57 protein-coding genes (1 of these 57 running past the window's edge) are annotated in these 57,671 nt (G+C 42.3%); 28 read left to right on the top strand and 29 right to left on the bottom strand.

All coding sequences use genetic code 11. The annotated features are described in order from the left end of the window. A protein-coding gene (locus tag H8B19_RS00285) for an ATP-binding cassette domain-containing protein (RefSeq protein ID WP_186504781.1) crosses the window boundary here: on the top strand, nucleotides 1-267 show its final stretch. Its footprint begins 489 nt before the window's first position; only the last 267 of its 756 coding nucleotides appear in the window; its start codon lies beyond the left edge, outside the window; its stop codon occupies nucleotides 265-267. Nucleotides 268-350: 83 nt separating this feature from the next. Then, nucleotides 351-1,691: a class II 3-deoxy-7-phosphoheptulonate synthase gene (locus H8B19_RS00280; protein WP_186504780.1), complete on the top strand. Its 1,341-nt coding sequence runs from the start codon at nucleotides 351-353 to the stop codon at nucleotides 1,689-1,691. A gap of 53 nt (nucleotides 1,692-1,744) precedes the next feature. Here H8B19_RS00280 and H8B19_RS00275 read toward each other — a convergent pair whose 3' ends face one another. Continuing rightward, nucleotides 1,745-2,428 carry a DUF2461 domain-containing protein gene (locus tag H8B19_RS00275; protein WP_186504779.1) on the bottom strand — a complete coding sequence of 228 codons (684 nt, stop codon included), beginning with the start codon at nucleotides 2,426-2,428 and terminating at the stop codon, nucleotides 1,745-1,747. A 12-nt stretch (nucleotides 2,429-2,440) separates the two neighbouring features. Further along, nucleotides 2,441-3,253: a posphoenolpyruvate synthetase regulatory kinase/phosphorylase PpsR gene (ppsR, locus tag H8B19_RS00270; RefSeq protein WP_186504778.1), complete on the bottom strand. Its 813-nt coding sequence runs from the start codon at nucleotides 3,251-3,253 to the stop codon at nucleotides 2,441-2,443. A gap of 215 nt (nucleotides 3,254-3,468) precedes the next feature. Here ppsR and ppsA point away from each other — a divergent pair, with 215 nt between their 5' ends. Then, a complete protein-coding gene (gene ppsA / locus H8B19_RS00265; protein WP_186504777.1) occupies nucleotides 3,469-5,841 on the top strand; it encodes a phosphoenolpyruvate synthase in 2,373 nt (790 codons plus the stop codon). Between the two features lie 62 nt (nucleotides 5,842-5,903). Here ppsA and H8B19_RS00260 read toward each other — a convergent pair whose 3' ends face one another. Then, nucleotides 5,904-6,131: a tellurium resistance protein TerC gene (locus H8B19_RS00260; RefSeq protein WP_186504776.1), complete on the bottom strand. Its 228-nt coding sequence runs from the start codon at nucleotides 6,129-6,131 to the stop codon at nucleotides 5,904-5,906. Between the two features lie 244 nt (nucleotides 6,132-6,375). Here H8B19_RS00260 and ydiJ point away from each other — a divergent pair, with 244 nt between their 5' ends. Next, nucleotides 6,376-9,399: a D-2-hydroxyglutarate dehydrogenase YdiJ gene (gene ydiJ / locus H8B19_RS00255; protein WP_186504775.1), complete on the top strand. Its 3,024-nt coding sequence runs from the start codon at nucleotides 6,376-6,378 to the stop codon at nucleotides 9,397-9,399. A 32-nt stretch (nucleotides 9,400-9,431) separates the two neighbouring features. Here the strand turns inward: ydiJ and H8B19_RS00250 are convergent, their stop codons facing one another. Continuing rightward, nucleotides 9,432-9,890: a GNAT family N-acetyltransferase gene (locus tag H8B19_RS00250; protein ID WP_186504774.1), complete on the bottom strand. Its 459-nt coding sequence runs from the start codon at nucleotides 9,888-9,890 to the stop codon at nucleotides 9,432-9,434. 303 nt (nucleotides 9,891-10,193) lie between these two features. Here H8B19_RS00250 and H8B19_RS00245 point away from each other — a divergent pair, with 303 nt between their 5' ends. Next, nucleotides 10,194-11,651 (top strand): NAD-dependent succinate-semialdehyde dehydrogenase, encoded by a 1,458-nt coding sequence (locus H8B19_RS00245; RefSeq protein ID WP_186504773.1) that lies wholly within the window; start codon nucleotides 10,194-10,196, stop codon nucleotides 11,649-11,651. Here the strand turns inward: H8B19_RS00245 and H8B19_RS00240 are convergent. The 5 genes from H8B19_RS00240 to H8B19_RS00220 form a co-directional block, all read right to left on the bottom strand. Beyond that, complete coding sequence (locus H8B19_RS00240) at nucleotides 11,648-12,874, bottom strand: adenylate/guanylate cyclase domain-containing protein (RefSeq protein ID WP_186504772.1); 1,227 nt, start codon at nucleotides 12,872-12,874, stop codon at nucleotides 11,648-11,650. The two genes, H8B19_RS00245 and H8B19_RS00240, sit on opposite strands and share 4 nt — an antisense overlap. Before the next feature lie 85 nt (nucleotides 12,875-12,959). After that, nucleotides 12,960-14,333: an adenylosuccinate lyase gene (gene purB, locus H8B19_RS00235; protein ID WP_186504771.1), complete on the bottom strand. Its 1,374-nt coding sequence runs from the start codon at nucleotides 14,331-14,333 to the stop codon at nucleotides 12,960-12,962. A gap of 15 nt (nucleotides 14,334-14,348) precedes the next feature. Further along, nucleotides 14,349-14,987 (bottom strand): high frequency lysogenization protein HflD, encoded by a 639-nt coding sequence (hflD, locus tag H8B19_RS00230; RefSeq protein ID WP_186504770.1) that lies wholly within the window; start codon nucleotides 14,985-14,987, stop codon nucleotides 14,349-14,351. Continuing rightward, nucleotides 14,987-16,099: a tRNA 2-thiouridine(34) synthase MnmA gene (gene mnmA / locus H8B19_RS00225; RefSeq protein ID WP_338401479.1), complete on the bottom strand. Its 1,113-nt coding sequence runs from the start codon at nucleotides 16,097-16,099 to the stop codon at nucleotides 14,987-14,989. Before mnmA ends, hflD begins: the two co-directional genes overlap by 1 nt. Nucleotides 16,100-16,182: 83 nt before the next feature. Then, complete coding sequence (locus H8B19_RS00220; protein WP_186504768.1) at nucleotides 16,183-16,749, bottom strand: rRNA large subunit pseudouridine synthase E; 567 nt, start codon at nucleotides 16,747-16,749, stop codon at nucleotides 16,183-16,185. A gap of 167 nt (nucleotides 16,750-16,916) precedes the next feature. On the opposite strand from H8B19_RS00220, the gene H8B19_RS00215 reads away from it, so the two are divergent. Beyond that, nucleotides 16,917-19,142, top strand: a complete 2,226-nt coding sequence (locus H8B19_RS00215; protein ID WP_186504767.1) for an NADP-dependent isocitrate dehydrogenase — start codon at nucleotides 16,917-16,919, stop codon at nucleotides 19,140-19,142. Between the two features lie 74 nt (nucleotides 19,143-19,216). Here H8B19_RS00215 and cspD read toward each other — a convergent pair whose 3' ends face one another. Continuing rightward, nucleotides 19,217-19,429 (bottom strand): cold shock domain-containing protein CspD, encoded by a 213-nt coding sequence (cspD, locus tag H8B19_RS00210; RefSeq protein ID WP_186504766.1) that lies wholly within the window; start codon nucleotides 19,427-19,429, stop codon nucleotides 19,217-19,219. 210 nt (nucleotides 19,430-19,639) lie between these two features. Here cspD and clpS point away from each other — a divergent pair, with 210 nt between their 5' ends. Beyond that, nucleotides 19,640-19,960: an ATP-dependent Clp protease adapter ClpS gene (gene clpS, locus H8B19_RS00205; protein ID WP_186505168.1), complete on the top strand. Its 321-nt coding sequence runs from the start codon at nucleotides 19,640-19,642 to the stop codon at nucleotides 19,958-19,960. A gap of 164 nt (nucleotides 19,961-20,124) precedes the next feature. Further along, nucleotides 20,125-22,386 carry an ATP-dependent Clp protease ATP-binding subunit ClpA gene (gene clpA, locus H8B19_RS00200; RefSeq protein WP_186504765.1) on the top strand — a complete coding sequence of 754 codons (2,262 nt, stop codon included), beginning with the start codon at nucleotides 20,125-20,127 and terminating at the stop codon, nucleotides 22,384-22,386. Between the two features lie 71 nt (nucleotides 22,387-22,457). On the opposite strand, the gene infA is transcribed toward clpA, so the two are convergent. The 4 genes from infA to trxB all read right to left on the bottom strand — a co-directional run bounded on the left by infA (nucleotide 22,458) and on the right by trxB (nucleotide 25,218). Further along, a complete protein-coding gene (gene infA / locus H8B19_RS00195; protein ID WP_013784390.1) occupies nucleotides 22,458-22,676 on the bottom strand; it encodes a translation initiation factor IF-1 in 219 nt (72 codons plus the stop codon). A 129-nt stretch (nucleotides 22,677-22,805) separates the two neighbouring features. After that, a complete protein-coding gene (locus tag H8B19_RS00190) occupies nucleotides 22,806-23,507 on the bottom strand; it encodes an arginyltransferase (protein ID WP_186504764.1) in 702 nt (233 codons plus the stop codon). Between the two features lie 4 nt (nucleotides 23,508-23,511). Further along, a complete protein-coding gene (gene aat, locus H8B19_RS00185) occupies nucleotides 23,512-24,228 on the bottom strand; it encodes a leucyl/phenylalanyl-tRNA--protein transferase (RefSeq protein WP_186504763.1) in 717 nt (238 codons plus the stop codon). A 39-nt stretch (nucleotides 24,229-24,267) separates the two neighbouring features. After that, nucleotides 24,268-25,218, bottom strand: coding sequence for a thioredoxin-disulfide reductase (gene trxB / locus H8B19_RS00180; RefSeq protein ID WP_186504762.1), 951 nt, complete (start codon nucleotides 25,216-25,218; stop codon nucleotides 24,268-24,270). A gap of 256 nt (nucleotides 25,219-25,474) precedes the next feature. Between trxB and yfbV the strand changes: the two genes are divergently transcribed. Further along, nucleotides 25,475-25,921 carry a terminus macrodomain insulation protein YfbV gene (yfbV, locus tag H8B19_RS00175; protein ID WP_186504761.1) on the top strand — a complete coding sequence of 149 codons (447 nt, stop codon included), beginning with the start codon at nucleotides 25,475-25,477 and terminating at the stop codon, nucleotides 25,919-25,921. Nucleotides 25,922-25,958: 37 nt separating this feature from the next. Here the strand turns inward: yfbV and H8B19_RS00170 are convergent, their stop codons facing one another. The 3 genes from H8B19_RS00170 to xthA are packed head-to-tail and all read right to left on the bottom strand — an operon-like array spanning nucleotide 25,959 to nucleotide 27,845. Beyond that, on the bottom strand, nucleotides 25,959-26,327 hold the full coding sequence (locus tag H8B19_RS00170; RefSeq protein ID WP_186504760.1) for a hypothetical protein: 369 nt from the start codon (nucleotides 26,325-26,327) through the stop codon (nucleotides 25,959-25,961). 58 nt (nucleotides 26,328-26,385) lie between these two features. Continuing rightward, entirely contained in the window at nucleotides 26,386-27,030 is a 645-nt protein-coding gene (locus tag H8B19_RS00165) for an energy-coupling factor ABC transporter permease (protein WP_186504759.1), read from the bottom strand. Between the two features lie 11 nt (nucleotides 27,031-27,041). After that, nucleotides 27,042-27,845: an exodeoxyribonuclease III gene (gene xthA, locus H8B19_RS00160; protein WP_186504758.1), complete on the bottom strand. Its 804-nt coding sequence runs from the start codon at nucleotides 27,843-27,845 to the stop codon at nucleotides 27,042-27,044. A 78-nt stretch (nucleotides 27,846-27,923) separates the two neighbouring features. On the opposite strand from xthA, the gene H8B19_RS00155 reads away from it, so the two are divergent. The 4 genes from H8B19_RS00155 to H8B19_RS00140 are packed head-to-tail and all read left to right on the top strand — an operon-like array spanning nucleotide 27,924 to nucleotide 30,909. Beyond that, nucleotides 27,924-28,424, top strand: coding sequence for a GNAT family N-acetyltransferase (locus H8B19_RS00155; protein ID WP_206683146.1), 501 nt, complete (start codon nucleotides 27,924-27,926; stop codon nucleotides 28,422-28,424). After that, nucleotides 28,417-28,947, top strand: a complete 531-nt coding sequence (locus H8B19_RS00150) for a DUF6942 family protein (protein WP_186504756.1) — start codon at nucleotides 28,417-28,419, stop codon at nucleotides 28,945-28,947. The genes H8B19_RS00155 and H8B19_RS00150 overlap by 8 nt, the downstream gene beginning before the upstream one ends. 6 nt (nucleotides 28,948-28,953) lie before the next feature. Further along, nucleotides 28,954-29,193, top strand: coding sequence for a VF530 family DNA-binding protein (locus H8B19_RS00145; RefSeq protein ID WP_186504755.1), 240 nt, complete (start codon nucleotides 28,954-28,956; stop codon nucleotides 29,191-29,193). Nucleotides 29,194-29,250: 57 nt separating this feature from the next. Further along, nucleotides 29,251-30,909, top strand: a complete 1,659-nt coding sequence (locus H8B19_RS00140; RefSeq protein ID WP_186504754.1) for a SufS family cysteine desulfurase — start codon at nucleotides 29,251-29,253, stop codon at nucleotides 30,907-30,909. An 8-nt stretch (nucleotides 30,910-30,917) separates the two neighbouring features. Here the strand turns inward: H8B19_RS00140 and tcdA are convergent, their stop codons facing one another. Both tcdA and H8B19_RS00130 read right to left on the bottom strand, forming a co-directional pair. After that, nucleotides 30,918-31,703, bottom strand: a complete 786-nt coding sequence (gene tcdA / locus H8B19_RS00135) for a tRNA cyclic N6-threonylcarbamoyladenosine(37) synthase TcdA (protein ID WP_186504753.1) — start codon at nucleotides 31,701-31,703, stop codon at nucleotides 30,918-30,920. A 67-nt stretch (nucleotides 31,704-31,770) separates the two neighbouring features. After that, entirely contained in the window at nucleotides 31,771-32,715 is a 945-nt protein-coding gene (locus H8B19_RS00130) for a GlxA family transcriptional regulator (protein WP_186504752.1), read from the bottom strand. A 121-nt stretch (nucleotides 32,716-32,836) separates the two neighbouring features. On the opposite strand from H8B19_RS00130, the gene H8B19_RS00125 reads away from it, so the two are divergent. Next, complete coding sequence (locus tag H8B19_RS00125; protein WP_186504751.1) at nucleotides 32,837-33,235, top strand: rhodanese-like domain-containing protein; 399 nt, start codon at nucleotides 32,837-32,839, stop codon at nucleotides 33,233-33,235. Between the two features lie 9 nt (nucleotides 33,236-33,244). Beyond that, the gene (gene lhgO, locus H8B19_RS00120) at nucleotides 33,245-34,441 is read left to right on the top strand and encodes an L-2-hydroxyglutarate oxidase (RefSeq protein WP_186504750.1); all 1,197 of its coding nucleotides are present in this window, start codon (nucleotides 33,245-33,247) and stop codon (nucleotides 34,439-34,441) included. A gap of 4 nt (nucleotides 34,442-34,445) precedes the next feature. Here lhgO and H8B19_RS00115 read toward each other — a convergent pair whose 3' ends face one another. Continuing rightward, the gene (locus H8B19_RS00115) at nucleotides 34,446-34,724 is read right to left on the bottom strand and encodes a hypothetical protein (protein ID WP_186504749.1); all 279 of its coding nucleotides are present in this window, start codon (nucleotides 34,722-34,724) and stop codon (nucleotides 34,446-34,448) included. A 7-nt stretch (nucleotides 34,725-34,731) separates the two neighbouring features. Continuing rightward, nucleotides 34,732-36,375 (bottom strand): response regulator, encoded by a 1,644-nt coding sequence (locus H8B19_RS00110; protein ID WP_186504748.1) that lies wholly within the window; start codon nucleotides 36,373-36,375, stop codon nucleotides 34,732-34,734. A gap of 190 nt (nucleotides 36,376-36,565) precedes the next feature. On the opposite strand from H8B19_RS00110, the gene H8B19_RS00105 reads away from it, so the two are divergent. After that, nucleotides 36,566-37,051, top strand: coding sequence for a VC2046/SO_2500 family protein (locus H8B19_RS00105; RefSeq protein ID WP_186504747.1), 486 nt, complete (start codon nucleotides 36,566-36,568; stop codon nucleotides 37,049-37,051). A 39-nt stretch (nucleotides 37,052-37,090) separates the two neighbouring features. Here the strand turns inward: H8B19_RS00105 and H8B19_RS00100 are convergent, their stop codons facing one another. From H8B19_RS00100 to yfbR, 4 genes are all read right to left on the bottom strand, one after another. Beyond that, the gene (locus H8B19_RS00100; protein WP_186504746.1) at nucleotides 37,091-37,492 is read right to left on the bottom strand and encodes a YchJ family protein; all 402 of its coding nucleotides are present in this window, start codon (nucleotides 37,490-37,492) and stop codon (nucleotides 37,091-37,093) included. Nucleotides 37,493-37,507: 15 nt separating this feature from the next. Next, entirely contained in the window at nucleotides 37,508-37,885 is a 378-nt protein-coding gene (locus tag H8B19_RS00095) for a hypothetical protein (protein ID WP_186504745.1), read from the bottom strand. A gap of 235 nt (nucleotides 37,886-38,120) precedes the next feature. Next, on the bottom strand, nucleotides 38,121-39,422 hold the full coding sequence (locus tag H8B19_RS00090) for an anti-phage deoxyguanosine triphosphatase (protein ID WP_186504744.1): 1,302 nt from the start codon (nucleotides 39,420-39,422) through the stop codon (nucleotides 38,121-38,123). After that, nucleotides 39,422-40,033 carry a 5'-deoxynucleotidase gene (gene yfbR, locus H8B19_RS00085; RefSeq protein ID WP_186504743.1) on the bottom strand — a complete coding sequence of 204 codons (612 nt, stop codon included), beginning with the start codon at nucleotides 40,031-40,033 and terminating at the stop codon, nucleotides 39,422-39,424. The genes H8B19_RS00090 and yfbR overlap by 1 nt, the downstream gene beginning before the upstream one ends. 158 nt (nucleotides 40,034-40,191) lie before the next feature. Between yfbR and H8B19_RS00080 the strand changes: the two genes are divergently transcribed. From H8B19_RS00080 to H8B19_RS00070, 3 genes are all read left to right on the top strand, one after another. After that, nucleotides 40,192-40,719, top strand: a complete 528-nt coding sequence (locus H8B19_RS00080) for a hypothetical protein (protein WP_186504742.1) — start codon at nucleotides 40,192-40,194, stop codon at nucleotides 40,717-40,719. Nucleotides 40,720-40,831: 112 nt separating this feature from the next. Beyond that, nucleotides 40,832-41,374 (top strand): hypothetical protein, encoded by a 543-nt coding sequence (locus H8B19_RS00075; RefSeq protein WP_186504741.1) that lies wholly within the window; start codon nucleotides 40,832-40,834, stop codon nucleotides 41,372-41,374. 3 nt (nucleotides 41,375-41,377) lie between these two features. Beyond that, the gene (locus H8B19_RS00070) at nucleotides 41,378-42,157 is read left to right on the top strand and encodes a DUF2189 domain-containing protein (RefSeq protein ID WP_186504740.1); all 780 of its coding nucleotides are present in this window, start codon (nucleotides 41,378-41,380) and stop codon (nucleotides 42,155-42,157) included. A 2-nt stretch (nucleotides 42,158-42,159) separates the two neighbouring features. On the opposite strand, the gene yfaE is transcribed toward H8B19_RS00070, so the two are convergent. From yfaE to ubiG, 4 genes are all read right to left on the bottom strand, one after another. Then, a complete protein-coding gene (yfaE, locus tag H8B19_RS00065; RefSeq protein ID WP_241737427.1) occupies nucleotides 42,160-42,405 on the bottom strand; it encodes a class I ribonucleotide reductase maintenance protein YfaE in 246 nt (81 codons plus the stop codon). 28 nt (nucleotides 42,406-42,433) lie between these two features. Next, nucleotides 42,434-43,564, bottom strand: a complete 1,131-nt coding sequence (gene nrdB, locus H8B19_RS00060) for a class Ia ribonucleoside-diphosphate reductase subunit beta (RefSeq protein ID WP_186504738.1) — start codon at nucleotides 43,562-43,564, stop codon at nucleotides 42,434-42,436. A gap of 128 nt (nucleotides 43,565-43,692) precedes the next feature. Next, nucleotides 43,693-46,002: a class 1a ribonucleoside-diphosphate reductase subunit alpha gene (gene nrdA, locus H8B19_RS00055; protein ID WP_186504737.1), complete on the bottom strand. Its 2,310-nt coding sequence runs from the start codon at nucleotides 46,000-46,002 to the stop codon at nucleotides 43,693-43,695. Nucleotides 46,003-46,380: 378 nt separating this feature from the next. Beyond that, nucleotides 46,381-47,109, bottom strand: coding sequence for a bifunctional 2-polyprenyl-6-hydroxyphenol methylase/3-demethylubiquinol 3-O-methyltransferase UbiG (ubiG, locus tag H8B19_RS00050; protein ID WP_241737426.1), 729 nt, complete (start codon nucleotides 47,107-47,109; stop codon nucleotides 46,381-46,383). 231 nt (nucleotides 47,110-47,340) lie between these two features. Here ubiG and gyrA point away from each other — a divergent pair, with 231 nt between their 5' ends. From gyrA to pyrF, 9 genes are all read left to right on the top strand, one after another. After that, nucleotides 47,341-49,938, top strand: a complete 2,598-nt coding sequence (gene gyrA, locus H8B19_RS00045) for a DNA topoisomerase (ATP-hydrolyzing) subunit A (protein WP_186504736.1) — start codon at nucleotides 47,341-47,343, stop codon at nucleotides 49,936-49,938. Between the two features lie 91 nt (nucleotides 49,939-50,029). Next, nucleotides 50,030-51,112 carry a 3-phosphoserine/phosphohydroxythreonine transaminase gene (gene serC / locus H8B19_RS00040; protein WP_186504735.1) on the top strand — a complete coding sequence of 361 codons (1,083 nt, stop codon included), beginning with the start codon at nucleotides 50,030-50,032 and terminating at the stop codon, nucleotides 51,110-51,112. Then, complete coding sequence (gene aroA, locus H8B19_RS00035) at nucleotides 51,112-52,395, top strand: 3-phosphoshikimate 1-carboxyvinyltransferase (RefSeq protein WP_186504734.1); 1,284 nt, start codon at nucleotides 51,112-51,114, stop codon at nucleotides 52,393-52,395. The genes serC and aroA overlap by 1 nt, the downstream gene beginning before the upstream one ends. Before the next feature lie 120 nt (nucleotides 52,396-52,515). After that, the gene (cmk, locus tag H8B19_RS00030; protein ID WP_186504733.1) at nucleotides 52,516-53,190 is read left to right on the top strand and encodes a (d)CMP kinase; all 675 of its coding nucleotides are present in this window, start codon (nucleotides 52,516-52,518) and stop codon (nucleotides 53,188-53,190) included. Between the two features lie 98 nt (nucleotides 53,191-53,288). Next, a complete protein-coding gene (rpsA, locus tag H8B19_RS00025; RefSeq protein WP_186504732.1) occupies nucleotides 53,289-54,965 on the top strand; it encodes a 30S ribosomal protein S1 in 1,677 nt (558 codons plus the stop codon). Between the two features lie 77 nt (nucleotides 54,966-55,042). Continuing rightward, nucleotides 55,043-55,333 (top strand): integration host factor subunit beta, encoded by a 291-nt coding sequence (ihfB, locus tag H8B19_RS00020; RefSeq protein WP_186504731.1) that lies wholly within the window; start codon nucleotides 55,043-55,045, stop codon nucleotides 55,331-55,333. An 83-nt stretch (nucleotides 55,334-55,416) separates the two neighbouring features. Then, nucleotides 55,417-55,671 (top strand): lipopolysaccharide assembly protein LapA domain-containing protein, encoded by a 255-nt coding sequence (locus H8B19_RS00015; RefSeq protein WP_186504730.1) that lies wholly within the window; start codon nucleotides 55,417-55,419, stop codon nucleotides 55,669-55,671. 4 nt (nucleotides 55,672-55,675) lie between these two features. Next, nucleotides 55,676-56,845: a lipopolysaccharide assembly protein LapB gene (gene lapB / locus H8B19_RS00010; RefSeq protein ID WP_186504729.1), complete on the top strand. Its 1,170-nt coding sequence runs from the start codon at nucleotides 55,676-55,678 to the stop codon at nucleotides 56,843-56,845. Between the two features lies 1 nt (nucleotide 56,846). Then, a complete protein-coding gene (gene pyrF, locus H8B19_RS00005; RefSeq protein ID WP_186504728.1) occupies nucleotides 56,847-57,542 on the top strand; it encodes an orotidine-5'-phosphate decarboxylase in 696 nt (231 codons plus the stop codon). The last annotated feature ends 129 nt before the right edge of the window (nucleotides 57,543-57,671 follow it).

Here is a 57,671-nt window from a genome sequence, read left to right as displayed (position 1 = left end):
CTGCGTCACCAGCAAAAACTGATGAGTTTGTTAAAATCTCTTAGCAAGAGTGGCAATAAAGTTGTGATGAGCCTGCACGACTTAAACTGGTGTGATGGGTATGCAGACCAGGTGGTTTTGCTAAAACAGGGCAGGCTTGTGGCAACGGGCACAGTGCAACAAACCCTTATTCCACAGCAGCTTTCGTCGGCTTTTGACTGCCTTATTTCCGTACAAACTAGTTTAGAAGGTAAAAAGCTGCTTCAAACGGTTGAAAATCCCTCCTAACCTCCGTATCTTTCATGCTCTGTAAGCGCGTATAGTCCGGACTTGGCGCTACCTCCACCATCATTATCAATAAGGGAAAAAGAGTGAGTCAATGGCAACCTGATAGTTGGCGTAGTAAGCCAATTTTGCAGCAACCCGTCTATGAAGATTTGCAACAATTGCAAGATGCAGAAAAACGCCTGAGCAGTTATCCGCCCATCGTTTTTGCTGCTGAAGCGCGTCAGTTGTTTAGTCAGTTAGCAGATGTGTCGCAGGGTAAAGGCTTTTTGCTGCAAGGCGGTGATTGTGCTGAGTCGTTTGATGAGTTTAATGCCCCTAAAATTCGCGATACCTTTAAAGTGTTACTGCAAATGGCTGTGGTATTAACTTATGCAGGTAAATGCCCTGTGACCAAAGTGGCACGTATGGCTGGGCAATATGCCAAGCCGCGTTCTGGTGATTTTGAAACTATCGATGGTGTGAGTCTGCCAAGTTATCGTGGCGATATTATTAACAGTTTTGAATTTACCGAAGCGGCACGCAAACCGGATCCAAACCGCATGGTTGAAGCGTATCACCGCGCATCGTCTACATTAAACCTGCTGCGCGCTTTTGCTCAGGGTGGTTTGGCTGATTTACATGAAGTTAATCGCTGGAATATGGCCTTTGTGGAAAACAACCCACTGAAAGATCGCTATCAGACTATGGCCAATAACCTGCATGACGCATTGGAATTTATGTCGGTGGTTGGCATCAATTCAGATAACCATGCGGCAATTCGTGAAACGCATTTGTTTACTTCGCACGAGGCTTTATTGCTTAATTATGAACAAGCACTAACCCGTTGCGATACCATGACTGGGGACTGGTATAACTGTTCTGCGCACATGTTGTGGATTGGTGAACGTACCCGTCAGCTGGATCATGCGCACGTGGAGTTTTTCCGCGGCATTAATAATCCGATTGGGGTTAAAGTGGGTCCAACCATGCAGGAAGATGAACTGATCCAGTTGATTGATGCGTTAAACCCTGACAATCTGCCGGGTCGTTTAACGCTGATTACTCGTATGGGGGCTGACAATTTAGCAGACAACCTGCCACGTTTATTACGTCGGGTGAAAGCTGAGGGGCGCCATGTGGTATGGAGTTCGGATCCTATGCATGGCAATACCTTTAAAGCATCAAGTGGTTATAAAACACGTAATTTCGATGCAATCCTGCGCGAAATTCAGCAGTTCTTCCAGGTACATAAAGCTGAAGGCACACATGCCGGAGGTATTCATCTGGAAATGACCGGACAACACGTTACCGAATGTACCGGTGGTGCCTATAAAATCAGCGATGCGGACTTAGCAGAGTGTTATCAGACTCAGTGTGATCCACGTTTAAACGCTGATCAGGTACTGGAAATGGCCTTTCTGGTTGCAGACCATTTAAAAGCGTAAGGTTATTAGCAGATACAAAAAACCGGCGTAATACGCCGTTTTTTTTGCCAAATTTAAAAACGTAATCCCAGTGCTTCACATAAAAACCGTTGTAAAGGTTGCGCGCGGCCAAACAAACGTGCGGTTTGCTCAGGTAAATCATCCGCCACAATAAACTGATCCGATACTGGAGTGAGCGCAATGAAATCCTTGCGTTTTATTTCATCAATCAAAGGGTGTTCTGCATCGAATCCCTTGGGAGCGCGTTGCAGTGAATTACCTGTCATCTGATAACATTCAGCAAAGGGTTGATGTTCAATCGCATCCTGATAAGGGCCGGGTTTGGTTACTATGTGATCACGATAGGCTTTTAAAGCATCGGGGGCTGGATGCCAGGAACCAACACCTAAAAAACTATTGCCAGGCTCAATATGCAGATAAAACCCTGGCGCATGCACATCTTTACCTATTTCATGACGGAACTGAATCCCTATATTGGTTTTGTACGGCGCTTTGTTTTTGGAAAAACGTACGTCGCGATAAACCCGCATTAATGATCCACCCATTTTTTTGGGAATGGCTTCGTAATAAGGCGAAATCATCTTTATCCAGCTTTGCATTTCTGAGATGTAAGCCAACGCCGGTTCCCGAACAAATTTTTCATAGTCCTGTTTGTGCTCATTGAACCACTCTTTATCGTTATGGTTGGCAAGTTGGGTCAGAAACTGAAATGTCTGTTGGCTAAAATAGTTACTCATGATGTGTCGATCCTAGTATTTACGTCGTTCTAAGCCAGTTTGTGCGAGAATTTTGGCTGATATTTCTTCAACGGAAAAAGTGGTACTGTTGAGGAAAGGTATATTTTGGCGCCGATAAAGATTTTCAACCTCACGCAGTTCTAACATGCACTGTTGCAAAGACGCATAACGGCTGTTGGCTTTGCGTTGCGATCGAATTTGATGAAGTCGTTGTGGGTCAATCGTTAAACCAAATAGTTTATGTTTGTAGGCTTTTAATACTGATGGCAGTTTTAATACGTCCTGCATGTCATCTTCAGTGAACGGATAATTAGCTGCTTTGATGCCATATTGAAGCGCCAGATACAGGCTGGTTGGAGTTTTACCTGAACGTGATACACCGGTAAGAATAATATCCGCTTCACCAAACTCTTTAAGATTAACCCCATCGTCATTAGCCAGCGCGAAATTCACTGCATCAATACGAATATCATAGGTTTTTTCATGAATACTGTGAGTGCGGTGTTTTTCTGGTTTGGCTTCAATACCTAATGCTTTTTCCAGTGGTGCGACAAACTGGTTGAGAAAGTTGTAATTAATTCCGGCCGAATCTGAGATGATTTCGCGTATTTCCGGGTTAACTATGGTGTGAAAAACCAGAGGTCGTAATCCTGTATCTTGAAAACTTTCTAAAATTTTACGATTTACATCATTGGCTTGTTCGGTACTTTCAATAAAAGGAATGGTGTGATGTTTAAATTCAACCGGAAATAAAGACAGCAAAGCATGGCCAAATACTTCGGCAGTGATTGCAGTTCCATCTGAAATATAAAAAGAGGCGCGCATAGGGTATCCTGTTAAATGTAGTAATATTATTACGAAAATAAATAAAATTTTACTTTCTTATAACCGGCATTTTAAAATTAGCCGCGCAAAAAGCCAGCAAACATAAAAATAAAAAGTGTAGTGGCAGAAACATAAGCTGCTGGTTTTGGTTAAATATTCTGCCTGACAGTACCAGAAATTATAAATTGACCTCTACTAAGCAGGAGTACCCTACGGTGCAAGACTATGTTTTATGGTATCAACAGCTCGGGATGAGCGATGTTGAGCGGGTGGGAGGTAAAAATGCCTCTCTGGGTGAAATGATTTCTAATCTGTCAAATCTTGGAGTCGACGTTCCTGGTGGTTTTGCCACAACAGCAGTAGCGTTTAATGACTTTTTGGAACAAAGCGGACTGGATCAAAAAATTCACCAATTGCTTGATTCGCTGGACGTTGACAATGTTAACGCCTTGGCAGATGCGGGCAAAACCATTCGACAGTGGGTAATAGATACCCCGTTCCAACCTCAACTTGAACAATCTATTCGCGATAGTTATCAACAATTGTGCGGTGATGTTGGCGATGCCGCTTCCTTTGCAGTGCGCTCGTCTGCAACCGCTGAAGATATGCCTGATGCCTCATTTGCCGGCCAGCAGGAAACCTTTTTAAATGTAAAAGGCGTTGATTCTGTATTAACGGCGATTAAGCACGTATTTGCATCCTTATTTAATGACAGAGCGATTTCTTATCGTGTGCATCAGGGGTATGACCACAAAGGTGTCGCTTTGTCGGCTGGTGTGCAAAAAATGGTGCGCAGTGACTTAGCGTCATCAGGAGTAATGTTTAGTATTGATACCGAGTCTGGCTTTGATCAGGTGGTGTTTATCACCTCGTCTTATGGCTTGGGTGAAATGGTCGTGCAGGGGGCGGTTAACCCCGATGAATTTTATGTGCATAAACCAACACTGGCGGCTGGTCGTCCTGCTGTTTTGCGCCGTAACCTTGGCAGTAAACTGACGCAGATGATTTATGCCGAAAGTGCTGAACACGGCAAACAAGTTAGCATAGTAGATGTTGAGTCTGCCAAGAGTCATCAATTTTCAATTACCGATGACGAGGTGATGCAACTGGCTAAACAAGCTGTGATTATCGAACAGCATTATGGTCGTCCAATGGATATTGAATGGGCGAAAGATGGATTAGATGGCCGTTTGTATATCGTACAGGCGCGTCCCGAAACCGTGCGTAGTCGTGAAAATGTGCAGGTTATTGAGCGTTATAACCTTAAACAAACCGGCAAAGTGCTGGCAGAAGGGCGTGCGATTGGCCATAAAATCGGTAAAGGTACAGCCAAAATTCTGCAGGGCATTGAACAAATGGATCAAATAGCCCCGGGAGACGTTCTGGTCACTGATATGACTGACCCTGACTGGGAACCTATTATGAAAAAGGCCTCCGCGATTGTGACTAATCGTGGTGGGCGTACCTGTCATGCAGCCATAATCGCGCGTGAATTAGGGATACCAGCCGTAGTCGGTTGTGGTAATGCGACCGATTTAATTGAGCATGGCCAGGCCGTGACAGTATCCTGTGCATCGGGTGATACGGGGTATATCTATCAGGAAGCACTGGATTTTGATGTTGTGACATCCAACATCGAAAAAATGCCTGAAGTACCAATTAAAGTCATGATGAATGTGGGCAATCCTGATTGCGCATTTGATTTTGCCAAATTACCACATCAGGGGGTGGGATTAGCGCGCCTTGAATTCATTATTAACCGCATGATTGGTATCCACCCAAAAGCGTTGCTTAACTATGATGTTCAACCGGAAACGGTAAAAAATGATATTGATGTGATGACAGCAGGTTATGCATCACCGGTTGAGTTTTACATCAGCAAACTGGTTGAGGGTATTGCGACCCTGGGTGCTGCGTTCTCACCAGAGAAAGTGATTGTGCGCATGTCTGATTTTAAATCCAACGAATACTTTAATTTGATTGGTGGTTATCAGTATGAGCCTGACGAAGAAAACCCAATGTTAGGTTTCCGTGGCGCAAGTCGTTATATTTCGGAAGACTTCCGCGATTGTTTTGCTCTTGAATGCGAAGCGATTAAACGTGTTCGTGAGCAGATGGGATTGACCAATGTTGAAATCATGATCCCCTTCGTTCGTACTTTAGAAGAAGGGAAAAAGGTGGTTGAGTTATTGGCAGAACAAGGATTAAAGCAAGGTGAAAATGGCCTGCGTGTTATTATGATGTGTGAATTACCATCTAATGCACTGCTTGCAGATCAGTTCCTTGATATCTTTGATGGTTTCTCCATTGGCTCTAACGATTTAACCCAGCTTACTTTGGGTCTGGATCGCGACTCAGGCATCATTGCGCATTTGTTTGATGAGCGTAATGATGCGGTCAAAGCTTTGTTGTCTATGGCCATAAAAGCTGCACGTAAACGTGGAAAATACGTAGGCATTTGTGGTCAGGGGCCATCCGATCATCAGGATTTTGCCGCCTGGCTGGTTGGTCAGGGTATTGATAGTGTGTCACTTAATCCTGATACCGTCATTGAGAGCTGGTTGTATTTAGCTGAGCATCACGCTTAATTTAATTGAAATAAAAAGCCGGTTTTAAACCGGCTTTTTTGAACGCTTTTATATATGGCAGATTAAAATCGTTTATATTTACGATTTAACAAAAACCGGTCAATACGCACCGCCGATTCGCGCATGATGCGCTGACAGGTTTTAATATATCCTTTGGCTACTGGAACGTCGTAGCTGAGTATCACTAAACCTAAAAGAATCAACAGTATAGAGCCGGGTAAGATAAAAAAGGTTACCAACCCAAACAGGATCAACAGGCTACCAGCACTTATTCTCACTATTCGTTTCATTTTCTATTTAACCCTGCGGCAAATGACTATTGTCTCAGTGTATGTGTTTAGCGGCATCAACTCAAAACACAGTTGTTACAAAATTTTATGCTTTTTATTGTCTGTATCATAGTTTCACCAGCTGAATATAACTTATGCTATCAGATTGATGCTTATCCATTTTTTGGCTAAACAAGCCGTGGCTACATAGGGCTGGATTCGATATACTCAGGCCATTCAAGTCCAGTCAAATTTATCTTATATCATGCTGCCAGTTGTTAACCCTCAAGCCAGTGTCGAACAGTTATACCTCGATTTTTTGTCTAAGCTCGCTGAGCGCGGTTTTAAAGGCGATATTGAACATAGTTACGCCAGCCGATTGGCAGTGGCAACAGATAATTCAGTGTATCAGGCCTTGCCGCAGGCAGTGGTATTGCCCAAAGATATTGACGATTTGTCCCTGCTTGGCTGCTTATCGGCAGAGGTGGCTTTTGAAGATGTGCGTTTTAGCCCGCGAGGTGGTGGCACTGGTACTAATGGCCAGTCGTTAACCAGTGGTATTGTGGTTGATGTATCGCGCTATATGAATCGTATTTTAGAATTTAATCAGCAGGAAAACTGGGTAAGGGTACAGGCTGGGGTGGTTAAAGATCAGCTCAACGCGTTTTTACGTCCCTTTGGTTATTTCTTTGCCCCCGATCTGTCTACCAGCAATCGCGCGACAATTGGTGGAATGGTTAGCACCGATGCTTCCGGTCAGGGCTCATTAGTTTACGGTAAAACCAGCGATCATGTTTTAGGCCTGACTTCCGTGTTGTTTAACGGTGAGCGACTGGATAGCTACCCCATTGATATGCAAGAAGCCAGTAAACTGGCTGAAGGCTCGGGTATCATTGCGAATTTATACCGTCAGTTGCAGGAAAGTTGTGTGGGTAAACGTCAGCAAGTTGTGGAAAAATTCCCACGATTAAATCGCTTTTTAACTGGTTATGATCTTGAGCATGCCTATGATGAGGCTAAGCAACAAGTTGATTTAAGCCGTTTAATTACCGGTGCCGAAGGATCACTGGCATTTGTTGCTGAAGCCAAACTGAATGTAATACCCATTGCTAAGTTTAAAGCGCTGGTAAATATTAAATATGATTCCTTTGAGTCGGCGTTACGTCATGCGCCACAAATGGTGGCGGCACAGGCTACGTCAGTGGAGACAGTGGACAGTAAAGTCCTTAATCTGGCGCGCGAAGATATTATCTGGCACTCAGTAAAGGATATGATCAGTGATGTTCCTGGCAAAGATATGCAGGGGCTGAATATGGTGGAATACAATAGCGAATCCGAAGCCGATTTTGCTGATAAGCTTGATTCACTTAGCGCATTGCTCGATGACGATATTACACAGCAGCGTAATGGTGTCATTGGTTATCAAATTACCCGTGATAATGATCAAATCAGTAAGATTTACGCCATGCGTAAAAAAGCGGTGGGCCTTTTAGGCAAAGCGAAAGGGGCACAAAAACCCATCGCTTTTGCTGAAGATACTGCGGTACCGCCCGAAAATTTAGCCGATTTCATTCTAGAATTCAGGGCATTACTTGATGCACATGGTTTGCAATACGGCATGTTTGGTCATGTTGATGCTGGCGTGTTGCATGTGCGTCCCGCACTGGATATGTGTGATCCCGCACAAGAAATTCTGATGAAACAGATTTCCGATCAGGTCGTTGCTTTAGTGGCTAAATATGGTGGTTTAATGTGGGGCGAGCACGGGAAAGGTTATCGTTCTGAATATTCTCCCGCCTTTTTTGGTGATGAGCTTTACCGGGAGCTACAAAAAGTTAAGCGTGCTTTTGATCCGCTGAATAAATTGAATCCGGGTAAAATTTGTACCCCATTTGAATCAACTGAGCAGCTGGTTAAAGTGGACGCCAAAAAACGGGGCGCCTATGACCGTCAAATCCCTGTTGCAATAAGAAATGATTTTGCACCAGCGCTTAATTGTAACGGTAACGGGCTGTGCTTTAATTTTGATCCACGCTCAGCCATGTGTCCCTCAAGTAAAATCACGTCCGACCGTCGCCATAGTCCTAAAGGGCGCGCTGGCATGATGCGCGAATGGCTGCGTTTATTAGCTAATCAGGACGTGGATATTAAAGCATTAGAACAGCAGGCAATAACGGGCACGGTAAAAGGAAAATTATCAATCAATACCGATAAAGATGATTTCTCTCATGAAGTAAAAGAGGTGATGGATGGTTGTTTAGCCTGTAAAGCCTGTAGCAGCCAGTGTCCGATAAATGTCGATGTGCCAACATTCAGAGCGCGTTTTTTAGCTATGTATCACCAGCGCTATAAACGTCCACTCAAAGATATTCTGGTATCCAACGTGGAAAAAATGGCACCACTATTAGCCAAAATACCAAGACTGGTGAATTCCGCAATGAATCTGCGTTTAACCAAACGTATGTTGTCATCTGTGGTTGGATACGTTGATGCGCCCTTGTTATCTGTGCCAACCCTCAATAAACGTGTTGGCCAGCGCTTTGCGTTTAATCTCGAACAACTCAAAAGTTTATCTGCTGAAGATAAAGATAATACTGTGATGTTAGTGCAGGACCCTTTTACCAGTTTTTATGAAGCAGAAGTGGTAGAGGATTATCTCAACTTTATGCAGGCATTGGGTTACAACGCCGTGCTATTACCGTTTGTACCCAATGGTAAACCACAGCATGTAAAAGGCTTTTTAGCCGAATTTGCCCAAACCGCAAAAACGGCAGCTGATTTTTTAAATCAGCTTTCAACACTGGGTATTCCAATGATAGGTGTTGACCCATCATTGGTGCTTTGTTATCGCGATGAGTACGCCACAATCCTTGGTGACAAGCGTGGGAATTTTGACGTGAAGTTAATTCACGAATGGTTGAATGATGTCATTGAACTGCCGAAACTGAGTTCCACTCAATCTTATTACCTGTTTTCTCATTGTACAGAATCAACCGCATTGCCGCTCAGCGCCAAACAGTGGCAAACGATTTTTGCCCGCTGTGGTCTTGAGCTGCATTTAATCGATACCGGATGTTGTGGCATGGCGGGAACTTACGGCCATGAAAAATCAAACCTGGATAATTCAATCGGTTTATTTAGATTAAGTTGGCAACCTCAAATTGAATCTTTGCCGCCTGAACAGGTTTTGGCAACCGGTTATTCCTGCCGCTCGCAAGTTAAACGAATTGAAGGTTTTAAACCTCAGCATCCCGTGCAGTTGCTTAATCAATTAATGTCACTTACATAATCAGTGAGTAAAAAAGGCACCTTCGCCTTATTCTAATGAATGTAGCGAAGGTGGTTGATTCGATATTTTTTCACTGGAATAGTCATGCGTTGCCTGGCTATTCCTGCATCCATAAATACCGAGCCGACAGGTCGAAATCCCTGTTGTTGATAATCAATAATTCCATCTAACTCACATTGCACAGTTACAGCAGAAAACTGATGTTTTCGCGCTATTTTCATTAAGGCATCAAACAATGTTTGATAAACCTGAGTCTGACGACAGCGGCTTACAACGGCAATTCGTCCTACTTCCCCTTTTGGGGTAATTCGGCCGGTTGCGATAGCATTGTGTTTTTCATCCATCACTAAAACATGAAATGATTGCGGATCCTGCTGGTCAAATTCCACTTCTCTGGGTATCCGCCACTCACACACAAACACCTTTTCGCGCAATTGAGTAAGTTTGTCTTTAGCATTCTTCCAGTCGACGCTTTTGGCTCTAAACGTCATACAAATGCTCTCCTGATCCAAGCCGGTCTGAACACCGACATTATTCAGCATAGCCAAAGCCTTAATAAATGCGAGTTAAATTACAATCAAAGTTTTAAGCGATGAAATTCTGAGTTGATTGGTAATTTAGTTGTTAAATTTCCAAAAAATTCGGAGGGGGATTAACCAAAAGAATGATAGCGTGTTGTAAAAAATCCATTAAATGTTTAATGAATTCATTTAATTATTGGCAGTTTTACTTGAATCAGCATGTTTAATCCTCAGTGTTATAGTTAACAGAATAAAAAAGCGGTGTGGAGAATTATGATTTCATTAAGAGATAACCAGCTTATTAAACAAGGCTCTTTTATCAATGGCCAGTGGCACACGGCAGATGAATGTTTTAGTGTCACGAACCCGGTGAACGGAGACGTGATTACTGACGTCGCAAATGCTGGAGTCAGAGACGTTCAGCAAGCGGTTAATTATGCGCAAGCCGTTTTTCCCTCCTGGTCTGGAATGACCGCTGAGAATCGCAGCAAATTGATGCGTCGCTGGTTTGAACTAATGATGCAACATCAGGATGACTTGGCCATAATTCTGACTTCTGAGCAAGGCAAACCGCTCACTGAGGCTAAAGGCGAGATTGCCTATGGCGCATCGTTTATTGAGTGGTTTGCTGAAGAAGCTAAACGAGTTTATGGCGATAGTATTCCGTCAAACGATAACGATAAACGCATTATTGTTATCAAACAGCCTGTTGGTGTCGTCGGCGCAGTAACGCCGTGGAACTTTCCCAATGCCATGATAGCCAGAAAAGCGGCGGCAGCATTGGCCGCTGGTTGCACCTTTGTTGTTCGTCCTGCAACACAAACTCCCTTATCTGCGTTGGCGATGGCTGAACTGGCTAAGCGGGCAGGGATCCCGGATGGTGTGTTTAATGTGGTAACCGGTGATGATGCTAAAGGTATGGGAAAAGTACTTACCGAGCATCCGGATGTGGCTAAATTTACCTTTACCGGATCTACAGAGGTGGGTAAATCACTGATGGCACAATCGGCCAGCACGTTGAAGAAAATCTCTATGGAATTGGGGGGCAATGCGCCTTTTATCGTATTTGATGATGCCGATATAGATGCTGCGGTACAGGGATTAATTGAGTCTAAATACCGTAATGCGGGACAAACTTGTGTGTGTACTAACCGCATTTTTATTCATCGTTCAGTCAAACAAAGCTTCTCTGATAAATTAATGCAAGCGGTCAGCCAATTAACGTTGGGGGATGGCATGGATGACGGTGTGGATATTGGCCCGTTGATTAGCCGTGATGCTTTGCAAAAAGTGTCTAATTTGGTTGAAAAATCGCTGGAGCAAGGCGCGACCGTTTTAATGGGGGGCAATATTAGTGATCGAGGTGGAAATTTTTATGAGCCTACCATTATCGATAACGTGAATAATGATATGGCAATAGCCCGCGAAGAAATTTTTGGTCCTGTGTCGATACTGATTGAATTTGAATCTGAAGAGCAGGTCATTCATCTGGCTAACAATGTTAATGTTGGGCTTGCCGGTTATTTTTACAGTCAAAATATAGCACGTGTTTGGCGCGTGGCTGAAAAACTCGAGTTTGGTATGGTAGGGATTAATACTGGCTTAATTTCCAACGCCAGTGCGCCATTTGGAGGTATCAAACAATCTGGATTTGGGCGGGAGGGGTCCAAATATGGTTTGGATGATTACCTTAATATTAAGTACTTGTGCATGGGCGATATTGAAACTTAAGGCTTATTGGGAGCCGAGCGTATTAACCAGTAGCTTTGCACGGTTCCCATACCTTTTACCTCAATATTTCCACGGGGTTCACAAACAAAACGATGTTTCACCTTGTCATAAGTTTGCTGACTAATTTGAATGCGGTGGCTTTCACCACTGCTCTCAAGTCTTGATGCCATGTTGACCGATTCTCCCCATAAATCGTAGCTGAATTTATTTTTACCGATAACACCAGCAACTACAGGCCCGCTGTTTATGCCAATACGCAAGCCGTTACTTAACTGGTGACTCAGACAAAAGTTGTCAAAACACTGCTGCATTTCCAGTGCACATTCACATACAAGAATAGCGTGTTCATTATCACAATTGGGTACACCGCAAACTGCCATTATTTCATCACCAATGGTTTTTATTTTTTCCAGGCGGAAGCGATCAAGTAGCAGATCAAATTCACTGTATAAATCATTTAACAGTGTCACCAATTGCACCGGGGATTTTTGTCTGCTTAGTTCCGTGAAATTACTAATATCGGCAAACAGTATGGTTGCCTCATCAAAATAATCGGCGACCGGTTGATTGCTTTCTTTTAGTCGGCGAGCAATTGGTGCAGGTAAAATATTGAGAAGTAAGTTTTCCGAGCGCTTACGTTCGTGATTGACTTTTTCGCGGTCAATTTGTGTATTAACTTGAATGTAAAAAGCACACAACATACCGGCAATCACCAGATTGATTAAATTAGTGGTGCTGACTAATTCTACATAACCCAAATCAGCCACTGTGGTGGAGGGATTTAAAAAGCCAAATAAGATCGTAAGCAATCCAAATAAAATGATAATAGAGCGACTGGTGACAGGAGAGTCTGTTTGAAAAATAAAAGGGGTAGCGAAGACGCCTAACAGGAAAAAATAATGCACATTGGCGAGGCTGCCTAAATGTATCGCTGTGACTACTAAATAACTGATATAAACACTAACCAACGCGACGCGAGACGCAAAAGGATGTTTTAAATGGCTAAATACAGGTACCAGAGAACAACACAATATTGCAATCACATTGATAATACATTGAATATTACCACCTTTGTGCCAGAACATTGGCATAAAAGGTAATTGGGCGGTCAGGGTGAGGGCGAAGATTAAGGCAATAATATTGTTGATGCGTGTCGCACTAAAATTTTCGGCATTGCTAAATTGATTACCCGCTTTAACCCAAAGCGAAACTGTCCTTATCATGGTTATCCCTAAAAAGAAAAACAGATGATTTGCCTAAAAGTGTAGTCAAATCATCTGTTTTGTCATATCCGGGATTGTGTTGGGATTAACCTAACAAGTCATCCACAAAAGCGACAGCACGGCCAATATAAGATTGTGGTGTCAGAGTCTTAAGCTCAGCTTTAACTGCATCTGGTAAAGCTAAACCATCGATAAATTCAGCCATGATTTCCTGATTGACTTTTTTACCACGAGTTAGCTCTTTAAGTTTTTCATATGGTTTTTCAATAGCATAGCGACGCATTACTGTCTGGATTGGCTCAGCTAATAACTCCCAGTTGTTATCAAGTTCATCCAACAAACTTTGTTCGTTGATTTGTAACTTGCTGATACCTTTTAGACTGGCCTGATAAGCAATCAGAGCATAACCCACCCCTACACCTAAATTACGCAGAACGGTGGAGTCGGTCAGGTCACGTTGCCAGCGAGAAACCGGTAGTTTAGCCGCAAGGTGACCGAAAATGGCATTCGCCAGTCCCAGATTGCCTTCTGAATTTTCGAAATCAATTGGATTTACTTTATGCGGCATGGTGGAAGAGCCAATTTCACCCGCGATGGTTTTTTGTTTGAAGTGACCTAAAGCAATGTAACCCCAAATATCACGGTCAAAATCAATCAATATTGTGTTAAAGCGGGCAAGTGCATCAAATAATTCTGCAATATAATCATGCGGTTCGATTTGCGTGGTAAATGCATTCCAGTTGATGCCTAAAGAGGTCACAAATTGCTCAGATACCGAATGCCAGTTTACATCCGGGTATGCCGCTAAATGGGCGTTGTAATTACCCACAGCACCATTGATTTTACCCATGATTTTTACATCAGCAATTTGTTCTCGCTGGCGCATTAATCGGACTAATACGTTGGCCAATTCTTTACCCATGGTTGACGGGGTGGCAGGCTGACCATGGGTACGTGCCATCATGGCTACGGTTTTTGTTTCAAGGGCTAAGGACTTGATGGCCGCAATCAATTTATCACAGTAAGGTAAAATAACATGCTCGCGCGCTTCAGTTAACATGAGCGCATGAGATAAATTGTTGATGTCTTCCGAGGTACAAGCAAAGTGAATAAACTCACTTATCGCATTTAATTCATTGTTTGCGGCAACTTTTTCTTTAAGAAAGTATTCAACCGCTTTTACATCGTGATTGGTCGTTGCTTCAATTTCTTTGATGCGTGCCGCATCTTGTTCAGAGAAATTGCTTACAATGCTGTTCAATAATGCATTGGCTGTGTCGGTCAGTGCAGGCACTTCTGCAATATCTGACTGATTAGCCAGTAATTGCAGCCAGCGAACTTCAACTTGTACCCGGTATTTGGTTAAGCCAAATTCACTGAAAATCTCGCGAAGTTCAGATGTTTTGCTCCCGTATCGACCGTCCACCGGTGATATTGCAGTCAGGGCTGAAAGTTGCAACGTTGCTCTCCTCTGTTAAAAGCTTAGGCTGTTAATGTGTTTTAGTGCCCGTTGGGCATTATCGAGAATATTTTGTCGGGCGAACAATATTTGGCGACGTTTGCCACCCAGTTGTCTCCATAGCACTGCCGAACGAATCCCTGCCAAAAGCAAAGCCCGAACCTTATGCTGGTTAAGACTTAACTTTAATTGATTTGGATCACCTGCCACCTGAATTTTAGCCGCTACCGGGCTGATAACTTCGGTATAGACGCTGGCCATATTGGCTAACATTTGTGTATCAAATAAGGTATACAATGATTGCTGGCGTTGTAACTGAACAATGCGTTCACCTAATTCATTCAGGTACTTTTTATTTGAAGCAAGTTTGCGCTCAAGTTGCAATATACCGGCAATATAACGGGTGATTTCCGCATCTTTATTAACCGATTTATTACTTAATTGCCTGGTCAGGGTTTCAAAACCCAGTTTAAGGCCTTTGATCGAGCCATAAACATGTTCGGTTGAATCGGCATCAATCACCACAATCGATTGAATACTGGTTTCAAATGCGACTTCATCAAACGTTTTTTTACGGGCAATTTGTTGAACTAAAGCAGCGGTCTGGCATACACCAGCCAGCGCTAAATGTTTATCTTCAATATTCGGAGTCATCAGCGAATAAAACTCTCTATAATACCGCCACCTAAACAAACCTCGTGCAGATAAAATACTGCAGACTGTCCCGGTGTAACGGCTTTTTGTGGCTCATCGAACATAACAGTCACGGTGCCATCTGAATTGGGTGTTAATAAACAAGGGATGTCTTGTTGGCGATAGCGGGTTTTAACTGCACAGCGCATGGGTTCAGTAATACTTTCGCGATTTACCCAGTGTAACTGATTGGCCAGTAAACCATTTGAGAACAGAGCTGGGTGATCAGCACCTTGTCCCACTACCAAAACATTACGCTGCATATCTTTTCCAACCACGTACCAAGGCGCTTCGCCGTGGTCGCTTAAGCCACCAATGTGTAATCCTTTACGCTGACCTAAAGTATGATACATCAGGCCATCGTGGCGTCCGACGACTTCACCATCTGTGGTTTCTATATCACCTGGCTGAGCCGGTAAAAACTTAGATAAAAAGTCTTTAAATTTGCGTTCGCCAATAAAACAAATACCGGTGCTGTCTTTTTTGTCGTGAGTGATTAAGCCTTGTTGTTCTGCTATTTCGCGTACTTTGGGTTTTTCTAAATGGCCAATGGGGAACAGCGTTTGTGCAACATGCTCATGACTTAATGTATACAGGAAATAACTCTGATCTTTGTTACCGTCCAGACCACGCAGCAATTGCCATTTATCATCAACTAAACGACGTTGCACATAATGACCGGTGGCAATGTAATCGGCACCTAAATCTTCCGATGCAAATTCTAAGAAGGCTTTAAACTTAATTTCCTTGTTACACATAATATCGGGGTTAGGTGTACGTCCTTTTTTGTATTCATCAAGGAAATACTCGAACACATTGTCCCAATATTCTGCAGCAAAATTGATAGTGTGAAGTTCAATGCCCAGTTTATCGGCGACAGCTTGTGCATCGGCTAAGTCTTCAGCCGCCAGGCAATATTCATTGTCATCATCCTCTTCCCAGTTTTTCATAAACAGCCCTTCAACCTGATAACCCTGTTCTTTTAACAGGTAGGCTGAAACGGAAGAATCGACACCGCCGGACATACCGACTATGACTTTAATTTGGCTGTTATCTGACATGATTGAATTTATTGAATTTTCACTGAAATTAAGGGAGGCGCATACTAGCAAAAAAAGTGCGTAAAATCACCTGTAACTACATCAATCCATGTAATTTAAACTTCTATGTAATCACCACTATTGATGCCATCCAGTGTCCAGTTTCCGACACGATAACGGATAAGTCTTAACGTCGGGAAACCAACATGAGCCGTCATACGTCTGACCTGACGGTTTTTACCCTCAGTAATGGTAAGTTCTAACCAACTGGTTGGAATGTTTTTGCGAAAGCGCACGGGGGGATTGCGCGGCCACAGTTCAGGTTCCTGCATGCGTTTGGCTTTGGCGGGTTTGGTCATGCCGTCTTTTAATTCAACACCATTTCGTAGTTGAACTAAGGCCTCATCGCTGATTTCGCCATCTACTTGCACCCAGTATGTTTTACTGGTTTTGTGTTTGGGGTTAGCGAGTTTGTGTTGCAGTTTGCCATTATTGGTTAATACCAACAGGCCTTCGCTGTCTCTGTCTAATCGCCCGGCAGCATATACGCCTGGAATATCAACAAAGTCTTTAAGAGTTTGACGTTGCTGCTCATCGGTAAACTGGCACAATACATCGTAAGGTTTATTAAACAATATGACTTTGGACTCTGGATTGGTTTTGGGCCGTTGAGGCTTTGACATAAATCAGATAACTCTCTTTGAGATATAAAATAATCATTGGCGATTTGCACTTGTAACTGAATTGTTTATTATCCTTCACCAACAATAATCCGGATAATGCTACTATTATCCACACTTTATGTAACTCATTACACCGCAAAGGTGATTTTCAGGAGCTGAATACAAAAATGACAAGCGAAAATAAGCCAGACATTATCTATACCAAAGTTGACGAAGCACCAGAGTTGGCCAGCGGGTCGTTTTTACCCATCATTAAAGCGTTTACCGGTGCTGCCGGTATAAGTGTAGGAACCAAGGATATTTCTTTGGCAGGGCGTATTTTATCTCAGTTCCCTGATTATTTATCTGCGGACCAACAACAGGAAGACGCGTTAGCAGAGCTGGGCAAACTGGTAACTGAAGCCGACGCCAACGTCATTAAATTACCAAACATCTCTGCATCTCAACCTCAGCTGGACGCAGCGATTAAAGAATTGCAATCACAGGGGTATGCCATTCCTGATTACCCATCTGATGTTAAATCCGATGAAGATGCACGGGTAAAAGCCATTTATGAAAAAGTGAAGGGCAGTGCAGTTAACCCCGTTTTGCGTGAAGGTAACTCAGATCGTCGTGCGCCGCTGGCTGTTAAAGAATTTGCTAAAAAGAATCCACATAGCATGGGTGAATGGGTAGCAGATTCCAAAACGCACGTTGCCACCATGCAAGCTAACGATTTCCGTCATAATGAAAAATCAACCACCATTGAAAGCGCAACAACGGCGTCAATTGTGTTAACCACAAAAGATGGCGAGAAAATCGTTTTAAAAGACAAAGTAGCGTTGCAGCAAGGTGAAGTGGTTGATGCAACGGTAATGAATAAAAAAGCCTTGTGTGCTTTTTTGCAAGAGCAAATTCAACAAACAAAAGATCAGGGTATTCTGTTTTCATTACATATGAAAGCCACCATGATGAAAGTGTCTGACCCGATTATTTTCGGTCATACCGTTAAAGTATTTTTTAAGTCTGTCTTTGATAAACATCAGTCAACCTTTGACCAGTTAGGGGTGAATGTTAACAATGGTTTTGGCGATGTAGTGGCAAAAATCGCACAACTACCTGCCGATAAAAAAGCCGAAATAGAAGCAGATATTCAGGCATGTTTGTCTGAGCAACCCGATCTGTATATGGTTAACTCAGATAAAGGCATTACCAATCTGCACGTACCCAGTGATGTGATTATCGATGCCTCTATGCCCGCATTAATTCGTGCTGGCGGTAAAGGTTGGGGGCCAGATGGCAAAGAGGCTGACAGCAAATGTGTTATCCCGGATAGCTCATATGCCGGGGTTTATGATGCAACTATTAAATTCTGTATCAAACATGGCGCATTTAATCCGGCAGAGATGGGGAGCGTTGCCAACGTCGGTTTAATGGCTCAAAAAGCAGAAGAATATGGTTCTCATCCCTACACATTTGAAGCATCTGCGGATGGCGAAATTAGTGTTGTTGATGCTAATGGCAATGTCATTCATCAGCATAGCGTTGAGCAGGGTGATATCTGGCGTATGTGTCAGGCTAAAGATGCGCCAATTCAGGATTGGGTTAAGTTGGCGGTAAATCGTGCCCGTGCAAGCGGTAGCCCGGCTATTTTCTGGTTAGATGAAACTCGCGCGCATGACGCTGAGTTAATTAAAAAGGTAAATGCCTATTTACCAGACCACGACACCAGTGGTTTAGATATTCAGATTATGTCGCCGGTAAAAGCCACTGAGTATTCGCTTGAACGTATTAAAAATGGTCAGGATACCATTTCGGTAACAGGTAACGTTTTACGTGATTACTTAACTGATTTGTTCCCAATTTTAGAAGTGGGTACCTCAGCAAAAATGTTGTCCATTGTGCCATTAATGAACGGTGGTGGATTGTTTGAAACAGGCGCGGGGGGTTCTGCTCCGAAACACGTTCAGCAGTTAATCGAAGAAAACCACCTTCGTTGGGATTCATTAGGTGAATTCTGCGCTTTAGGGGCGTCTTTAGAGCATTTAGCTAATGTGAAGGGTAATAAGCAGGCTGTGGTATTAGCCAACGCATTGGATAAAGCGGTAGGTAAATTGCTGGATGAGAATCAATCACCTTCACGTAAAGTAGGCCAACACGATAACCGTACCAGTCACTTCTACATTGCTTTGTATTGGGCTCAGGAACTGGCTGCACAAAATGAGAGTGCTGAGTTGCAAGCGCATTTTGCGCCAATTGCAAAACAATTAGCAGAAAATGCGCAGACTATTTGGGATGAGATGATGGCGCCTCAGGGGCAGACTGTTGATTTAGGTGGATACTATCACGCTGATGAAGCTCTGGTTGCTAAAGTGATGCGTCCCAGCGAAACCTTTAATGCAATAATGGGTTAATAACCATTTATTAAACAGCAGACATAAAAAAAGCAGATGATCTTATTCATCTGCTTTTTTATTTAACGTTGCAATTATTGCTGTGGTTCAGGCGAAATGTTTGCTGCATGCAAACCTTTAGGGCCCTCTTCAACGTCAAAGTTAACCTCCTGACCTGCTTTCAGTGAACGGTATCCATCCATTTGGATTGTGGAATAATGTGCGAAAACATCCTCACCACCATCATCTGGTACGATAAAACCGAAACCCTTCGCATTGTTGAACCATTTTACTTTGCCAACCGCCATACTTCTGTTTCCTCTGTAATCCCTTGAACTATCTCTATCTTGTCCCAATACTAGTAAGCACGGGTGATGAACCAGTGTAATTGTACAAAAGTTCACTAAAACTGTAGGTTTTTTAACCTAAATGTGTCAAGTCCAATTTAATTATTTTCTAAATTGAAGGGATACAAGGTATAAATAACCTTATGAGGCAAAAAAATTGTTTTGAATAATATGAATGAAATCAGTGGTGTAGATATTAGTCACGATAAACAGCTGGAAGCGGTTAAAAATAAACTGAAACCCCCACCAATGTATAAAGTCATATTAAATAACGATGACTACACCCCAATGGATTTTGTGGTTGACGTGTTGGTACAGTTTTTCCAAATGAATGGTGAGAAAGCGCAGCAGATAATGTTAACCGTGCATTATGAGGGTAAAGCCGTTTGTGGTGTTTATAGTGCAGAAGTGGCCGAAACCAAAGTGATGCAGGTCAATCAATATGCGCGTAAACACCAGCATCCACTTATGTGTACGTTAGAACAGGCTTAATCGTTAAATATGATAACGAAATGCCAAAGTTGGATGCAGACAAGCATTAAATTGTGTACAACACTATATCAATAAGCTGTTTGCTATGCTTAGATTGTACAAACAGAGTATCGAGTCAACCGTTTACGAATGCACTTCGTTGCGCAGTATGAGGATCATGACGAATGTTAAATAAAGATCTGGAACAAACTTTAAATGAAGCTTTTATTTATGCTCGCGAGCATAAACATGAGTTTATGACGGTTGAACATTTATTATTAGCACTGCTTAATAATGCGTCTGCCTGCGAAGCGTTGCAGGCTTGTGGGGCCAATATTCAGAGCATCCGCAATGAATTAGAAGATTTTGTGCGAGATACCACGCCGATTATTCTCGACGATCAGAATAATGATCGTGAAACCCAGCCAACACTTGGCTTCCAGCGTGTTTTGCAACGCGCAGTTTTCCATGTTCAGTCTTCGGGTAAAGAAGAAGTAACTGGTGCGAATGTGTTGGTAGCGATTTTCTCTGAGCAGGAATCGCAGGCTGTTTATATTCTGAAAAAATCAGATGTTACCCGTTTGGATGTAGTGAACTTTATTTCACATGGTGTGGCTAAAAGTGATGAAGACAGGGTGAGTCCGTCTGAGTCTGAACATGAACCTCAGGAAGGTGAAGACAAAACCAGTATTCTGGAACGATATTCAAGTAACCTGAATGAAATGGCCAAGCAGGGCAAGGTCGATCCATTAATCGGGCGTGACCATGAGGTTGAACGTACCATTCAGATATTATGCCGTCGGCGCAAAAATAATCCGTTATTGGTCGGTGAAGCGGGTGTGGGCAAAACGGCAATTGCAGAAGGTTTAGCCTATCGGATAGTTAATGATGATGTGCCTGAGGTAATTGCAGACGCTACCGTTTATTCATTAGATTTAGGTAGTTTATTAGCCGGAACAAAATACCGTGGTGATTTTGAAAAACGCTTAAAAGCCATTTTGCATGAATTGGAAAAAGACAAAAATGCAATTTTGTTTATAGATGAAATCCATACCATTATTGGTGCTGGTGCAGCATCTGGTGGTGTGATGGATGCATCGAACCTGTTAAAGCCTAAGTTGTCCAGTGGTGAATTACGCTGCATTGGATCTACTACCTATCAGGAATACCAGAGTATTTTTGAAAAGGACAGGGCGTTGGCACGTCGTTTCCAGAAAGTCGATATTATTGAACCCAGTGTAGAAGATACCACCAAGATTTTACTGGGGTTAAAGAGTCGCTATGAAGAGCACCACAGTGTGCGATTTACTCGTCAGGCAGTAAAAGCGGCGGCTGAGTTGTCTGCTAAATACATAAACGAACGGCATTTACCTGACAAGGCAATTGATGTGATGGATGAAGCAGGGGCGAGCCAGCGCCTGCTACCAGTATCCAAACGTAAAAAGACGATTAACGTGGGTGATATTGAACAAATCATCGCAAAAATAGCACGTATTCCGGAAAAGTCTGTATCAGCATCTGATAAAGAGGTACTTAAAAATCTTGACCGCCACCTTAAATTAGTGGTGTTTGGTCAGGATAAAGCGATTGATTCACTGACTGATGCAATCCGTTTATCACGTTCTGGTTTGGGCAACGAAAATAAACCTGTCGGGTGTTTTCTGTTTGCCGGACCTACTGGTGTAGGTAAAACTGAGGTGACACAACAGCTGGCAAAAATTATGGGCGTTGAATTACTGCGCTTTGATATGTCTGAATATATGGAACGTCATGCTGTCAGTCGTTTGATAGGGGCACCTCCTGGTTATGTTGGATTCGAACAGGGTGGCATGTTAACAGATGCTGTTATCAAAAACCCTTATTCGGTGGTGTTGTTGGATGAAATTGAAAAAGCCCACAGTGATATTTACAACATCTTATTGCAAGTGATGGATCACGGAACCCTGACGGACAACAATGGCCGTAAAGTAGATTTTCGCAATGTGGTGTTGGTAATGACAACTAATGCAGGTGTGATGGAAACCATTCGCAAATCAATTGGCTTTAAACAGCAGGATCACAGTCATGATGCAATGGGAGAGATCAATAAGGTCTTTTCGCCTGAGTTTAGAAACCGTTTGGATAGTATTGTCTGGTTTAATCATTTGGAAATGGATGTCATTCTGCAGGTTGTCGATAAATTTATTGTTGAGCTGCAAGCGCAACTTGATGCAAAAGGTGTTTCGCTTGAAGTGGCCAGCGATGCAAGAGACTGGTTAGCTGAGCATGGTTATGACAAAGCGATGGGAGCGCGACCAATGGCACGGGTTATTCAGGAAAAACTGAAAAAACCATTAGCAAATGAGCTGTTGTTTGGCGAATTAACCGATGGTGGAAATGTATCTGTGTCTGTTAAAGACAATGAGTTAAACTTTTGCTTTCAACAGCGAGAAGAAAAAGTTAAATAGTTTTTGCTCATGATGAAAGATCAATAAAAAACCCAACCTTGAGTTGGGTTTTTTATTGTTGTAATTCTTAATTATCTGGCGCGATAAATAATGCGACCTTTAGTCAGGTCGTATGGCGTCATTTCAACAGTAACTTTGTCACCGGTCAGGATGCGGATGTAGTTTTTACGCATTTTGCCGGAAATATGCGCAGTAACAACATGACCGTTTTCAAGCTCAACACGAAACATAGTATTTGGAAGTGTATCCTGAACCGTACCTTCCATTTCAATACAATCTTCTTTCGCCATCTAAAATAAATACCTCTGTTTAATAAAATCGACAGTGTGGCTCTGCAATTGCAGTGCAAATATAACACTGTGTAATAAATTCATAAAAATGCCGCGCAGATTTTGCCCAATAAACAAGTAAGAGTAAAGTCAACAGGGCTGTTTTTTTACTATTTCGTACCATTTGTTACCAATAAAGCGCTCATGTGGATAAAAATTCGCCTTATAATTCATTTTATTGCAGTCATCAATTTGATAACCAAGGTACAAATAACGTTTATTATTGAGTCGGCATAACTCAATTTGGGTCAAAATAGAAAAAATTCCTAGTGAGCGATATGCGAGTTCAGGTGCATAAAATGTATATAAAGCCGACAAACCAGAATCCACTTCATCAATAACGGCGACAGCAACTAAATCGTTTTGAATTCGGAATTCGATAAATTGTTGATGTGTCCAGCTTTGTCCTAAAAAGCTTTCATATTGCTCTTTTGACGGTGGATACATGCTGCCATCAGTATGACGTTCAGAAATATAGTCGAAATAAAGCGAGTAATATTCTGGTTTGTTCTCGGCCGAAAGCAGAACTTCGACATCTCTATTTTTATTACTAATGCGGCGTTGGCTGGATGACGGGATAAAACGCTCTACAGGTAATCGTAGAGACTGGCAGGCATGACACTCTGTACAATGAGGTCGATATAGTTGTTCTGCACTGCGTCTGAATCCTGACTGGATAAGTAAATCATAGGCGAGACTACTATCCATTTCTGGCTCGACTAATACCGCCAGTCGTTCCTGTTGACCGGGTAAATAGGCACATTCAACTGTCTGCGTGATGCCAAACTTCATTAATTTAGCTAAGTTCCTTAGGTTGCCATATATCGTTTGTGTATCGGGGTGTTTTATTTTGAGCTTGATTCAGTTTACTAATAAAATAGTCGCGTGCAACGCCTTTAACACCCAGGCTAGACAAATGTGGGTTAACCAGCTGACAATCGATAAAAGCAAAATCATGTTGTTTTAACCATTGCACCAGATAGTAAGTGGCAATTTTGGAGCAGTCTGTTTCTATATGAAACATCGACTCGCCACAAAACACATTATTTAAACCTACGCCATATAAACCGCCAACTAATTGTTGTTGGTTCCATACTTCAATCGAGTGGGCATGACCTTGTTGATGCAAACTGATGTAGGCATCCATCATTTCATCTGTGATCCATGTGCCATGCATAGCATCATTTCTTGGAACATTGGCACAGGCTTTAATCACATGTTCAAACGCCTGATTCAATGTCACACGGTAACGTTGTTGTCGAATTTTTTTGGCCAGACTTTTTGAACATTTAAAATCAGCTAATTCCAGAATGCCTCTTTCAGACGGGCTCCACCATAAAATAGGAGAATCATCACTGTACCAGGGAAAAATCCCTTTAGAGTAAGCGGTTAATAAACGTTGATTTGACAAGTCACCGCCATAAGCAAGTAAACCATCAGGCTCAGGTAACGCTGAATCGACGTCAGGAAAAGACAAATTATGTTGGGAAAGTTGAAATAAATGTTGGGCCATAGATAAAAAAGGCCTCTAATAAAGAGGCCTTATGTTGCTTTATAAAGCGTCCAGATATTTTTCGGCATCAAGTGCAGCCATACAGCCAGTCCCGGCTGAAGTAATGGCCTGGCGGTAAATATGATCAGACACATCGCCTGCGGCAAATACGCCTTCTACGCTGGTTTGTGTTGCGTTTCCTTCGGTACCGCTTTGTACCTTAATATAGCCGTCTTTCATGTCCAGCTGGCCTTCAAATATACTGGTATTAGGTTGGTGACCAATGGCAACAAACAGACCCATAATATCGATTTCTTCAGTTTTATCTGAATCAGTGTCCTTAATACGAACTTTAGTGACACCCATTTCATCACCCAGCACTTCGTCCAGAGTACGGTTTAGGTGCAGTGTGACGTTGCCATTTTGGGCTTTTTCCATTAAGCGGTCAGCCAGAATTTTTTCGCTACGGAAACTATCACGACGATGAATAACGTGCACTTCAGATGCGATATTTGATAAATAAAGCGCTTCTTCAACTGCTGTATTACCACCACCAATCACAGCGACTTTTTGATTTCGATAGAAAAAGCCGTCACAGGTTGCACAGGCAGATACACCTTTGCCCATAAAGGCTTGTTCACTTTCAAGACCAAGATATTTGGCAGATGCCCCTGTTGCAATAATTAGCGCATCACAAGTGTAAGTACCATTATCACCGGTTAAAGTGAAAGGACGTTTGCTTAAATCGGTTTTATTAATGTGATCGAAAATAATTTCGGTATTGAATTTTTCGGCATGTTTTTGCATGCGTACCATTAGATCAGGACCGGTTAAGCCTTCAGGATCTCCTGGCCAGTTCTCTACCTCAGTGGTTGTGGTTAACTGACCACCTTGTTGAATGCCGGTTAACAGAACCGGGTTTAAATTAGCGCGTGCAGCATAAACTGCAGCAGAATAACCAGCAGGGCCAGAGCCTAAAATTAACAGTCGGCAGTGTCTTGTCTCAGACATGAAAAACTCCAGAGTGAATGTGTTCAATTTTGTCATGGGTGACATGACAAAAAGATAAGATTAGCTTCATTATGGGTATGTTATATCGCTTTTCAAGAAGTTGCTTTGTATTAATCGAATGAAATCAACGATTAACTAAAGTTGTTACGTATATACGATTAAAGTCGAATAAAATTTAACACTTTTAAACTGAAATTTGTTAGCGAAATTATCCATAAAGGCGTAATCTTACTATTCAGTCAAGAAGGGGGAAGTAATGGCTCTGACACTCTCAATGATGTTTAAAGATGGTCAGCAATATATGCAAACCTGGCCCCAGCAAAAGGCGTTAAATAGCCTGTTTCCTGAAAATCGAATCATTAATGCTACGCGTTTTGGTATCAAAGTTATGCCGCCAATTGCTGTGGCTGTAGTGGCGTTACAATACAATTATTTTGGTCAGCAGCAATTACCACAAATCTTAACCACCGGCGCTTTTATATTAAGTTTGCCGTTGCAGGGATTGTTGTGGTTAGGTTTTCGTTCCAATCAATTGTTACCGCCTTCAGTCAGGCAGTGGTATGTCGAAACGCATGCCAAAATGCGCCAGCACGGTTGTCAGATTAATAATTTAAAATCTAAACCCACCTACAAAGAACTGGCGACGTTATTAAAAGCGGCATTTGAGCAACTGGATAAAGTGTTTACCAAACAGTGGCTGTAGTGGGGAAGAGCTGACTTTAATTCAGCAAAAGTCAGCTTTAAGCAGTTTCATCAATTGAGGCTGATGTATTCGTAGTCTGTTCAGCCGCAACATCAGTACGATAGAAATTAAGAACGGTTTGCATTGTTGTTGTACCTGCAGGCCGTTCAATCAGCATATTGAATTTGTATCCTCGCTGATTCACTTGTAACTCTGTATTGGTACCAGATTCTTCTGGCATACCCTGCTTAGCTTTTGGCGTTATTTCAGGCGCCTGATTTACCCCTGACACCGATTCCTTTGGAGTTTTAGGAGCAAGATCGGACGTCGCTGACTTCTCAACGCTTTGATTACTGTCGGCACGATGTGACATTCGGCTTATTTGTGCCTGTACATCGGCTGGACCTAAATTTACCGATATTTGCATAATACTATCCTCCCAAGTTGTTATCGGTTAAATATCGAACAACTTTAGGGTTGATAGTCTATTTATTATGCAAATAATGTTTGTCGTGGAAGGTGTTAACCCAGCTAGGTAAATAAATCACCAACAGCGTTATGGTCATACCGTTAAGCATGCCTTCAGGGAATAGCAGTAATGGGATAAGTATCAAGTAATTATCTACAATAATCTGCCAGCTATATTGACCAGTTAAAAAGTAATATCCGCCAAATAACAGCATTTTTAAGCTAATTGCAGCCATGCCTGAGGCAAAAGCACATACAAATATATAGATAAATAAATGCCTGGGCAGTTTATGAAATGTCCAGCTAAATACGGCATAGCTTAAGGAAATAGGGGCGATACAACCTAATAATCCATTGATCCCAAACATAGATATAGGTGTCATGCCTGCTAAGGTAACACCCAATAGTGCTAACATAGAAACAACGATCGCCCATCGGTATCCTAATACCAGCGGTAGTGCGGATAACCATAAAAAATGCACGGTAAGGCCGGGATAAATCCCGGTTCTAAACATCCACAAAATAAAAACAGCTACCACACAGCCAAAAATTAAGTGCTGAGTTTTCCCACTATGCAGCAATGACCTTAAGGGCAAAGCCCTCAGCATCATGCCGACCAGCAGTAAATAAACGAATGTGGCGCTAATTTGGATTAACGACATTATAATCCTGCTTATTTATAGGTTGCCCAAATTGGCGCATGATCTGAAGGTTTCTCAATGCCGCGTAGTTCGTAGTCAATACCAGCATCAGTCAATTGGGTATGCAGTTTCTCGGTCGCGAGAATCAAATCAATACGCAACCCACGGTTGTCATCAAACCCCTTAGAGCGGTAGTCAAACCAGCTAAAACGATCAGTGACTTCTGGGTGTAATTCGCGGAAGCTGTCTTTGAAACCGTAACCCAGCAAGGTATTTAACCATTCACGTTCTTCAGGTAAAAAGCTGCATTTACCGGTTTGTAACCAACGCTTGCGGTTAGGCTCACCAATACCAATGTCACAATCCTGATGAGATATATTAACGTCGCCCATGACGATCATATTTTCTTGTTTATCGCGTGATTCAATGTACTGATTTAAATCTGCGTAGAACTTTTGTTTGGCTGGAAATTTAAGGGGGTGCTCGCGATTTTCGCCTTGCGGAAAATAGCCGTTTAACACTCTGACTGGTTCGCCATTAGGCAAGGTAAAGGTAGCCATGATCATGCGGCGCTGGGCGTCTTCATCATCGTCAGGGAAGCCGTATTGCACATCCTGAGGCGCTTGTTTGGATAACATGGCTACCCCATAGTGGCTTTTTTGACCGTGATAAATCACATGATAACCCGTTGATTCAACGGCTTCTAACGGAAACATTTCATTGTGGACTTTGGTTTCCTGCAGTCCAATAACATCTGGCTGGTGTTTTTCGATAAGCGCTTCTAACTGATGTTGCCTTGCTCGTAGCCCATTGATGTTAAAAGAGATAAACTTCATTGAATTGTTCCTGTTTAAATGATCTGCCCGCATGGTATCAAATTGTCGCGCAGCAATGCTATTACAAAGGACTGCAGATTGGATCTGATTACCACCAAGCGATTATCGATAGATTTATTATCAACCGATGACGCTGATTTTATCGTTGAGTTGCTCAATCAGCCTGACTTTATTGAACATATTGGTGACAGAGGCGTTAGAACGCCTGCCGATGCGCGTCGCTATATTATTAATGGTCCGCAAAAAAGTTATGTACAGCATGGTTTTGGATTGTGGAAAGTGAGTATAAAGCAATCGGGTCAGGCCATTGGTATGGCAGGATTGTTACAACGGCCTAATTTGATTTCAGCTGATATTGGTTACGGTTTTTTACCTATTGGCAGAGGGCAGGGATATGCACTTGAAGCAGCTGAGGCAATTTTGCAGTTTGCTAATCATGAGTTAAGACTAGTTGATGTAGTGGCTTTGGTATCTCACAATAATTCGCCATCCATTCGTTTATTGGAAAAATTGGGCATGACGTTCCATCAGGAGCATTTTATACCAGGTGAAAATGTCAGTTGTTTGTTGTATGGCTGAAAATAAAATTTATAGAGGATTAGGCGACAGCGATTTTAATATTGGAGTATTTATTCAGAACGAGCCGGATTCGGCAGAATTCTCATCTCTTACATCAATTCAGGCGCTTCAATCCGGTGATATAACACGTATTTCCAGTGCATTTGGTAACGGCTGGCGTAAAGTATTTAATGTTTATGCCAAACTTCTGTTTGCGCTTGATAGTCAGTTATTCCCCTACCAATCCTTAGCGAGCAGCTGGCAACAATATCGTGATCAGTATTTGTTGCAACAAGGCAGTAAAACCGCATTAATTTTTGGTTCACCACATCAAATTCAAACCAATGCGATTAATATCATAACAGGCCGGCATTTTGGTGCTAAAAGCGAGTCTGAGTTTGAATTTGTGTGGGTCGACCATCATTTTGCACTTTGCCCACCACATCGGGTTATAATTTGCCCCTATTTTGATTATCGACAGTTAACTAATGCTCGAATCGAGCAATTAAGTGTTTATATTAATCAGTTTGTACAAAATAAGTGAGAGCCTGTGCAGCAGCAACCCAATAATCCTTTACATGGTGTCACCTTAAAAGCCATTTTAATTAAACTCGAGTCGCATTATGGATGGGAAAAGCTTGCGGAATTAATTGATATTCGCTGTTTTAAACATGATCCCAGTTTAAAATCGAGCTTAACGTTTTTGCGCAAAACGCCTTGGGCACGCGAAAAAGTTGAGCAGCTCTACATTCGATTAGTGAACAATCCCTGGCAGCGGGGCTCAGAATAAGTCTTACAGCCTGACTTACTTTATTTACCATGCCTTAAAAAACTCACAGTGATATCTATGCAAAATATCTGGCGTCAGCAATTTCCTTTAATAAATCAATCAACCGACTTGGTTTATTTTGATAGTGCGGCTACCACACAAAAACCACAGATAGTGCTTGAAACATTGCAGCATTTTTATCAGGCACAGAACGTAAATGTGCATCGTGGTTCTTACCCGCTGGCGGTATCGACCACAACAGAGTTTGAGTCCGCACGTAAAACAATGGCCAAATTCATCAATGCGCCAGATGAAAGGTGCATTGTTTTTACCAAAGGAACAACAGACGCTATCAACTTAGTGGCCACATGTTTAGCCAGGCAATCCAGTATTAATGGTAAAAATATAGTAGTTACAGAGTTAGAACATCACGCAAATTTTGTACCCTGGCAGCAACTGGCAAAACAGCATCAATGCGAGTTACGCGTAACTCCGTTAAATGACGTTGGTGTGCTTGATTTATCGGGCCTGCAGCAGATTATTGACCACAACACATTGATAGTTGCCATGGGGCATGTATCTAACGCCTTAGGTAATATTAATCCGGTTAAAAAGGTTATCGCTGAGGCAAAAAATGTGGGTGCATTAAGTCTTGTTGATGGCGCACAAGCGGTTGGCCATTTTAGGGTTGATGTCACTGAACTTGATTGTGATTTTTATACCTTCAGTGCACATAAAATGTTCGGACCGACTGGGATTGGTGTGCTGTATGGCAAATTCCATTTACTTGAATCTTTGCCCCCATATCAGCTTGGCGGCGAAATGATTGAACATGTCAGTTTAGAAGATACATCATTCGAATTACCTCCACTTAAATTTGAAGCAGGTACACCCAATATCGAAGGGGTATTGGGCATGGCAAAAGCTGCCCAGTGGTTATCGCATGAGTTAACCGACAGTTTCCAACAGTATGAGCAGCATCTTTATCATTATCTGTTAGATAAGTTTAGCGTTATTGAAGGTATAAAGGTGTGGGGCGATCTTCATTCCTCAGTGCCTATTTTATCGTTTAGCATTAAAGATGTTTCTGCCCAGGATGTGGCGTTAATTTTGGGTGAACAGGGCATTGCTGTTCGCGTTGGTCACCATTGTGCTATGCCATTAATGCAGCGACTGGGAATAAGCGGAACGATTAGAGTTTCGCTTGCAATATACAACACGATTCAGGAAATCGATCAGTTGATTTTGGCTCTTCAAAGCGCGATTCAACTTCTAAAAAAAGACGTTAATTCTGGTGTTGTAAGCAAAAGTCAGTTGCAAAACGTTGGTGGTAAATCGGCCCATTCACAAGATAGAGTGCTTTTTAACGCAATTTCTCAGGCAAAAGGCTGGGATGCAAAATATCGTCAGCTCATGCTGGCCGGTAAAAAGCATCAAGGTATGGCTGATGAAGATAAAACCGCTGATACGCGTGTCAGTGGCTGTGAATCTAATGTTTGGCTAAAAACTGAAGTTAAAGGCGAACAGCTTACGATTAGCGCTGATAGCGAGAGTAAAATTATCCGTGGTTTATTGGCCCTTATCTGCGAAGTGTTAAATCAACAGTCAGTCGAATACATTAACGTATTTGATTTAGCGGGATATTTAACCGAAGCCGGATTAGAACGCCATTTAAGCCCAAGTCGCACCAGTGGTTTAAACAGCGTGTTTAATGCAATCAAGCAGCGCTGCAATTAATTGATTGTTTATTCAGCGCGTGCTTTTTCAAGCAGTTTGTCAATAACCCGGGCAGCCGCAACAAATCCAAATGTACCTGTTACCGCAACTGATGCGCCAAAACCGTTATTGCAATCCAGTTTGACACTGCCATCAGATAAATTTTTAGTTTGACAGACACTGCCATCCGCTTGCGGATAAACCAGTTGCTCACTGGAAAATACGCAACTAATGCCAAACTTACGTTTAGGATTGCTGGAAAACCGATACTCTTTACGTAACAAGTTACGCAATTTTGAGGCGAGGGGATCCTGAATGGTTTTACTCAGATCACCCACTTGGATCCTGGTGGGATCGGTTTGGCCGCCGGCGCCGCCAATAGTTATGATTGGCAATTTATTACGTTTACAGTGCGCTATCATTGCAGCTTTAGCTTTAATGCTGTCGGTTGCATCCACTACAAAATCAAGCTCGTTATGTAAAACCTCAGCAACGTTGTCGCTGGCTACAAAATCCTCAATGCAAATGACCTTGCAATCTGGATTTATCGCTTTAAGACGCTGTGCCATAACATCAACTTTAGGCTGACCAATGGTGTCGGCTAATGCATGTAATTGACGATTGGTATTGGTGACACACAAGTCATCTAAATCGATAAGGGTGATTTTACCCACAGCGGTTCTGGCAAGTGCTTCTGCCACCCAACAACCAACACCACCTATGCCAGCAATGGCAACGTGTGAGTTAGCTAATATGTTAGGTGCGTCCTGACCATATAAACGGGCAGTGCCACCAAAACGCTCTTTGTCTGACATAAGTTACATACTGCTTGATAAAAGGGCGTGAATTATCCCTGTAACCACTGCAAAAATAAACACCTGCTTAATTTGTTACTGCGATTTGATGCTGGTGTCGGTATTGAAGCGGCGCACAACCAAATTTAGCTTTAAAGTGATGACGAAATGTTAGGCTGTTCTCAAATCCAGCCTGGCTGGAAACCTGCTCAATGTTGAGATTGGTTTGTTGCAACATCTGACTGGCTCGCTCCAGTCGTTGCATGATAAGCCACTGCTGTGGGGTTAAATTTGTGGCTTTTTTAAAACAACGGTCGAAATTGCGGCGCGACATATTGGCTTTTTCGGCAAATTGGTTAATCGATATTGTGTGTTGTAAATTAGTGATAGCCCAATCCATACTGCTCGATAATGCTTTGTTTTCCGATATCACTGGTGCTTCAACAAATTGCGATTGTGTCGCATTGCGATGCACAGGTAACACCAGTCGTTTGGCCACAGCATTTGCCGTATCTAAACCAAAGTCCTGCCTGATTAATGCTAAGCCTAAATCCAGAGCGGCGGCGCTGCCGGCCGACGTTGCAACATTACCATCGATGCAATACAAAACATCGTTGCTGAAGTTTACCCGCTTATAACGCTGGACAAATTCTGTGGCATAGCGCCAATGAGTTGAACAGGTTTTAGCATTTAAGATGCCAAGTTCTGCAAGTAAAAATGCCCCGGAACAAAACGACACAAGGCGCTTACCTGACTGGTAAAATTCCAGTAATTCGCTGGCTAAATGAGAGGGAATTTCACGTTGTGCGACTGGCCAGCTAGCGATGACAACCATGTCATAGGCATCTAATGAATTAACAATCTGTGTATTAAGCACCAGGCCCGCGGTAGTGCTACTTTGTGTATCTTCCAGACTCACTACATCCGCATCGTAATAGCGTTTTAACTCTGGGCGCGGCAGGGCAAACAGCTCAACAGCGCACGCAAGTTCGAACATAGAAATATCAGGATAAACCAAAATAGCTGTTTTCATGTTATTAAGATTATGGACTTTAGTTGGCTTAATTTTAATGAAAAATGTCAATGCAGCCAATTTTTTGTGTGTTTTATATATAGCAAACTAAACCTGTTCAAAAAAAACAAGGAAATTAATCATGAGTTCTGCTGTTTCACGTATTCCTGCTGCATCAAGCGATGTCGCTCTAGCCCATTTTAGCCTGCTACTTGAATTTGAAACTGACTGTTGGGATGTTCATCATGCGATCAGTAACAACAAACAAGACTTCGTTTTACTCGATGTAAGAAGTGACGATAAATTTAAGCAGTCACATATTGAAGGTGCGGTTAATCTGCTGCACAGCAAAATAAACGAGCAAAATTTACAACAATTTGCACCTGATACCTTGTTTGTGGTTTATTGCGCTGGCCCTCATTGTAATGCGACAGAAAAAGCCGCCATCAAACTGGCAAAACTAAATCGCCCCGTTAAAAAAATGATCGGTGGCATCACGGGGTGGATCGATGAAGGATTGTCTCTAATTGAATCAGATTAAGGAGTTAGGGTGACGCAACAGTTTGATGTCATTATCGTCGGAGGCGGCATTGTAGGTGCCGCAACGGCCTGGCAATTGAGTAAGCAATCTAAAAAGCTCAATATACTTTTGCTGGAAAAAGAAGCGTCACCAGCATGTCATCAAACAGGACGAAACTCTGGCGTCATTCACGCCGGCGTCTATTATCCACCAAACAGTTTAAAAGCCCGGTTTTGCAAAGATGGACTTATTCAAACGTATCAGTTTTGTCGTGACTTTAATGTGCCTTACGAGCAATGCGGTAAATTGGTTGTGGCTACCAATGAGGTTGAACAATCCAGACTTGAGCAGTTAATGCAACGTTGTGATGCCAATGAACTTGTTCCTGAGCGTTTATCTAGAAAACAACTAAAGCTGCGTGTTCCTGGCCTGGCGGGTGAAGAAGCGATTTGGATCAAACAAACTGGCATTACTGATTATCGCCGTATTACACAAACGATGCTCGAACTGGCACAAGAGAAGAGAACGACAGTCATATTCCAGCAAGAAGTACATTCGATTACTGAAAGCAGTCAGGGTGTGGTAGTAGATACATTAGCCCAGCGGTTTCACACTAAGAAACTGTTGGTTTGTGGGGGCCTGGAGTCTGACCGTTTAATTAAAAGTGCTGGTTTTACCGCTGGTTTTAAAATTATTCCTTTTAAAGGTGAATATTTCCGTTTGCCAGACCATTATTCACAAAAGGTTCCGCATTTAATTTATCCAGTGCCTGATCCCGATTTACCATTTCTGGGCATTCATTTAACGCGCATGATTGACGGCGGCATAACTGTTGGGCCTAATGCTGTACTGGCGATGAAGCGTGAGGGGTATAACCGTTATCAATTATCGATTTCAGATCTTGCCGATATGGTGAGTTATAAAGGCTTTTGGAAACTGCTTGCAAACTATGCGGGGGCAGGAGTCACTGAGCTGAAGAATAGTTTTTGGCGAAAGGGCTATTTAGCTCAGGTACAAAAATACTGGCCAAGGGTAACGCTGGAAGATTTAAAATCGTATCCTTGTGGAATTCGTGCACAGGCCGTTGATAGAAATGGTCAGTTAATTCACGACTTTAAATTTGTGCAAACCGACAATATGCTGTTTGTGGGGAATGCGCCAAGCCCGGCTGCCACATCGGCAATTCCAATCGCTCAGCACATTATTAAGCAATTTAATCAGCAATAATAAATTACTCGTCCTGCTTTTTAGTTTCTCCAATTGGGGTCTGTTCACCTTTACATACCGTATCAAACTGATCGCGGTAGTAACGTAAATCTGCACAGTTTTCGTCAAAACGACGTTGTGCTTCCAAAACTTGTTGAGGGTTAGTGTTGTTTTTTATTTGAAATTGTAACTTTTTACATTCAAGTTGTTGTTCTTTTATTACTAAAATATCTTCACAGCGCTGAGGTTGTTGTGCACAACTGACTAGTGCAATACAAGCTGCTGATAACAGTGATTTGTTCATATTATTTTTATCCTAAATATGCCTGAAGCTCTGGGGTAATGTGTGTAAGCTTTTGGCGATGCGAGTCGGGGAGCTGCAAGCTATCAATTGAATGATAAAGTTTGCGGCATTCCATTTTGAGTTGCGGATCAGGTTTGCTTTTTTGTGCAATAAGTTTACCTATGACCTGTAATAAATTTATTGCCACTCCTGTATTCATTGGTGCCAGTGCCAATGCCTGATGGAAGGCATCGTAAGAAGCCTGATATTGTCCCTGATTATAACATTCTATGGCTTTTTTCTTGTGTCTGTCGAAACTGCCGCTGGTGGTTTTAACCTGCTTTATCGTATTGCTTAACAGCCGTTGGGTATTGGGGTCCTGAGTATCGGTATCCCTGACTTTGTCTAATAAAGCTGAGGCCTGCTCATATTCTCCGAGATCAAACATGATTTTAATACTGTCAGGAGCCAAAGATGAGGGATAGTCTGCAAATTTTTGTTCAATTTGTTGTTGCGACTCATATAAAGCCCGACGGGCATTTTGTAATTTGCCCTGAATAACGCTGATCCTGGCGTTTACGATGGTTTCAAACGCATCAAAGTCAAAAGGTTGAGGGCTGTTTTGTACCAGTTCAGTTTGCTTTTGACGTTGTAATTCCAGTAATGCGTCCTGATGATATTTGTTGCTTAGTTTGGGGTCGAGGGCTTGCTCAGCGAGCTCTAATATCGAACGAATGTAATTACACATATGTGAGATGTTTTTATGCACAGAGTGGCGTGATTGTTCCAAAATGGCCAAACAGCAATTTTTAGCAAAGTCATAATCACCACTGGCCTGAGCGATTTCACATCCCAAATATTGACGTTCAATCGAATGCGGGGATAGATTGATTGCCTGCTTTATTTCCTCACAGGCTTCGGCCAGCTTTTCGGTGCGCAAATAACATTGTGCCAGAATATCGTGAGAGTCTGCGGCCAACACACGGTTATCAACAATATTCCTGGCCATGTTAATGGCTTCTTCAAATTGTCGTTTGTACATCATGGTTTTGGCCATTGCCATCACAGCCCATGGTAATTGTGTATCACGGACTAACGGGTCTAATACCGACATCGCAACATCGAACTTATCTTCACGCCACAAAAGCTCGACCATAACCACAGAACAAAACTGACGGTAACGACTGCCTGAACTAATGGCGTCCTTACAGGCATTAATTGCGCCGCGAATATCTTTGTTAAATAAACAACGGTATAAGGATCTTAATGCTTTATGTTTAGTGGCTATTTTACCAATACGATTGGCCAGCTGCGCCTGGGAAAAGGGTTTTATCAAATAATCATCTGGCTGGTTTTCCAGCTTGCCCATCACAGGCGGATGTTCAGTATTGCCACTTACCATTAAATACAGTGTATCTGGCGACAGCAATTTTTTATAACGCAACTCTTCAAGTAATTGCATGCCGGTTTGTGCATTACTACCTAAATCATGATCTGAAATCACGATGTCAAATAGTTGGTTCTCACATAACCTGACGGCTTCTTCCGCAGTTTCCGCTAAATTGATGCTTTGTGCGCCCAATGCATTGAGATAATTACGTAACTTTAAAAGAAATGGCCTGTGATCATCGACAACCAGAATCCGTTTATCATGATAGGTCATTTTATCCATGGGCTGAAAAGCACTCCAGTTGTAATAAATTAGATGGGAAATCTTTATCTATTTTGTACTTAAATCATGAATTTCACTAGGAAATTTCGATTAATTCTTTGATTGATAGGGTAGATGGTTGGCATAAGGAGTAAAGGTTAATTTTAATTATCCGATATAAACAGCAATACCTTTGTATGCGAAACAGGTTATGACTCAACAAGTTAATCTGAATCAGGATATTGAATTTAGTGGACGTCTTGGCAAAGCGCTTAACCATCGTGGAGGGGCTGAGTTTGCCTTGATGCTGGCATGCTTGCAGCAAGACTATCTGGCAAGGGTTAAGTTTGAACAACAAGATAACCCACTGTATTCCGAAAAAACAATTGCTGCCGATCTTCAACATTATCCGGTTCAGCCACTTTATGCTGAGGAAAAGCACTGGCGGCAAATGCAAGTACAAAAACAATTATGGCAACATCATCAGCAGGCTTCTGCACGTTTGTATGAAGTTATTCATCCCGCGCCTCTGGGACTAAAGGATCAGACTCAGTTTATCGATCCGGTTATTATCGACAATGCAGGGATAAATAACTCGGTGATGCAGCAACAGCAGGATATTGACATTGATGAAACATCGCTGTTTGAATTGTTGAATAGACTACAGCCTAAAACGAGTGAGCAAAGTGCCGCATAAGTGAAAACTGGGTAAGGTTAGCTAGTTGGGAAATGTGATTTACAATCTGCCAGAGTCATCAAAAATTCTGCCCGATAGGTAACGCCACTGATGATTTTCCTTAATAAACTGTGACAGCTCATGAAGTTGGTAAAGCTGATTATCAACCTGATACATAGCACGAAACTCAACTTCACCTGTATCACCCGCAACTGATGTTTTTTCAATTTTTAAACCAAGCCAGGTTGTACCATTAGCATGCTCTCTAAGCTCATCAACTGATAAAGGACGGTCTGGGTGTTTGGCACTGTATGTATTAAAAATATATTGATACTGTTTGACGACATAGGCGCTGTAACGCGAGCGCATTAAGGCCTCTGGATTATCTGCACTTTGTTGCTCTTCAACAAGAGGTGAGCAACACACTTGGTATTTATTACCTGATCCACAAAAGCACTGCATAACAATCTTAAATTTTTACCAATGACCCCAAACCAGATTATCGGTTTTTTGAGTATGTAATACCAATAGTAAAACTTTATATTGCTGACATAACTGCTGTAAATGTTTTAATTGTTGTGGTTGTTGAGGTAAATAATCGACAACAAGTGTATGTGCCTGACCTGCTTTAATGATCTTTTCCAGCCAGCTAAAACGTAATTCCGCATCATCACAATGGAGTTTTATGCAGTAAGGTAAATCTGCAGAGGCTTTAATGTGATCACTCAAAATATAAGTCCATTTACGTTGTGTGCTGCGCAAATATATTTGTTGCACAGATTGACGTTGTGAAATATGGAATTGCTGAATACCAAAAAAGGGTATTTCGTTTTGTGTTGCGAGTAAATTAGCCATTGTTTTACCTGTTTGTTTATACAGTATGGATATACAGTAGTACTGTATAAATAAACATGCAAGTGTTTTTTTGGTTAATTTTTAACTAACGCTTTGGCCCAATGATATAAGCCTGGTAAACATGAAGAAGACGGATAGTTGTAAATTAACATGTAGTTAAAAGTTAAGGGTAAAAAGGGCGGGCCAGTCAGATAAAGCTAGTTTCAGCCTGTTCCTATTCTGGATCGCAGATATTTTATTCGGGGTAAAACAAACTCTTGTGCATACGGGACGCATAGCCATCTGTCATTCCTGCTATATAGTCGCAAATGACACGCATACCTTTTCCGGCTTTCTCAGCTTGCTGCCAGCGCAGACAAGTGTTGGCCGGGAGTAGTCGGGTAGGATCTGACGCAAAAGCATCAAACATTTGCATAATGAGTTGCTGCCCTTTGTATTCCAGTCGTTGAATGTCAGGGCGTTTAATTACATTTTTTAAAACAAATTCTTTAAACAGGTTTAGTGCGTCAAAACTGGGGGTATCCAGTGTGGCGTTATATTTCAGTAGTGCCTGTGTGAACAGGGAGTCGACCGGCTGAATAGAGATTGCGGTAATCAGCTTGTTGACCAGAGAACCAATAGCATCTTTTCGCCGGTAGTGATGCTGACTAAACAGGTTATCGGATAAAACTGTGGCTTGTTGTTGATACCAGATATCATCCAATTTTTGCAATTTTTCAGTCACCTGGCTGTCAAACACCGACTTTTCAATAATGCCTGTGGTTATCGCATCCTCTAAGTCATGGATGCCGTACGCTATATCATCAGCCAGTTCCATAATCGAACAGTCAAAGGATTTATACCGCGTACGCCGTTGTCTGCCTGTTGTGGATCTGGTCGAACAAAAACGTCTTTTGTCTTCTGCGGATAAGCAATCGGTTACCCATTCAAATATCTGTTTATCGTCCTGATAAAGTCCTTTCGGTGGCAGCCATTCGGATGCATGTAACTGACGAAAATTGGCCGGGATGCTGGCTTGTTGGCTTATTGGCCGCATTTGATCTATAAACCCCGGATATTTGATCAGACCAAGCATGCTGCGCCGGGTCAGGTTCATACCGTTGTTAGCCGTATAAGGTTCGAGTTTGGCTACAATTCGTAAGGTCTGACCGTTTCCTTCAAAGCCACCATGATCACGCATCATAAAATGTAATGCTGCTTCACCACCATGACCAAATGGCGGATGCCCAATATCATGGGCAAGGCAAAGGGTTTCGATTAAATTAAAGTCCAGTTGCAGCTCTTCGGTTAACTCCGGTTGTTTTTGTTGTAGCTGCGCTGCTATTCCCTGGCCAATCTGTGCGGCCTCCAGCGAATGGGTAAGCCGGGTGCGATGAAAGTCGTTGGCGCCCACGCTAAGAACCTGCGTTTTGGCCTGCAAACGTCGAAATGCAGCTGAGTGCAATACTCTGGCTTTGTCCCGTTGATAGGGGGTACGGTGATCATTATCTCTGGATGGATTTTTATCGCTGAAACGTTCGATCCAGTAGTTATGCATTATTGCCAGTCCTCCTGAGTAATTTCATCCAGACTCAGACTAAAACTGGGCATATAAGTTTGCATAAAATAATCCACTTCCTGTGAATGATAGTTTTTAATGATTTTATCCAGGCGTTTTTTTGCCAGATCGAATTCATGATTACCAGCAGCCAGTTCTTCCAGCGTTTTTAAGTAAGCACAGATCACATCCGCAGCTTTTACTAAAAATTGCTCAGCTTCGCTATGGTACTGGTTATCAATTAATGCAGCGTAATCTTCAGTGAAGTCGTCTGGCACCATATTAATCAGCTTTTGTTCTGCCAGTTTTTCAATTTTTTTATATTCGTGCTGTATGGCTGGGTTTGAGTATTTTACCGGGGTAGGTAAGTCGCCGGTTAACACTTCAGATATATCATGAAACAGGGCAATTGTAGCTATTTTAAAAGGGTCAACCCTGCCATTAAAGTAACGGTTTTTAATCAAAGCGAGTGCGTGGGCAACCATGGCCACCTGTAAACTGTGTTCCTGAACATTTTCGTTATTAATATTGCGCATGAGGGGCCAGCGATTAATGAGTTTCATACGGGCCAGGTGTGCGAAAAAGTGACTGCTTTTAGGAGTGTTGCTCATTTAAAATTCAAATTGACAGCTTTGTCATCAGATTAAACTAAGCCTGTGCAAGTGTTAAGGGTAAATTTGTGATTTACATCCATTTACATTGTAAAACTTGTATAAAATTCAGGCTGCGATTAAAACAGCAAGTATGTAAATGAAAATCCGGGGTATGTATGGCTGTTCCTTTGATTTGGTTAGGGGTAGGTGTGGGAAGCTGGCTGGTAGGTCAACACCTTCGGCAACAGGATATGCGGGCTAAAGGTGTGGTTGCTCAGTTTCCCGGTGAACGTGCCATTGCTGTAAAAGCTAAAGGCGGCGCCATTGTTTGCTGTGGGATCTATGGTGTTTTTGATCATTCTGGCATATGGCTTGACGATGGTGTAGCGGAGCTTAAAGGTAACGGATTGATTCGCGCCGTCTCTGCATCACGTTTTATGCAAAACCGCTCGGGCGATACCATTTTTATAGCCTGTGATTCATCGGGTAAGCCGTTAATTGATCCTTTAGCTGCGCAAAGGGCATCCGCACAGTTATTCAGTTATCGCGATTACCATGTGCTCAACAACAATTGTCATCGCTTCAGCTGGCAGTGTATTAGTGGTGAAAACAGGCGCATCACTCAATTTGCAACATTAAATCACTTGATGGCTGAGCATTTTCAACAAACTGTTTATTGGCATCCTCTGCAATATTGCTCATAAAAAGTTGAACACATAATTATTCTTTTAAGATTATTTCTGCATAAATCGAGCTAATTCGGCTTGTTATTCATAAGCTTATAAGGTCCTTAACCATTAACAGGAGGACATACTTATGCAATATCAGTTTTTATTAAATAACCTAAATGAAAGTGACAGACTTGAAGACAGTTTAATTAAACAAGGTATTAAAGCGTCAAACATTCATTTTATCAGCGAAAACAGCGCTGACTTCGCCGGACACAGAGTGCATGAAGCGTCCATTATTGAAGAACGGGATGTTGTGCATAAACTTGAGCGTGGTGCCATTGTTGGTTTGATAACAGGCTGTTTATTATCCTGGTTGTTGTATTTAAATCAGCCTTATGGATGGCAAATTAATGGGTTAAACGTGGTGTTTATTTTGTTTTTAACCATAGGATTTGGTGGCTGGATTGGTGGGCTAATTGGCATTAGTCATCGTAATTATCGATTAAGTGACAAGGATGGTGAATTACATCAGGGAAAAGCCATGATGCTGGTGTACAGCGATAAACAACATGAAAGTGTTATAAAAAATACCATTGCGGTTCAGTTCCCTGATGCACAGTTTGTGGGAATAAAAAGTCATTTCGACAACCCGTTAGTGGGTAAAAAAACCGTGCCGCTGGAGATGTAATTAATGCCTGAGTTTATCCCGGAACAATCCGAAGATGGTTCAGGTGTAAAGCGCATAGCCACCATTATTCCGAGTCGTCAGTTACAGGTAAGTGACCCGCTTAAGTGGATGGCTTATGCCTGGTTTGATTTTACGCGTGCACCTGTTGTTAGCTTGTTATTTGGTTTGTTTTTTCTTGTTATGCCCTGGGTAACCATTGCTCTTTTTAATGTAATCGGCTGGCACCTGGTATTGGTACCAGCCATTGTGTCTTTCATGTTAATTGGCCCTTATCTGGCCGGCGGGTTATATGATATTAGTTATCAGCTGCACAAAGGGAATCATCCCGCTTTTCGTCATTGTCTGGCAATCATAAAACAGTTTGCATTTCAGGCATGGAGATTTGGCATATTGTTGATGTTAATTATGTTGGTTTGGATGCGTATCGCGTCTTTGCTTCATCAACTTTATGAAGACAACGCAACCCATTCGCTGGTTAATTCGTTACCATTTATGGTGATAGGGGCATTGATTGGTTTGGCATTTGCGCTATTGGTGTTCTGTATCAGTGTGTTTACTCAGCCATTATTAATCGAGCGGCGGGTAGATATGTTGACCGCAGTGCTGACCAGTATGAATTGTGTCTGGCAAAACAAATACGTGATGTTGATTTGGGCAAGTATTATCGTGTTACTGGTATCAGTTAGCTTTTTTACCGGTTTTGTTGCCTTTACGGTGGTGATGCCTTTACTTGGCTTCGCCAGCTGGCATGGCTACCGTGATGCCATTATTACCCGACAATAAAATTAAGATAATTCTATTTCAATATCGCTGGTGGCCACACAACAACAGGGAAGAATTTCGTCGTCCTCGAAATAGGCTAAAGGCTCAGTAATATATTTTACTGAGCCTTTATTTAATTTAGTACGACAAGCGCCACAAAAGCCTTCGCGGCAGCTGGTATGCACTTCAAGATTGTTTACTTCTAATGACTCCAGAATCGTTTTTCTGGTTTGTTGTCTGAACTCTCCGTGGGATTTCACAACAATCATAAAAGCACACTCTTTATCACACATTTATCTATAGATCGAAGTCATCAAATTCGCTGCTGTCGACTTCAGAATCAATCTGACCAACCAGATATGAGCTGATTTCTGATTCCTGTGGTGCGACCTGCACATTATCTGAACTTAGGTAATTATTCATCCAGGGCAGAGGGTTACCAGATACCGCAAAGGGACTTCCTAAGCCAATCGCTTCCATACGGTTATTGGCAATGTATTCCACATACTGACACAGGATCTCCTGATTCAGACCAATCATTGAACCATGCTGGAACAAATAGGCTGCCCATTGTTTTTCCTGCTCAACCGCAGTTAAGAAGATATCTTTAGATTCCTGTTCACATTCTTTGGCAATCTCAGCCATTTCAGGATCATCTTTACCATTGCGCCACAGGTTTAAAATATGCTGTGTAGAGGTTAAGTGCAGATTTTCATCGCGGGCAATTAAGCGAATAATTTTTGAATTACCTTCCATCAGTTCGCGTTCGGCAAAGGCGAAGGTACAGGCAAAGGATACATAAAAACGAATGGCTTCAAGTGCGTTCACTGAACACATGCACAGATAAAGCTTTTTCTTTAACTGGTACATGTTAATTTCGTGAGTCTCACCATTAACCTGATGCGTGCCTTCACCCAGGGTTTGCCAGAGTTGAGTGGCAAAAATCAGATCGTCATAATATTTAGAGATATCTGTTGCGCGCTTTTTTATTTCCTGATTAACGACGATATCCTCAAATATCTGGCTTGGATCCGTGAACAGGTTACGCAGTATATGGGTATATGAGCGTGAGTGAATGGTTTCAAAAAAAGACCATGTTTCAACCCAGGTTTCCAGTTCAGGTAATGAAATAATTGGTAAAAACGCAATATTGGGACTGCGCCCCTGAATGGAGTCGAGTAGCGTCTGGTATTTTAAGTTTGAAATGAAAATATGTTTTTCAGATTCACTTAATTTTTGAAAATCAACCCGATCTTTACTGACATCTACCTCTTCCGGACGCCAGAAAAATGAGATTTGTTTTTCGATAATTTTTTCAAAAATACTGTGTTTTTGCTGGTCGTAGCGCGCAACGTTAACCGGATGACCAAAAAACATGGGTTCCTTTAACGCATCGGTAGTTACTTGGTTAAATGTCGTATATTTCATAAAACGTCTGAATAATGCAGGTTGTGTAACGCACGGGTTCACGACTACATACTTCCATGAACCCATTCCCCTTTTTTCATCACTGTTTTGGCAAGCTGTCCTGCCGCCAAATGCAACAGTGATTATTGTTATATTTTACAGGCGCCACCTTCACAGCCATCATCGGCTTCGGTTTCTACCTCAACTACAGCTTGTTGTTGCAGTTGTTTTTCTTCTACTTTATCAGCCGCACCGTCCCGGGTGTTGTGGTAATAAAGTGTTTTTACCCCCAGCTTATAGGCTGTAAGCAAATCTTTAAGTAACAATTTCATTGGTACTTTGCTGCCGTCATATTTAGACGGATCGTAACTGGTGTTCGCAGATATGGTCTGATCAACGAATTTTTGCATAATGCCGCATAATTGCAGGTAACCATCGTTGGATGGAATGCTCCATAACAATTCATATTTATCTTTCAGGTTCTCATAGTCGGGCACTACTTGTTTCAGCACACCGTCTTTACTGGATTTAATACTGATATGGCCGCGAGGAGGTTCAATACCGTTGGTTGCATTAGAAATCTGTGATGAGGTTTCCGAAGGCATCAGTGCCGAAAGTGTACTGTTGCGCAGACCATATTTAACAATATCCTGACGCAGGCTGTCCCAGTCATAGTGCAAAGGTTCATTACAGACTGCATCCAGATCTTTTTTATAGGTATCAATCGGCAGCAAACCCTGGGAGTAGGTGGTCTCGTTAAATTTCTTACAAGGCTCTGTTTCTTTGGCCAGGTTACATGATGCTTTTAACAAATAATACTGCATCGCTTCAAAGGTGCGGTGAATCAAGCCATTTGCACTGCCATCTGAATATTTAACGCCATTTTTGGCCAGATAATAAGCAAAGTTAATCACACCTATACCCAACGTACGGCGACCCATGGTGGCGTTATAAGCAGCAGGAACAGGATAATCCTGATAATCCAGCAGGCTATCTAATGCGCGTACTGTGATATCAGCCAGTTCCTCAAAGTCGTCCAACTCGGTTATCGCGCCTAAGTTAAAGGCGGATAATGTACACAACGCAATTTCACCTTCAGGATCATTGACATGGCTAAGGGGTTTGGTGGGTAACGCAATTTCCAGGCAAAGATTACTTTGACGCACCGGCGCAACTTTAGGATCGAACGGGCTGTGAGTATTACAGTGGTCAACGTTTTGCAGATAAATACGCCCGGTACTGGCACGTTCCTGCATAAACAAACCAAAGAGTTCAATCGCTTTAATACGCTTTTTACGAATGTTGTCATCCTGCTCATATTGCACGTACAGTTTTTCAAACAACTCCTGATCAGCGAAGAACGCATCATACAAACCCGGTACGTCAGAAGGGCTGAAAAGCGTAATATAATCGTCTTTGATGAGCCGCTGATACATGGTTTTGTTGAACTGCACGCCATAATCGAGGTGACGAACGCGGTTTTCTTCTACACCACGGTTATTCTTAAGAACAATAAGTGATTCCACTTCCATATGCCAAAGCGGATAAAACAAGGTTGCGGCACCACCACGAACACCACCTTGTGAACAACTTTTTACCGCTGTCTGGAAGTATTTATAAAAAGGAATACAACCTGTGTGGAAAGCTTCCCCGCCACGGATTTCACTACCTAATGCTCGAATTCGTCCCGCGTTGACACCAATACCGGCGCGTTGACTGACATATTTAACAATTGCGCTGGCAGTAGCGTTAATTGAATCGAGACTGTCATCGGCTTCAATCAATACACAGGAACTAAATTGGCGGGTAGGGGTACGTACACCGGCCATAATCGGTGTAGGTAAAGACACTTTAAAGGTTGATGTGGCATCGTAAAAACGCTTGATGTAATCCAGACGTTCAGCTTTGTCATATTTAGCAAATAAACAAGCTGCAACCAAAATATAGAGGAATTGTGCGCTTTCATAAATTTGACCGGTAACTCGGTTTTGAACTAAATATTTACCTTCTAGCTGTTTAACTGCAGCATAACTGAAGTTAAGGTCACGCCAGTGATCAATATAATCATTCAGTTCTGCAAATTCTTGTTCTGTATAATCTTCCAGCAAGTGTTTGTCATATTTACCCAGCTCCACCATATTCTTTACATGGTCGTACAGAGCAGGGGGTTCGAATTGACCATAAGCTTTTTTGCGCAAGTGGAAAATGGCTAGCCTTGCTGCCAGATACTGATAATCTGGTGATTCTTCACAAATTAAATCCGCAGCAGAACGGATGAGTGTTTCATGGATGTTTTCTGTTTTTATACCGTCGTGGAGATGAAGATGTGCTCTTAATTCGACTTGTGAAACTGAGACATTATTCAGTCCTTTAGCTGCCCAGGTGATTACCTTGTGTATTTTCTCAAGATCCAGGGATTCGGATTCTCCATTGCGTTTAGTTACTAATATATTATTCATGCCAGCCATCTTATATTGTTGTCATTAGCGCCCAATCAAGGTCGATCCTTGCGTTCCTCTCACTGATAACTCTTTAGGAGATAAATCTTGGTGTTTTTTGTAGGTAGAGTTAACAATACAACACAAGATAATGAGGTATGGGTGTTAATGCAACCCAATATATGGTGGTTAAATCGGCACTTAAGCCAAACGTAAATTTCGGGTTAGTAGCAGCTTACCGCAAAGCCTTTTATGTAAGTTAATTTGTCTGAATGCAACAATAAATATGACGTAAATTTGTCGCTAAAATATTTTAATTTAAAAAAATATTTTTATATGACATAACGATATATAGTGTTCAGAAAACAATCCAAGCACTATATATGGTTATTTGTGTAACTATAACTTGATACAAGTTAACAGGTAATTTACATCTACATTACGTGCTGACAGATAATACTGACTGCTCAACGGGTTAAGATGCAGGCCTGTTATATCTGATGCTTTGAGTTGCCCTTGTTCTATCCAGTTAATTAACTCAGAAGGTTTGATAAATCTGTCATGTTGGTGGGTACCACTGGGAACCAATTTAAGCCACTTTTCTGCTGCAAGAATTGCCATAAGATAGGACTTAATATTACGGTTTAATGTAGAGAAAAAAACCAAACCGCCTGGCTTACACAGAGATTCGCAGGAGCGCACTACTGATTCTGGTGCCGGAACGTGTTCGAGCATTTCTAAACAAGTAACAATGTCAAATTCACTTGCGTGTTGCTGCGCAAATTGTTCCGCTGTGCTCTGCTGGTAATCAACTTTTACTCCACTTTCCAGGCCATGTAACCTTGCAACAGATAACGAATCCTGTGCCATATCAATTGCAGTTACTTCAGCCCCCATTTTGGCCATGCTTTCTGCCAGAATGCCACCACCACATCCGACATCCAGTACTTTCTTGCCAAATAAACCGTTGGATTGGGAGGTGATATAATCAAGTCGCAACGGATTGATTTGATGCAGCGGTTTAAATTCACCTTCCAAATCCCACCATCGGCTAGCCAGGGCCGAAAATTTGTCAATTTCCTGTTGGTCGACATTTTCCAGTTGATTTAACGTTTGATTCATTGTCATTATTCACAGCTTTAGTTTGTCAGCATTATATACACGCATAATTTGAATTTATACGTTGATAAACGCAGTTGGCAGCTATTTTAGCCCGAATAATGACTGTTTATTTACAGCGGGCGATGATAGAATCAAGGGCTAATTAGAATAAGCAAAAATGCGCTAATTTCGCAGTTTACAGGTTGTTATCAATCACATTAGGTTGCGTTATAAAATTAAGTAGGGACTAGGCAGTATATGACTGATCACGCCAATCAAATTCTCCCCATCAATATCGAGGAAGAGCTTAAAAATTCTTATCTGGATTACGCAATGAGCGTAATCGTGGGTCGTGCATTACCGGATGTGCGTGATGGCTTAAAACCGGTTCACCGTCGCGTACTATTTGCGATGAACGAACTTAAAAACGACTGGAATAAACCGTATAAAAAGTCAGCACGTGTCGTTGGTGATGTTATTGGTAAATATCATCCTCATGGCGACTCTGCTGTATACGACACAATCGTGCGTATGGCACAGCCTTTTTCGTTACGTTATATGCTAGTCGATGGGCAGGGCAACTTTGGTTCTGTTGATGGTGACTCTGCGGCAGCCATGCGTTATACCGAAATACGTATGGCCAAAATATCCCATGAGTTGCTGGCTGACCTGGATAAGGAAACGGTTAATTTTGTACCTAACTATGATGGTACGGAACAAATTCCGGACGTTTTGCCAACCAAAATACCCAACTTACTGGTAAACGGGTCTTCTGGTATTGCTGTTGGTATGGCAACAAACATACCTCCTCACAATTTAACCGAAGTGATTAATGGCTGTATTGCCATGATTAACAATCCTGATATTACTATTGAAGAGCTGATTGCATTAATTCCGGGACCTGACTTCCCGACTGCTGCCATGATCAGCGGTAGAAAGGGAATCGAAGAAGCCTACCGCACTGGTCGTGGAAAAATTTATATGCGTGCCCGTGCGGAAGTTGAGACTGACGCTAATGGTAAAGAAACTATTATCGTCACAGAAATTCCTTATCAGGTTAATAAAGCTCGTTTAATCGAAAAAATTGCTGAACTGGTTAAAGAAAAGAAAATTGAAGGTGTTTCGGCATTGCGTGATGAGTCTGACAAAGATGGCATGCGCATTGTGATTGAGGTTAAACGTAATGAGTCGGGCGAGGTGTTGTTAAACCAACTGTATCGTAATACTCAATTACAAACCGTTTTCGGGATTAATATGGTGGCGCTGGATAATAACCAGCCCAAAGTATTTAACCTGACCGATATGCTTAAAGCCTTTATTCTGCATCGTCGTGAAGTCGTGACTCGCAGAACCGTTTATGAGCTGCGTAAAGCGCGCGATCGTGCTCATATATTGGAAGGTTTAGCCATTGCACTGGCTAATATTGATGAAATTATTGCACTGATAAAAGCGTCAGGTAGTCCGGCAGAAGCGAAAGTGGCATTAACGGCCAGTGGCTGGAAACTGGGTGATGTCGCTCAAATGCTTGAGCGCGCTGGTGTTGATGCGGCTCGTCCTGACTGGTTAGAGCCGGAATATGGTGTTCGTGAAGGATTATATTACCTTACCGAGCAACAAGCGCAGGCCATTCTGGATTTAAGATTACATAAGTTAACCGGTCTTGAGCACGATAAAATTCTTGCAGAATATCGTGAGTTAATGGAAGTAATCGCAGCGTTAATGCTGATTTTATCCAGTCCTGAGCGTCTTATGGAAGTTATTCGTGAAGAACTGGAACATGTTCGTAATGAATATGGTGATGAGCGTCGTACTGAAATTACAGCAGCTTCTCACGATATCGATATGGAAGATCTGATTGAGCAGGAAGATGTCGTAGTCACCTTGTCTCATGAAGGGTATGTTAAATATCAAAAATTAATGGATTACGAAGCGCAACGTCGTGGTGGCCGTGGCAAGTCTGCAACTAAAATGAAAGATGAAGATTTCATTGAAAAACTGCTGATTGCCAATACTCATGATCATATTTTGTGTTTCTCAACACGCGGACGACTGTATTGGCTTAAGACTTATCAGTTGCCTCTTGCTAGCCGAAATGCCCGTGGTCGTCCAATTGTAAATATATTGCCGCTTGAAGAGGGTGAGCGTATTACTGCAATTCTTCCCATTAAAGAATTTGTTGAAGATAAGTATGTGTTTATGGCTTGTGCCAGCGGAACCGTGAAGAAAACCGACCTAACACAATATTCGCGTCCGCGTGCTAACGGTATTATTGCGGTTAACTTACGTGATGACGATGAATTAATTGGTGTCTCACTGACAGATGGCGACAGCGATATTATGTTGTTCTCAGATGCAGGAAAAGTTGTACGTTTCCATGAGTCTCAGGTTCGTCCAATGGGGCGTACAGCCACAGGCGTGCGTGGTATGAAACTGCAAGATGAACAAAAAGTCGTCTCGCTAATTGTTCCGCATAGTGATGGTGCCATTCTGACTGCCACTGAAAATGGTTATGGTAAACGTACGCCATTAGATGATTACCCTGCTAAGAGCCGTGCTACTCAGGGCGTTGTATCAATTAAAGTGTCTGAGCGTAATGGCTCTGTGGTTGGCGCTGTTCAGGTTGATGATGAAGATGAAATTATGCTTATTAGTGATAAGGGCACGTTGGTGAGAACCCGGGTGTCTGAAGTCTCTACTGTTGGGCGTAATACTCAGGGCGTTATTCTGATACGTACCATAGAAGGTGAGCACGTGGTCGGGTTACAACGTATAGAAGAAATTGCTATTGCTGATAACGAGTTGGCAGAAGAAATTGATGCTGAAGTTGAAGCGTCAGACAGCAATGATGAGGCATAATGCATAGGTTAAAGCCTCATCAGGTTTGATAGTACACGAGCGGTTTTATACCGCTCGTTTTGTTTTTAATTTTCATTAACGGATATACAACGTGAGTAGCTACAATTTCTGTGCTGGTCCAGCCATGTTGCCAGCAGATGTCATGAAACAGGCTCAACAAGAATTTATTGATTGGCAGGGGCAAGGTTGTTCGGTGATGGAAATAAGCCATCGCAGCGCAGCTTTTATTGAACTTGCGGCTCAGGCTGAGCAGGATTTACGTGAGTTGATGACGATTCCCGATGATTATGCCGTATTATTTTGTCACGGCGGTGGACGTGGCCAGTTTTCCGCTATTCCTCAAAATTTATCTCAATCGGGACAAGCCGCGGATTATCTGGTCAGTGGTGCCTGGTCAAAGAGTGCTGTTGATGAAGCTAAAAAATATGTTGATGTGAATATTGCAGCAACAATCGGTTTTACTGACGAGGAATGGAAAGCGCCAGAACAAAATACATGGAGCTTATCTGAAAATGCAGCCTATTTTCATTACTGCCCGAATGAAACTGTCGATGGCATTAAAATGCCTTACATTCCACAAAATATAAAAGCGCCACTGGTTGCAGACTTATCTTCAATGATTTTATCTGAACCGGTCGATGTAGAAAAATTTGGGCTCATTTATGCAGGTGCACAAAAAAACATCGGCCCATCAGGTTTGTCGGTTGTCATCGTTCGTCGTGATTTACTGGGAAATGCCAGAGCAAATACACCTTCTATCATGGACTACCAGTTACTGGATAAGCATGATTCTATGTTTAATACGCCGCCTACTTATGCCTGGTACTTAGCTGGATTGGTATTTAAGTGGTTAAAAGAGCAGGGTGGTGTAGAAAAAATGCACCAGTTAAATCAACAAAAGGCACAATTGTTATATCAGACTATTGATCAATCAGACTTTTATAATAACCGAGTGCCAGTTGAATACCGCTCTTTAATGAATGTGCCGTTCCAGTTGGCTGACTCTTCATTAGACAGTGCGTTTTTGCAACAAGCTGAACAACAAGGGTTGCTCGCTTTGAAAGGTCACCGCATGGTTGGTGGTATGCGTGCCAGTATATATAACGCTATGCCATTAAGTGGTGTGCAGGCGTTAACTGATTTTATGCAGGATTTTGTCAGGAGAATGGGATAATGGAATCACTACGTTTAGAGCCCATTAGCAAAGTAAACGGTACTGTGAATGTACCGGGTTCTAAAAGTCTATCAAATCGCGCGTTGTTACTGGCCGCATTGTCTAAAGGTGAAACACATTTAACTAATTTACTCGACAGTGATGATATTCGTCATATGTTAAATGCCTTAAGCAAATTAGGCATTCAATATCAGTTATCTGATTGTAAAACCGAATGTGTGGTGCAGGGTAATAATGGTGCATTTAATGTTACTGAGCCTGTTGAATTATTTTTAGGGAATGCAGGCACTGCGGTACGTCCGTTATGTGCGGCATTGGCAGCATCAAAGGGTACGTTCACTGTTACAGGGGAGCCTCGTATGGAAGAGCGTCCAATTAAACCTCTTATTGATGCTCTTAAGACTATTGGTGCCGATATTGTCTGTCAGAAGAATGAAGGTTTTGTGCCTATGGTGATTTCTGGTGCTGAGCTTAATGGAACAAATATTAGAATCGATGGCACTCTTTCCAGTCAGTTCTTAACCGCATTGTTAATGATGTCACCATTGCTGGAAGGCGATACCACGATTAATATCGAAGGTGATCTGGTTTCCAAACCCTATATCGACATTACCTTAGATACCATGGCTAAATTTGGGGTTGAGGTGGAAAATAATCAGTATCAGTCTTTTGTTATTCGTGCGGGACAATCTTATATCGCCCCTGGACATTTTTTGGTGGAAGGTGATGCATCTTCCGCCTCATATTTTTTAGCAGCAGGTGCAATCAAAGGTGGCACGGTGCGTGTAACTGGTGTTGGCAGTGAAAGCATTCAGGGTGATATCCGTTTTGCTGACGTATTGGAAGCAATGGGAGCCAATATAAGTTGGGGTAATGACTATATTGAAGTGCAAGGTGCTCCACTTAAAGCAGTAGATGTTGATTTAAATCATATTCCAGATGCGGCAATGACAATCGCAACTGCGGCATTGTTTGCAGAGGGCACTACCCGAATCAGTAATATCTATACCTGGCGTCTGAAAGAGACCGACCGTTTAGCCGCCATGGCGACAGAATTGCGTAAAGTGGGCGCTGAGGTAGTAGAAGGTGAAGACTTTATTGAAATCACACCGCCACAACAGCTATCGCTCGCCAGTATCGATACTTATGATGATCACCGTATGGCAATGTGTTTCTCTCTTGTGGCACTAAGTAATACACCGGTTGTGATTAACGACCCGGGCTGTACAGCCAAGACATTTCCTGATTATTTTCAACGATTGTCATCAATCAGTATTATTTAAATCGTATTCTTCGCGCCCGGGATTGCGGTATCGCAAACCGCTTGATTGCTATCTGGCGGTTTGCGCGTATAATACCGCGCGAATTTTAAACTATAGATCGAATAACGGAGTCTCGATTCAATGTTAGAAACTGTCCCAGTGATAACGATTGACGGGCCAAGTGGTGCAGGCAAAGGTACGGTAAGTGCATTATTGGCTAAGCATTTGGGGTGGCAATTTCTGGATAGTGGTGCGCTATACCGCGTGTTAGCGATAGCAGCTATGCATCATCAAATTGAAGCGGATGACGAACAGGGTTTAATTCCTTTGGCGTCCGGTTTGGATGTTACCTTTATAGGTCAGGAGCATGGCTGTAAAGTTGTTCTTGAAGGTGAAGATGTCAGTGATTTAATACGAACCGAAGAAGTGGGTGCCTTTGCATCAAAAGTTGCTTCGATACCTACAGTGCGGGAAGCGTTATTACGTCGTCAACGTGCGTTTAGAGAAATGCCAGGTTTGGTCGCAGACGGACGTGATATGGGGACTGTGGTATTCCCCAACGCAAAAGCTAAAATATTTTTAACTGCCAGTGCCGAAGAACGTGCGCAGCGCAGATACAATCAGTTGAAAGCAAGTGGGCGCAATGTTAGCATTGACAACCTTTTGCAGGACATAAAGGCACGTGATGAGCGGGATATGAATCGTTCCGTTGCGCCGCTGGTGCCGGCAGATGACGCTCTTGTACTAGACTCAACTTCGTTGAGTGTTAAACAAGTGCTTGATTCTGTTATTGAATTTGTAAGTCAAAAGCAATAAATGAATTTTTAACCAGCTTGTTTTAAGGAATGAAACGGGCTTTTACGAACAACCCCACATTAGCCGGATTGCTAAGTGGATGTCAATAAGATGAAATCATGACCGAAAATTTTGCTCAACTTTTTGAAGAAAGTTTAAAAGAACTTGAAACCCGTCCAGGTGCCATCGTTAAAGGTACTGTTGTTGGTATCGATAAAGATATTGTATTAGTAGACGCGGGCCTGAAATCTGAAAGTGCTATTCCTACTGAACAATTTAAAAATGCTGAAGGCGAAATCGAAATCGCTATCGGTGATGTTGTTGATGTAGCACTGGACGCGGTAGAAGACGGCTTCGGTGAAACAATCCTGTCTCGTGAAAAAGCTAAACGTCACGAAGCCTGGGTTGAGCTTGAAAAAGCATATGAAGAAAAATCCACGATTCTTGGTGTTATCAACGGTAAAGTTAAAGGTGGCTTTACGGTTGAAGTTAACGCTGTTCGTGCGTTCTTGCCTGGTTCATTAGTAGATGTACGTCCAGTACGTGACACTACTCACCTGGAAGGCAAAGAACTTGAATTCAAAGTTATCAAACTTGATGCTAAGCGTAATAACGTTGTTGTATCTCGTCGTGCTGTTATCGAAGCCGAAAGCAGTGCAGAGCGTGATGAATTACTGGCTAACCTTGACGAAGGTATGGAAGTTAAAGGTATCGTTAAGAACCTGACTGACTACGGTGCATTCGTTGATTTAGGTGGTGTAGATGGTCTTCTGCACATCACTGATATGGCTTGGAAACGTGTTAAGAATCCAGCTGAAGTGGTTAGTGTTGGTGATGAAATTAACGTTAAGATCCTTAAGTTCGATAAAGAGAAACAACGTGTATCTTTGGGCATGAAGCAAATGGGAAGCGATCCTTGGCAGGAAATTGCCGCTCGTTACCCAGAAGGTGCCAAGATCTCTGGTCAGGTTACTAACCTAACTGACTACGGCTGTTTCGTAGAAATCGAAGACGGCGTTGAAGGTCTGGTTCACGTTTCTGAAATGGATTGGACTAACAAGAACATTCACCCATCTAAAGTTGTTAACTTAGGTGACACTGTTGAAGTAATGGTTCTGGAAATCGACGAAGAACGTCGTCGTATTTCTCTTGGCCTGAAACAGTGCAAGATGAATCCTTGGGAAGAGTTCTCTACCACTCACAATAAAGGCGATAAAGTTACTGGTAAGATCAAGTCAATCACTGACTTCGGTATCTTCATCGGTCTTGATGGTGGTATCGATGGTCTGGTTCACTTATCTGACATCTCTTGGAACAAAGCGGGTGACGAAGCCGTTCGTGAATATAAGAAAGGCGACGAAATCGAAGCTATCGTTCTACAAGTTGATCCAGAGCGTGAGCGTATCTCTCTTGGCGTTAAGCAAATCGACGAAGATCCGTTCAATAAGTATCTGACAGACAACAAGAAAGGTGCTATCGTTACTGGTAACGTTACCGCTGTAGACGCTAAAGGCGTAACTGTTCAACTGGCAGAAGATGTTGAAGGTTATGTTCGTGTTGCTGACCTTTCTCGTGACCGCATTGAAGATGCTTCAGAAGTGGTTAAAGAAGGTGATGAAATCGAAGCTAAATACGTTGGCGTTGATCGCAAAAACCGCGTAATCACTTTGTCTGTTAAGGCAAAAGACCAAGCGGATGAGAAAGATGCGATTGATAAAGTAAATCAGCAACAAGATGACGCTGGTTTTGCTAACGCAATGGCCGAAGCTTTCAAAGCTGCCAAAGGCGAAGAGTAATTGATAAGGGAGTGTCTTGGCACTCCCAGTAGTGCAACATAGGTTGTACTGGTTTTTATTTAAACGCTGAGGTGAATATGACGAAATCGGAATTAATCGAAAGATTGATTATGAAAGCACAGCAACTTCCGGCTAAAGATGTCGAAGGTGCTGTTAAAGAAATGCTGGAACAGATGGCGCAAACTTTACAAAAAGGTGAGCGTATTGAAATCCGGGGTTTTGGTAGCTTCTCACTTCACTTCAGAGCGCCACGTGTTGGTCGAAACCCGAAAACCGGTGAAACGGTTAAACTTGAAGGTAAATATGTACCTCATTTTAAACCGGGTAAAGAGCTGCGTGAGCGAGTAAATGAAAATCTCACTCATTAATCGCGTAAAAATAGTTTAATATAAACGGCATTCTTAGGAATGCCGTTTTTGTATCTGTACCAAACGCCCGTAAAGAGGTCACATTGAAAACTTTTTTAACTGCGCTGATTTTTATATTTGTATTGTTAGTTGCGATAGCTGTGGGATCGCAAAACGAGCAAGTAGTCGATGTTAATTATCTACTGGCTGTAACTTCCTTGCCTCTGTCTACTGTTATTGCCATTTGTATCGGCATTGGGATCCTGTTAAGCCTGATTTTATTATTGGGTTACATATTAAAGTTAAAATGGCAGATTGTTCGGTTACAAAAACGTATTAAACAGCTTAATCAACCATAATCACATGTTAGAACTTTTATTTTTATTGTTACCCGTCGCCGCTGGATATGGATGGGTAATGGGACGTAATAGCGTCAGGCAAGCGCAGCGCAAACAGTCCCGAATATTATCCCGTCATTATTACAAGGGATTAAATTTCCTGCTGTCTGATCAACCTGACAAAGCGGTAGATATTTTAATCAAGATGATTGATGTCAACACCGGTACGGTTGAAACCCACATTGCTATGGGGAATTTCTTTCGTCATAGAGGTGAACTTGATCGCGCTATTCGTATTCATCAGAACCTGGTTTCTCGAGAAGAGTTAGCGCCAGAGCTAAAAGCACAGGCTTTAAAAGAGTTAGGTCGGGATTATATTTTATCTGGTTTTTTAGAACGGGCAGAGAGCGCATTTTTGCAATTGCTTGATAGCGACAAATTTTATATTGAAGCCCAGCAGCAACTATTCAATATTTATCAAACCACCAAAGAATGGGACAGGGCGATAGAACTCGCTGAAAAGATGGTTGAAAACCATGGAGACAGCGATGATATATGTTTGCGTGTAGCACACTTTTATTGTGAACAAGCTAATGTTTTACGCAGTAAAGGTGAAAATAAAAACGTGGAAAAGCTTTTGCAAAAGGCGGTGATGGCGGACCCTAAAGCGGTACGTCCCTGGCTGATGTTGGGTGAGATATGTATAGCAAGCGAAGAATACAAACAGGCATTTATCTACTTAGTCGAAGTTCCAAAACGTGATGTAACCTGGTTAAGTGAAGCGGTTCCTTTAATGGAGCAGTGTGCAGAGCGAACCCAAAATTGGGCACCATTTGAAGAAGTACTAGAACAATACTGGCAGCAATGTGCGACTGCTTATTTGGCTAAAAGTCGGATGATGGCCAGGCAATTGTCTGACGCCGATGCGTCAGAGTTTTTGTTTCAGCAATTACGTAGAAGTCCGACTATGAAGGGCTTTAATCAGTTGCTGGGTCTGTATATTAAAACCGGCGGTAAAGAAAGTGGCGGTAAAAGCTTAAAGTTACTGCAGAATTTAGTTGAAGAACAAATTTTAAGGCGCCCCAAATACCGTTGTAGTAGCTGTGGATTTTCGGGAAGAAGTCTGCACTGGTTATGCCCATCGTGTAAGAAATGGGGCGTGGTAAAACCAATAAAAGGTCTGGATGGGGAATAGAGTGAGTCAGTCAAAAATAATCGTAGCGTTGGACTTTAATCAGCAGCAACAAGCGTTAAATTTCATTGATAAGGTAACACCCGATTTATGTCGCTTAAAAGTTGGAAAAGAGATGTTTACTCATTTCGGGCCGGATTTTGTAAAGACCTTAACGAAACGGGGATTTGATGTTTTTCTGGATTTGAAATTTCACGATATTCCAAACACAGTGGCAAAAGCATGTATCGCGGCGGCAGATTTAGGTGTTTGGATGGTGAATGTGCACGCCTCAGGCGGCCGCAATATGATGGAAACCACAGCAGCTGCATTAAATGGTTTGCCACAACCACCGAAACTGATTGCTGTTACTGTTTTAACCAGTATGCAATCAGATGATTTAAAAGAAGTTGGGATCAATGTAGAGCCGGCTGAGCATGTTAAGAAACTTGCAACGTTAACGAAAGAGTGTGGACTTGATGGGGTAGTTTGTTCGGCGCATGAGGCTGAAATGTTAAAGACAAGTCTTGGAAAACAATTTGAATTAGTTACGCCAGGTATTCGCCCGATAGGCAGTGCAGCAAATGATCAACAACGCATTATGACGCCAGAACAGGCTATAAAAGCGGGTGTTGATTATATGGTTATTGGACGACCGATTACACAGTCCAGCGACCCAATAGCCACTTTACAGCAAATTAATCAATCCATAACGGTATAGAGTTTATTTATGACCCGTCCTAAGATAGGTTGACAGTTTTTAGGCCAGCTCAAGTAGCTGGCCTTTTCTATTATGCACCTGATTAGGTGTTTGCATATCTAAACTCAGGTGCGGCCTCATTTCATTGTA

The sequence above is a fragment of the Neptunicella marina genome (genome assembly GCF_014270035.1).
Classification (GTDB): domain Bacteria; phylum Pseudomonadota; class Gammaproteobacteria; order Enterobacterales; family Alteromonadaceae; genus Neptunicella; species Neptunicella marina.
This window is presented reverse-complemented; position numbering and strand designations above follow the sequence as displayed.

Excerpts from the sequence above, each read along its gene's own strand:
- H8B19_RS00275 (WP_186504779.1), bottom strand. The coding sequence starts at position 2,428 with ATGAGTAACTATTTTAGCCAACAGACATTTCAGTTTCTGACCCAACTT.
- ppsR (WP_186504778.1), bottom strand. The coding sequence starts at position 3,253 with ATGCGCGCCTCTTTTTATATTTCAGATGGAACTGCAATCACTGCCGAA.
- H8B19_RS00260 (WP_186504776.1), bottom strand. The coding sequence starts at position 6,131 with ATGAAACGAATAGTGAGAATAAGTGCTGGTAGCCTGTTGATCCTGTTT.
- ydiJ (WP_186504775.1), top strand. The coding sequence starts at position 6,376 with ATGCTGCCAGTTGTTAACCCTCAAGCCAGTGTCGAACAGTTATACCTC.
- H8B19_RS00250 (WP_186504774.1), bottom strand. The coding sequence starts at position 9,890 with ATGACGTTTAGAGCCAAAAGCGTCGACTGGAAGAATGCTAAAGACAAA.
- H8B19_RS00245 (WP_186504773.1), top strand. The coding sequence starts at position 10,194 with ATGATTTCATTAAGAGATAACCAGCTTATTAAACAAGGCTCTTTTATC.
- H8B19_RS00240 (WP_186504772.1), bottom strand. The coding sequence starts at position 12,874 with ATGATAAGGACAGTTTCGCTTTGGGTTAAAGCGGGTAATCAATTTAGC.
- hflD (WP_186504770.1), bottom strand. The coding sequence starts at position 14,987 with ATGACTCCGAATATTGAAGATAAACATTTAGCGCTGGCTGGTGTATGC.
- H8B19_RS00220 (WP_186504768.1), bottom strand. The coding sequence starts at position 16,749 with ATGTCAAAGCCTCAACGGCCCAAAACCAATCCAGAGTCCAAAGTCATA.
- H8B19_RS00215 (WP_186504767.1), top strand. The coding sequence starts at position 16,917 with ATGACAAGCGAAAATAAGCCAGACATTATCTATACCAAAGTTGACGAA.
- cspD (WP_186504766.1), bottom strand. The coding sequence starts at position 19,429 with ATGGCGGTTGGCAAAGTAAAATGGTTCAACAATGCGAAGGGTTTCGGT.
- clpS (WP_186505168.1), top strand. The coding sequence starts at position 19,640 with ATGAATGAAATCAGTGGTGTAGATATTAGTCACGATAAACAGCTGGAA.
- clpA (WP_186504765.1), top strand. The coding sequence starts at position 20,125 with ATGTTAAATAAAGATCTGGAACAAACTTTAAATGAAGCTTTTATTTAT.
- infA (WP_013784390.1), bottom strand. The coding sequence starts at position 22,676 with ATGGCGAAAGAAGATTGTATTGAAATGGAAGGTACGGTTCAGGATACA.
- H8B19_RS00190 (WP_186504764.1), bottom strand. The coding sequence starts at position 23,507 with ATGAAGTTTGGCATCACGCAGACAGTTGAATGTGCCTATTTACCCGGT.
- aat (WP_186504763.1), bottom strand. The coding sequence starts at position 24,228 with ATGGCCCAACATTTATTTCAACTTTCCCAACATAATTTGTCTTTTCCT.
- trxB (WP_186504762.1), bottom strand. The coding sequence starts at position 25,218 with ATGTCTGAGACAAGACACTGCCGACTGTTAATTTTAGGCTCTGGCCCT.
- yfbV (WP_186504761.1), top strand. The coding sequence starts at position 25,475 with ATGGCTCTGACACTCTCAATGATGTTTAAAGATGGTCAGCAATATATG.
- H8B19_RS00170 (WP_186504760.1), bottom strand. The coding sequence starts at position 26,327 with ATGCAAATATCGGTAAATTTAGGTCCAGCCGATGTACAGGCACAAATA.
- H8B19_RS00165 (WP_186504759.1), bottom strand. The coding sequence starts at position 27,030 with ATGTCGTTAATCCAAATTAGCGCCACATTCGTTTATTTACTGCTGGTC.
- xthA (WP_186504758.1), bottom strand. The coding sequence starts at position 27,845 with ATGAAGTTTATCTCTTTTAACATCAATGGGCTACGAGCAAGGCAACAT.
- H8B19_RS00150 (WP_186504756.1), top strand. The coding sequence starts at position 28,417 with ATGGCTGAAAATAAAATTTATAGAGGATTAGGCGACAGCGATTTTAAT.
- H8B19_RS00140 (WP_186504754.1), top strand. The coding sequence starts at position 29,251 with ATGCAAAATATCTGGCGTCAGCAATTTCCTTTAATAAATCAATCAACC.
- tcdA (WP_186504753.1), bottom strand. The coding sequence starts at position 31,703 with ATGTCAGACAAAGAGCGTTTTGGTGGCACTGCCCGTTTATATGGTCAG.
- H8B19_RS00130 (WP_186504752.1), bottom strand. The coding sequence starts at position 32,715 with ATGAAAACAGCTATTTTGGTTTATCCTGATATTTCTATGTTCGAACTT.
- H8B19_RS00125 (WP_186504751.1), top strand. The coding sequence starts at position 32,837 with ATGAGTTCTGCTGTTTCACGTATTCCTGCTGCATCAAGCGATGTCGCT.
- H8B19_RS00115 (WP_186504749.1), bottom strand. The coding sequence starts at position 34,724 with ATGAACAAATCACTGTTATCAGCAGCTTGTATTGCACTAGTCAGTTGT.
- H8B19_RS00110 (WP_186504748.1), bottom strand. The coding sequence starts at position 36,375 with ATGGATAAAATGACCTATCATGATAAACGGATTCTGGTTGTCGATGAT.
- H8B19_RS00105 (WP_186504747.1), top strand. The coding sequence starts at position 36,566 with ATGACTCAACAAGTTAATCTGAATCAGGATATTGAATTTAGTGGACGT.
- H8B19_RS00100 (WP_186504746.1), bottom strand. The coding sequence starts at position 37,492 with ATGCAGTGCTTTTGTGGATCAGGTAATAAATACCAAGTGTGTTGCTCA.
- H8B19_RS00095 (WP_186504745.1), bottom strand. The coding sequence starts at position 37,885 with ATGGCTAATTTACTCGCAACACAAAACGAAATACCCTTTTTTGGTATT.
- H8B19_RS00090 (WP_186504744.1), bottom strand. The coding sequence starts at position 39,422 with ATGCATAACTACTGGATCGAACGTTTCAGCGATAAAAATCCATCCAGA.
- yfbR (WP_186504743.1), bottom strand. The coding sequence starts at position 40,033 with ATGAGCAACACTCCTAAAAGCAGTCACTTTTTCGCACACCTGGCCCGT.
- H8B19_RS00080 (WP_186504742.1), top strand. The coding sequence starts at position 40,192 with ATGGCTGTTCCTTTGATTTGGTTAGGGGTAGGTGTGGGAAGCTGGCTG.
- H8B19_RS00075 (WP_186504741.1), top strand. The coding sequence starts at position 40,832 with ATGCAATATCAGTTTTTATTAAATAACCTAAATGAAAGTGACAGACTT.
- H8B19_RS00070 (WP_186504740.1), top strand. The coding sequence starts at position 41,378 with ATGCCTGAGTTTATCCCGGAACAATCCGAAGATGGTTCAGGTGTAAAG.
- yfaE (WP_241737427.1), bottom strand. The coding sequence starts at position 42,405 with ATGATTGTTGTGAAATCCCACGGAGAGTTCAGACAACAAACCAGAAAA.
- nrdB (WP_186504738.1), bottom strand. The coding sequence starts at position 43,564 with ATGAAATATACGACATTTAACCAAGTAACTACCGATGCGTTAAAGGAA.
- nrdA (WP_186504737.1), bottom strand. The coding sequence starts at position 46,002 with ATGAATAATATATTAGTAACTAAACGCAATGGAGAATCCGAATCCCTG.
- ubiG (WP_241737426.1), bottom strand. The coding sequence starts at position 47,109 with ATGACAATGAATCAAACGTTAAATCAACTGGAAAATGTCGACCAACAG.
- gyrA (WP_186504736.1), top strand. The coding sequence starts at position 47,341 with ATGACTGATCACGCCAATCAAATTCTCCCCATCAATATCGAGGAAGAG.
- aroA (WP_186504734.1), top strand. The coding sequence starts at position 51,112 with ATGGAATCACTACGTTTAGAGCCCATTAGCAAAGTAAACGGTACTGTG.
- cmk (WP_186504733.1), top strand. The coding sequence starts at position 52,516 with ATGTTAGAAACTGTCCCAGTGATAACGATTGACGGGCCAAGTGGTGCA.
- rpsA (WP_186504732.1), top strand. The coding sequence starts at position 53,289 with ATGACCGAAAATTTTGCTCAACTTTTTGAAGAAAGTTTAAAAGAACTT.
- ihfB (WP_186504731.1), top strand. The coding sequence starts at position 55,043 with ATGACGAAATCGGAATTAATCGAAAGATTGATTATGAAAGCACAGCAA.
- lapB (WP_186504729.1), top strand. The coding sequence starts at position 55,676 with ATGTTAGAACTTTTATTTTTATTGTTACCCGTCGCCGCTGGATATGGA.